Annotated in this window: 48 protein-coding genes and 9 tRNA genes (2 of these 57 only partly in view); 46 read left to right on the forward strand and 11 right to left on the reverse strand. The window is 47.8% G+C overall.

The features are described 5' to 3' along the window. The 5 genes from BQ7367_RS05820 to dnaB form a co-directional block, all read left to right on the forward strand. On the forward strand, positions 1-2,005 hold the 3' portion of the coding sequence (locus BQ7367_RS05820) for an FAD-dependent oxidoreductase (protein WP_072526097.1). Its footprint begins 578 nt before the window's first position; the window shows 2,005 of its 2,583 coding nt (coding positions 579-2,583); its start codon lies off the left edge, out of view; the stop codon is at positions 2,003-2,005. A gap of 241 nt (positions 2,006-2,246) precedes the next feature. Then, entirely contained in the window at positions 2,247-3,278 is a 1,032-nt protein-coding gene (locus tag BQ7367_RS05825) for an NAD(P)H-dependent amine dehydrogenase family protein (protein WP_072524603.1), read from the forward strand. Positions 3,279-3,583: 305 nt separating this feature from the next. Then, positions 3,584-5,632 carry a DHH family phosphoesterase gene (locus BQ7367_RS05830; protein ID WP_072524604.1) on the forward strand — a complete coding sequence of 683 codons (2,049 nt, stop codon included), beginning with the start codon at positions 3,584-3,586 and terminating at the stop codon, positions 5,630-5,632. 1 nt (position 5,633) lies between these two features. Further along, entirely contained in the window at positions 5,634-6,083 is a 450-nt protein-coding gene (rplI, locus tag BQ7367_RS05835) for a 50S ribosomal protein L9 (protein WP_072524605.1), read from the forward strand. Between the two features lie 12 nt (positions 6,084-6,095). Continuing rightward, positions 6,096-7,439, forward strand: coding sequence for a replicative DNA helicase (gene dnaB, locus BQ7367_RS05840; RefSeq protein WP_072524606.1), 1,344 nt, complete (start codon positions 6,096-6,098; stop codon positions 7,437-7,439). 61 nt (positions 7,440-7,500) lie between these two features. Here dnaB and BQ7367_RS05845 read toward each other — a convergent pair whose 3' ends face one another. Next, a complete protein-coding gene (locus BQ7367_RS05845; RefSeq protein WP_072524607.1) occupies positions 7,501-8,148 on the reverse strand; it encodes a helix-turn-helix domain-containing protein in 648 nt (215 codons plus the stop codon). Positions 8,149-8,619: 471 nt separating this feature from the next. Next, positions 8,620-8,790 carry a DUF362 domain-containing protein gene (locus tag BQ7367_RS05850; protein ID WP_009244075.1) on the reverse strand — a complete coding sequence of 57 codons (171 nt, stop codon included), beginning with the start codon at positions 8,788-8,790 and terminating at the stop codon, positions 8,620-8,622. A 235-nt stretch (positions 8,791-9,025) separates the two neighbouring features. On the opposite strand from BQ7367_RS05850, the gene BQ7367_RS05855 reads away from it, so the two are divergent. Beyond that, entirely contained in the window at positions 9,026-10,297 is a 1,272-nt protein-coding gene (locus tag BQ7367_RS05855; protein WP_072524608.1) for a substrate-binding domain-containing protein, read from the forward strand. A gap of 140 nt (positions 10,298-10,437) precedes the next feature. Here the strand turns inward: BQ7367_RS05855 and BQ7367_RS05860 are convergent, their stop codons facing one another. Continuing rightward, the gene (locus tag BQ7367_RS05860) at positions 10,438-11,496 is read right to left on the reverse strand and encodes a cell wall hydrolase (RefSeq protein WP_072524609.1); all 1,059 of its coding nucleotides are present in this window, start codon (positions 11,494-11,496) and stop codon (positions 10,438-10,440) included. A 148-nt stretch (positions 11,497-11,644) separates the two neighbouring features. On the opposite strand from BQ7367_RS05860, the gene BQ7367_RS05865 reads away from it, so the two are divergent. The 6 genes from BQ7367_RS05865 (at position 11,645) to mutY (ending at position 18,104) form a co-directional block, all read left to right on the forward strand. Further along, positions 11,645-12,490 carry a Cof-type HAD-IIB family hydrolase gene (locus BQ7367_RS05865; RefSeq protein WP_072524610.1) on the forward strand — a complete coding sequence of 282 codons (846 nt, stop codon included), beginning with the start codon at positions 11,645-11,647 and terminating at the stop codon, positions 12,488-12,490. Beyond that, positions 12,484-13,311 (forward strand): undecaprenyl-diphosphate phosphatase, encoded by an 828-nt coding sequence (locus BQ7367_RS05870; protein WP_072524611.1) that lies wholly within the window; start codon positions 12,484-12,486, stop codon positions 13,309-13,311. The genes BQ7367_RS05865 and BQ7367_RS05870 overlap by 7 nt, the downstream gene beginning before the upstream one ends. A gap of 454 nt (positions 13,312-13,765) precedes the next feature. Then, a complete protein-coding gene (locus BQ7367_RS05875) occupies positions 13,766-14,632 on the forward strand; it encodes a transporter substrate-binding domain-containing protein (RefSeq protein WP_072524612.1) in 867 nt (288 codons plus the stop codon). A 116-nt stretch (positions 14,633-14,748) separates the two neighbouring features. After that, positions 14,749-15,459, forward strand: a complete 711-nt coding sequence (locus tag BQ7367_RS05880) for an amino acid ABC transporter permease (protein WP_072524613.1) — start codon at positions 14,749-14,751, stop codon at positions 15,457-15,459. After that, the gene (locus BQ7367_RS05885; protein WP_072524614.1) at positions 15,443-16,267 is read left to right on the forward strand and encodes an amino acid ABC transporter ATP-binding protein; all 825 of its coding nucleotides are present in this window, start codon (positions 15,443-15,445) and stop codon (positions 16,265-16,267) included. The genes BQ7367_RS05880 and BQ7367_RS05885 overlap by 17 nt, the downstream gene beginning before the upstream one ends. A gap of 109 nt (positions 16,268-16,376) precedes the next feature. Further along, entirely contained in the window at positions 16,377-18,104 is a 1,728-nt protein-coding gene (mutY, locus tag BQ7367_RS05890) for an A/G-specific adenine glycosylase (protein ID WP_072524615.1), read from the forward strand. Between the two features lie 13 nt (positions 18,105-18,117). Here mutY and BQ7367_RS14315 read toward each other — a convergent pair whose 3' ends face one another. After that, positions 18,118-18,447 (reverse strand): helix-turn-helix domain-containing protein, encoded by a 330-nt coding sequence (locus tag BQ7367_RS14315; protein ID WP_159431629.1) that lies wholly within the window; start codon positions 18,445-18,447, stop codon positions 18,118-18,120. Between the two features lie 232 nt (positions 18,448-18,679). Here BQ7367_RS14315 and BQ7367_RS05895 point away from each other — a divergent pair, with 232 nt between their 5' ends. The 3 genes from BQ7367_RS05895 (at position 18,680) to tnpA (ending at position 23,611) form a co-directional block, all read left to right on the forward strand. Beyond that, entirely contained in the window at positions 18,680-21,490 is a 2,811-nt protein-coding gene (locus tag BQ7367_RS05895) for an Ig-like domain-containing protein (protein ID WP_072524616.1), read from the forward strand. A 97-nt stretch (positions 21,491-21,587) separates the two neighbouring features. Continuing rightward, positions 21,588-22,961: a dockerin type I repeat-containing protein gene (locus BQ7367_RS05900; RefSeq protein WP_072524617.1), complete on the forward strand. Its 1,374-nt coding sequence runs from the start codon at positions 21,588-21,590 to the stop codon at positions 22,959-22,961. Positions 22,962-23,140: 179 nt separating this feature from the next. After that, a complete protein-coding gene (gene tnpA, locus BQ7367_RS05905; protein ID WP_072524486.1) occupies positions 23,141-23,611 on the forward strand; it encodes an IS200/IS605 family transposase in 471 nt (156 codons plus the stop codon). 169 nt (positions 23,612-23,780) lie between these two features. Here tnpA and BQ7367_RS14575 read toward each other — a convergent pair whose 3' ends face one another. Together BQ7367_RS14575 and BQ7367_RS14580 are read right to left on the reverse strand one after the other, a co-directional pair. Next, a complete protein-coding gene (locus BQ7367_RS14575; protein ID WP_328586534.1) occupies positions 23,781-24,701 on the reverse strand; it encodes an IS3 family transposase in 921 nt (306 codons plus the stop codon). Beyond that, positions 24,674-25,360 carry a helix-turn-helix domain-containing protein gene (locus tag BQ7367_RS14580; RefSeq protein ID WP_072524274.1) on the reverse strand — a complete coding sequence of 229 codons (687 nt, stop codon included), beginning with the start codon at positions 25,358-25,360 and terminating at the stop codon, positions 24,674-24,676. The genes BQ7367_RS14575 and BQ7367_RS14580 overlap by 28 nt, the downstream gene beginning before the upstream one ends. A 237-nt stretch (positions 25,361-25,597) precedes the next feature. On the opposite strand from BQ7367_RS14580, the gene BQ7367_RS05920 reads away from it, so the two are divergent. The 5 genes from BQ7367_RS05920 (at position 25,598) to trpS (ending at position 30,926) form a co-directional block, all read left to right on the forward strand. After that, positions 25,598-27,025 (forward strand): ISLre2 family transposase, encoded by a 1,428-nt coding sequence (locus BQ7367_RS05920; RefSeq protein WP_200786771.1) that lies wholly within the window; start codon positions 25,598-25,600, stop codon positions 27,023-27,025. Positions 27,026-27,296: 271 nt separating this feature from the next. Then, entirely contained in the window at positions 27,297-27,905 is a 609-nt protein-coding gene (locus tag BQ7367_RS05925; protein ID WP_072524619.1) for a TetR/AcrR family transcriptional regulator, read from the forward strand. Between the two features lie 53 nt (positions 27,906-27,958). Further along, positions 27,959-28,900, forward strand: coding sequence for a diacylglycerol/lipid kinase family protein (locus BQ7367_RS05930; RefSeq protein WP_072526098.1), 942 nt, complete (start codon positions 27,959-27,961; stop codon positions 28,898-28,900). A 147-nt stretch (positions 28,901-29,047) separates the two neighbouring features. Beyond that, a complete protein-coding gene (locus BQ7367_RS05935) occupies positions 29,048-29,752 on the forward strand; it encodes a phosphatase PAP2 family protein (protein WP_072524620.1) in 705 nt (234 codons plus the stop codon). A gap of 82 nt (positions 29,753-29,834) precedes the next feature. Continuing rightward, positions 29,835-30,926 carry a tryptophan--tRNA ligase gene (gene trpS, locus BQ7367_RS05940; protein WP_072524621.1) on the forward strand — a complete coding sequence of 364 codons (1,092 nt, stop codon included), beginning with the start codon at positions 29,835-29,837 and terminating at the stop codon, positions 30,924-30,926. Positions 30,927-30,969: 43 nt separating this feature from the next. On the opposite strand, the gene BQ7367_RS05945 is transcribed toward trpS, so the two are convergent. Beyond that, positions 30,970-31,043: transfer RNA gene (locus tag BQ7367_RS05945), tRNA-Arg, on the reverse strand. 158 nt (positions 31,044-31,201) lie between these two features. After that, entirely contained in the window at positions 31,202-32,086 is an 885-nt protein-coding gene (locus tag BQ7367_RS05950; protein ID WP_072524622.1) for an RluA family pseudouridine synthase, read from the reverse strand. A 202-nt stretch (positions 32,087-32,288) separates the two neighbouring features. On the opposite strand from BQ7367_RS05950, the gene BQ7367_RS05955 reads away from it, so the two are divergent. The 10 genes from BQ7367_RS05955 to BQ7367_RS06000 all read left to right on the forward strand — a co-directional run bounded on the left by BQ7367_RS05955 (position 32,289) and on the right by BQ7367_RS06000 (position 43,371). Then, positions 32,289-34,445: a Tex family protein gene (locus BQ7367_RS05955; RefSeq protein ID WP_072524623.1), complete on the forward strand. Its 2,157-nt coding sequence runs from the start codon at positions 32,289-32,291 to the stop codon at positions 34,443-34,445. A gap of 156 nt (positions 34,446-34,601) precedes the next feature. Beyond that, on the forward strand, positions 34,602-35,588 hold the full coding sequence (locus BQ7367_RS05960; RefSeq protein WP_072524624.1) for a DnaJ C-terminal domain-containing protein: 987 nt from the start codon (positions 34,602-34,604) through the stop codon (positions 35,586-35,588). Positions 35,589-35,816: 228 nt separating this feature from the next. Beyond that, entirely contained in the window at positions 35,817-36,269 is a 453-nt protein-coding gene (rpiB, locus tag BQ7367_RS05965; RefSeq protein ID WP_072524625.1) for a ribose 5-phosphate isomerase B, read from the forward strand. Beyond that, positions 36,269-37,231 carry a putative ABC transporter permease gene (locus BQ7367_RS05970; protein WP_072524626.1) on the forward strand — a complete coding sequence of 321 codons (963 nt, stop codon included), beginning with the start codon at positions 36,269-36,271 and terminating at the stop codon, positions 37,229-37,231. Before rpiB ends, BQ7367_RS05970 begins: the two co-directional genes overlap by 1 nt. Positions 37,232-37,264: 33 nt before the next feature. Next, positions 37,265-37,900, forward strand: coding sequence for an endonuclease III domain-containing protein (locus BQ7367_RS05975; protein WP_072524627.1), 636 nt, complete (start codon positions 37,265-37,267; stop codon positions 37,898-37,900). Between the two features lie 41 nt (positions 37,901-37,941). Next, positions 37,942-40,476, forward strand: a complete 2,535-nt coding sequence (locus tag BQ7367_RS05980; RefSeq protein ID WP_072524628.1) for an FAD-dependent oxidoreductase — start codon at positions 37,942-37,944, stop codon at positions 40,474-40,476. A 4-nt stretch (positions 40,477-40,480) separates the two neighbouring features. After that, entirely contained in the window at positions 40,481-41,809 is a 1,329-nt protein-coding gene (locus tag BQ7367_RS05985) for a putative ABC transporter permease (RefSeq protein ID WP_072524629.1), read from the forward strand. 92 nt (positions 41,810-41,901) lie between these two features. Next, positions 41,902-41,972: transfer RNA gene (locus tag BQ7367_RS05990), tRNA-Gly, on the forward strand. Positions 41,973-42,023: 51 nt separating this feature from the next. Continuing rightward, positions 42,024-42,695, forward strand: a complete 672-nt coding sequence (locus BQ7367_RS05995; protein WP_072524630.1) for a xanthine phosphoribosyltransferase — start codon at positions 42,024-42,026, stop codon at positions 42,693-42,695. Beyond that, positions 42,688-43,371 (forward strand): HAD family hydrolase, encoded by a 684-nt coding sequence (locus BQ7367_RS06000; RefSeq protein WP_072524631.1) that lies wholly within the window; start codon positions 42,688-42,690, stop codon positions 43,369-43,371. The genes BQ7367_RS05995 and BQ7367_RS06000 overlap by 8 nt, the downstream gene beginning before the upstream one ends. A gap of 402 nt (positions 43,372-43,773) precedes the next feature. Here BQ7367_RS06000 and BQ7367_RS06005 read toward each other — a convergent pair whose 3' ends face one another. Both BQ7367_RS06005 and BQ7367_RS06010 read right to left on the reverse strand, forming a co-directional pair. Continuing rightward, the gene (locus BQ7367_RS06005) at positions 43,774-45,048 is read right to left on the reverse strand and encodes a dihydroorotase (protein ID WP_072524632.1); all 1,275 of its coding nucleotides are present in this window, start codon (positions 45,046-45,048) and stop codon (positions 43,774-43,776) included. A gap of 264 nt (positions 45,049-45,312) precedes the next feature. Continuing rightward, entirely contained in the window at positions 45,313-46,545 is a 1,233-nt protein-coding gene (locus BQ7367_RS06010; RefSeq protein WP_072524633.1) for a 6-phosphofructokinase, read from the reverse strand. 219 nt (positions 46,546-46,764) lie between these two features. Here BQ7367_RS06010 and glf point away from each other — a divergent pair, with 219 nt between their 5' ends. From glf to BQ7367_RS06075, 13 genes are all read left to right on the forward strand, one after another. Then, positions 46,765-47,874, forward strand: coding sequence for a UDP-galactopyranose mutase (glf, locus tag BQ7367_RS06015; RefSeq protein WP_072524634.1), 1,110 nt, complete (start codon positions 46,765-46,767; stop codon positions 47,872-47,874). A gap of 197 nt (positions 47,875-48,071) precedes the next feature. Then, the gene (locus BQ7367_RS06020; protein ID WP_143142964.1) at positions 48,072-49,085 is read left to right on the forward strand and encodes a hypothetical protein; all 1,014 of its coding nucleotides are present in this window, start codon (positions 48,072-48,074) and stop codon (positions 49,083-49,085) included. Positions 49,086-49,499: 414 nt separating this feature from the next. Beyond that, the gene (locus BQ7367_RS06025; RefSeq protein ID WP_072524636.1) at positions 49,500-49,691 is read left to right on the forward strand and encodes a hypothetical protein; all 192 of its coding nucleotides are present in this window, start codon (positions 49,500-49,502) and stop codon (positions 49,689-49,691) included. Positions 49,692-49,794: 103 nt separating this feature from the next. Continuing rightward, complete coding sequence (locus tag BQ7367_RS06030; protein ID WP_072524637.1) at positions 49,795-50,943, forward strand: THUMP domain-containing class I SAM-dependent RNA methyltransferase; 1,149 nt, start codon at positions 49,795-49,797, stop codon at positions 50,941-50,943. A 15-nt stretch (positions 50,944-50,958) separates the two neighbouring features. Further along, positions 50,959-51,570: an XTP/dITP diphosphatase gene (locus tag BQ7367_RS06035; protein ID WP_072524638.1), complete on the forward strand. Its 612-nt coding sequence runs from the start codon at positions 50,959-50,961 to the stop codon at positions 51,568-51,570. 4 nt (positions 51,571-51,574) lie between these two features. Continuing rightward, the gene (locus BQ7367_RS06040; RefSeq protein WP_072524639.1) at positions 51,575-52,057 is read left to right on the forward strand and encodes a metallophosphoesterase family protein; all 483 of its coding nucleotides are present in this window, start codon (positions 51,575-51,577) and stop codon (positions 52,055-52,057) included. A 130-nt stretch (positions 52,058-52,187) separates the two neighbouring features. Continuing rightward, positions 52,188-52,262 (forward strand) — tRNA-Pro (locus BQ7367_RS06045). A 7-nt stretch (positions 52,263-52,269) separates the two neighbouring features. Then, positions 52,270-52,340: transfer RNA gene (locus BQ7367_RS06050), tRNA-Gly, on the forward strand. 69 nt (positions 52,341-52,409) lie between these two features. Continuing rightward, positions 52,410-52,483, forward strand: a tRNA-Arg gene (locus BQ7367_RS06055). A gap of 5 nt (positions 52,484-52,488) precedes the next feature. Then, positions 52,489-52,562: transfer RNA gene (locus BQ7367_RS06060), tRNA-His, on the forward strand. 51 nt (positions 52,563-52,613) lie between these two features. Beyond that, a tRNA-Gln gene (locus tag BQ7367_RS06065) sits at positions 52,614-52,685 on the forward strand. Positions 52,686-52,714: 29 nt separating this feature from the next. Next, positions 52,715-52,787 (forward strand) — tRNA-Lys (locus tag BQ7367_RS06070). A gap of 90 nt (positions 52,788-52,877) precedes the next feature. After that, positions 52,878-52,958 (forward strand) — tRNA-Leu (locus BQ7367_RS06075). Positions 52,959-53,069: 111 nt separating this feature from the next. Here the strand turns inward: BQ7367_RS06075 and BQ7367_RS06080 are convergent. Beyond that, positions 53,070-53,630 carry a manganese efflux pump MntP gene (locus BQ7367_RS06080; protein WP_072526099.1) on the reverse strand — a complete coding sequence of 187 codons (561 nt, stop codon included), beginning with the start codon at positions 53,628-53,630 and terminating at the stop codon, positions 53,070-53,072. Between the two features lie 515 nt (positions 53,631-54,145). On the opposite strand from BQ7367_RS06080, the gene BQ7367_RS06085 reads away from it, so the two are divergent. From BQ7367_RS06085 to BQ7367_RS06095, 3 genes are all read left to right on the forward strand, one after another. After that, entirely contained in the window at positions 54,146-54,823 is a 678-nt protein-coding gene (locus BQ7367_RS06085) for a response regulator transcription factor (RefSeq protein ID WP_072526100.1), read from the forward strand. A gap of 17 nt (positions 54,824-54,840) precedes the next feature. Then, positions 54,841-56,355, forward strand: a complete 1,515-nt coding sequence (locus tag BQ7367_RS06090) for a sensor histidine kinase (RefSeq protein ID WP_072524640.1) — start codon at positions 54,841-54,843, stop codon at positions 56,353-56,355. Positions 56,356-56,546: 191 nt separating this feature from the next. Continuing rightward, positions 56,547-57,671, forward strand: the 5' portion of a protein-coding gene (locus BQ7367_RS06095) for an alanine/glycine:cation symporter family protein (protein ID WP_072526101.1). 276 nt of this gene lie beyond the right edge of the window; only the first 1,125 of its 1,401 coding nucleotides appear in the window; it begins with the start codon at positions 56,547-56,549; its stop codon lies beyond the right edge, outside the window.

The raw sequence follows: 57,671 nt of genomic DNA on the forward strand, positions 1-57,671 counted from the left end.
GATGGCAGCATATGCCAGGAAACATTTACTCGGACAGGGCATCCGCGTGATTACAGGGACAAAAGCAGAAGAAATACTGGGAGACTTTCGGGTGACGGGAATCAGGACATCAGCCGGTACATTGCCCTGCGAGGTCCTGATCATGGCAGCCGGGATCCGTCCCAATACAGATTTCCTGAAAGACAGCGGGATAGAGATGTACAGAGGGACTATCCTGGTAGATGATCAGATGAAGACAAATCTGAAAGATGTGTATGCAGCCGGAGACTGCGTAATGGTGAAGAACCGGATCACGGGTAAGAGACAATGGTCTCCAATGGGTTCTTCGGCAAATATGGAAGCGCGCACGCTGGCTCAGGTCCTGACGGGAACGAATAAGAATTATCCAGGCGTACTGGGAACCGGGGTCGTGAAGCTGCCGGGACTGAATATCGGACGCACGGGCCTGACAGAAGAGCAGGCAAAGGCAGCCGGATATGATGTTATCACAGCCCTTGTGCCGACGGACGATAAAGCTCATTATTACCCGGATGCTTCTTTCTTTATCACAAAACTGATTGCTGACCGCCAGACGCGGAAACTTCTGGGAATCCAGGTGTTTGGTCCCGGAGCTGTGGATAAGATGGTGGATATTGCGGTGACAGGCATCAATATGGGAGCGGTCCTGGAGGATTTTGAAAATGCGGATTTCGCCTATGCGCCTCCTTTCTCCACGGCGATCCATCCTTTTGTACAGGCAGTATACGTACTGATGAACAAGCTGGACGGCGGGATTGTAAGCATGACACCGGCTGAGTATGCGGCGGGAAAAGCAGACGGTTTCCGGATTGTGGATGTGGGACCGGAACCTGCGATCCGTGGAGCTTTCTATGTGAATCTGGCAGAGGTAACAGGAGAAATCGAGGGACTTGGAAAAGATGAGAAACTTCTGCTTGTCTGCGCAAGGGGAAAACGGGCATATTTTCTGCAAAACCGGATGCGCTATTATGGATATACGAATACGGTCGTCCTGGAGGGCTCTACATTTTTTAATGATGTAAAGGTGAAAAATACTGACGCTGAAGTATCAAAAGAAGAAGAGACAAGGGTAAAGGCGCTTGGATTCCTGAAAGACAAAAGAACACCAGATAAGTTTAATGGGCGAGTCATTACCAGAAACGGAAAGATTACAGCAGATGAGGCACGGACGATTGCCGAGGCCGCAGAGCTGTATGGCAGCGGTGAGGTGACGATGACTTCCCGGCTGACGATGGAGATCCAGGGCGTGCCTTTTGAAAATATAGAACCCCTTCGGGAGTATCTGATGCGCTCAGGCCTTGAGACAGGTGGAACTGGATCTAAAGTACGCCCGGTAGTGTCCTGCAAAGGGACGACATGTCAGTATGGCCTGATCGACACATTTGCTCTTTCTGAGGAGATCCATGAGCGCTTTTATCACGGATATCGGGAGGTGAAGCTGCCGCATAAATTTAAGATCGCGGTGGGCGGATGTCCGAATAACTGTGTGAAACCAGATCTCAATGACCTGGGGATCATTGGACAGAGAATTCCCCGGATCGATCTGGAGAAATGCCGCGGATGTAAAGTCTGCCAGGTGGAGCAGAATTGTCCGATCCATGTGGCGAAGCTGTCGGACGGCAAACTGTTTATTGATGAAAAATACTGCAACCACTGTGGACGTTGTGTGGGAAAATGTCCGTTCCACGCAGTGGAAGACTACATAAACGGCTACCGCATTTATATCGGAGGCCGCTGGGGAAAGAAAGTGGCTCAGGGAAGATATCTGGATCAAGTGTTTACGGATAAAGAAGAGGTACTTTCTGTCGTCGAAAAAGCGATTTTGTTGTTCCGCGAACAGGGAATTACAGGAGAGCGGTTTGCAGACACTGTAGCGAGAATCGGGTTTGAAAATGTTCAGGAACAACTGCTCTCAGACGATCTCCTGGCAAGGAAGGAAGAGAACATCAGAGCGCAGAAGCACCTGAAAGGCGGAGCAACCTGCTAGAAAAAAGCATAGGGATGCCGGAACAAAAAGCAAAATAGCCGGAAGTATGATGCCTGAACAGGCAGTATACTTCCGGTTCTTTTTTATTTGTCTCCCTTTTTAACTGTAAAAGTCCCTGGACAGATCTGGATGATTAACAGCCCGTCGATTTTAATTTCAGTCTTCGGAATGCGCATAATTATGGGGTTTTGAGGAGACGATACCGATATGGGAATCTTCAAAAATAAGGAGGAATACGGTTATGATATTTGAGAAGATCAGAGTTGTTCAGTACGGGTGTGGCAAGATGGCGAAATATACGCTGCGTTACCTGTATGAGAAGGGGGCTGAGATTGTGGGAGCCATTGATGTGGATCCAAAGGTCGTGGGTATGGATGTAGGAGACTACGCGGAACTGGGAATAAAGACCGGAATTATCATCTCGGACAATGCAGATAAGGTTCTGGACGAATGCGATGCGGATGTAGCTGTAGTTACACTTTTTAGTTTTGTAAAAGACTGTTATAAGATGTTCGAGGACTGTGTGAAACGAGGGATCAGTGTCATCACCACATGTGAAGAGGCAGTTTATCCGTGGACAACGGCAGCGCCAGAGACAAATCGATTGGACCGGCTCGCGAAGGAAACAGGATGTACAATTGCAGGAAGCGGCATGCAGGACATCTTTTGGATCAATATGGTCGCACAGGTGGCAGCAGGCTGTCATCTGATCAGAAAGATAGAAGGTGCCGTAAGCTATAATGTGGAGGATTACGGCCTGGCACTGGCAAAGGCACATGGAGCGGGCTTTACACCTGAACAGTTTGAGGCCGAGGTGGCACACCCGGAGGAGATCGTTCCCTCCTATGTATGGAATTCTAACGAAGCACTGGCAAACAGGCTGGGACTGACCGTCAGGGCAAACACTCAGAAATGTGTCCCATATTTCTACGACACAGACCTGTATTCCCAGACACTGGGTGAGACGATACCAAAGGGAAACTGTATTGGCATGAGTGCTGTGGTGACAACAGAGACGAGCCAGGGCATTATTCTGGAGACCCAGTGTATTGGAAAGGTTTATGGGCCAGATGACGGAGATATGTGCGACTGGAAAATCTGCGGGGAGCCGGATACGGAATTTCATGTGATAAAACCAGCTACAGTAGAGCACACCTGCGCTACGATCGTAAACCGGATCCCAAGTCTTTTGAGAGCTCCGGCAGGATATATTACTGTAGATAAACTGGAGTCTGTGGAATATATGGCATATCCTTTGAACCTGTATGTATAGGACGGATAGGAGAGAGGAGGAAGATTCCTGATCTTCCCGGGAAATGTGGGGAAGAAAGATACATTAAAAAGGATTCTTACAAGGCTGTTGGACTTTTACCGATAGGTGAAGTCCGGCCGGAATAAAAACAAGGGAACCGGCAGTATGATGTCCCAAGAGACAGCATGCTTCCGGTTCCTTTTATAAATAGTGGAATAAAATCAAAAAAGATGCTATAATAATACGGCGTAACAAAAAAGAGGGGAAATTTTGTGAGATAGCATTGTGCGTGTCTGAAGGACAGACGCGGATGGAGTGATATCATTATGAAAAAGAAAAATAAAATGCGTCTGAAGGGACAGCTCAGAATGTATATGAACTGGCCGCTTATTATGACGATCCTGCTGGCGGCCATGGATGTCTGGGTCTATATGACCGACAAGAAAGCCGGATTTATTATGACGGTATTCATTCTGATATATCTTGCCATTGCCGGAGGCCTGTATTTTTATAACCGATCTTTGATCCTGGCAGATCTGATCCAGTTTTCTGCGCAGTACAAAGGAATAGAAAACACGCTTCTCAAAGAGCTTGCGGTCCCGTATGCGATTGCCCTGGAAGATGGTCGTATTCTGTGGAAGAATGACGCTTTTTCAGAGTTGATGACAGGCGCGAGGAAAGAGAAATTTTTAAATCATATGCTCCCGGAGCTTCATCCCGGTGTGTTTCCGAAAGATGACATGGAGCATGTAGAGCTGGAAGTAGTTTATAATGAAAGAAATTATCAGGCAGAGCTGCGGAGAGTGTCACTGAAGGGCTTCAGCCAGAAGGAGAAGCTGGTGCAGATACCGGCGGAGGAAGAATATTTTGTGGCCATTTCCCTGCAGGATGTGACAGAGCTGAACGCGTATATCCGTGAAAATGAAGAACAGCGGATGGTAGCGGGCCTTATTTATATAGACAACTACGACGAGGTCATGGAGAGTGTGGAGGAAGTCCGGCAGTCTCTCCTTGTGGCCCTGATTGACCGGAAGATCAATAAATATATCGGCGACGTGGACGGCATCGTTAAGAAAATGGAGAAGGATAAATATTTTATCGTTCTCAGAAAAGAAAGCTACAAAAAGATCGCGGATGATAAATTCTCACTGTTGGAGGAAGTAAAGCAGGTCAATATCGGAAACGCCCGGTCAGCCACGCTGAGTATCGGGCTCGGGCTGAATACGGCAACCTACGCGCTCAGTTATCAGTATGCGCGAGTGGCCATTGACCTGGCGCTGGCCCGGGGTGGAGACCAGGCAGTTATCAAAGACTGCAACGGGATCACCTATTTTGGAGGCAAGAAGGAACAGACTGCCAGGAATACCCGTGTAAAGGCCCGTGTAAAGGCAGAGGCTCTTCGGGAATTTATTGTGACGAAGGATCAGGTCATTGTTATGGGCCACAAGATCGCTGACCCGGACTCTTTCGGTGCATGCATGGGCATTTACAGAGCTGCGGTAAGTCTGGAGAAGAAGGCCCATATTGTGATAAATACAGTGACAGAGTCTCTTCGTCCTCTGTATGATGAGATCGCGGAGAGCCCGGCTTACGAAGATGATATTTTCCTTACTTCAGACCAGGCCATGGACTATATTACGGATAATACGATGATCATTGTGGTAGATACGAACAAGCCCCAGATTACAGAATGTCCGGAGCTTCTGAAGCGTTCCCGCATGATCGCGGTTCTGGACCATCACCGGCAGAGCAGCAATGTGATCGAGAACGCGGTCCTGTCCTATGTAGAGCCCTACTCTTCCTCTACCTGTGAGATGGTGGCGGAAGTGCTGCAATATATTGTGGATGATATTAAATTTCCATCCGTGGAGGCAGACTGTCTGTATGCGGGTATCATGATCGATACAAGGAATTTTATGAACCGCACAGGCGTCCGTACATTTGAGGCCGCGGCTTTTCTGAGGAGGTGCGGCGCTGATATCACGCGGGTGCGGAAGATGTTCCGGGATGACATAGAGTCTTACCGGGCAAAGGCCGAGGCGGTGCGTAAAGCGGAAGTCTATCGCAAAGAATATGCCATTGCGCAGTGCCCCAGCGATATTGACAGCCCAACGGTCCTGGCAGCCCAGACAGCCAATGAACTGCTGGATATCAGCGGAATCAAAGCATCTTTCGTGCTTACAGTATATGAAGGGAAGATTTATTTAAGCGCGCGCTCCATCGATGAGGTGAATGTGCAGATCATCGCGGAAAAATTAGGCGGCGGCGGACATATTAATTCCGCCGGGGCACAGTTCGATCATACAGATATCGATGAAGCTATCAGCGCGCTGAAAGATACCATAGACCAGATGATCGAGGAAGGAGATATATAAAATGAAAGTGATTTTATTACAGGATGTGAAATCTCTCGGAAAGAAAGGAGAGATTGTAAATGTAAATGACGGTTATGCCAGAAATTTTATTCTGCCGAAAAAACTCGGGGCAGAAGCAACGGGAAAGAATCTGAATGATCTGAAGCTTCAAAAGCAGAATGAAGAAAAGATGGCTCAGGAAAATCTGGAAGCGGCCAGGAAACTGGCGGCGCAGCTGGCGGAAGGAGAGGTAGAGCTTTCAATTAAAGTGGGAGAAGGCGGAAGAACATTCGGCTCTGTCTCCAGCAAGGAGATTGCGGCAGCCGTGAAGGATCAGATGAGTCTGGATGTAGATAAGAAGAAGATCCAGTTGAAAGAAGCGATCAAGTCGCTGGGTACCCATATTGTGAGTGTAAAGCTGCATCCGGAAGTAACAGCGGAGCTGAAAGTTGTTGTAAAGGAAGAAGCATAAGGAGATTTCTTCATGGATATAGAATCGGCAATGAAACGCATACCGCCCCACAGCATTGAAGCAGAACAGGCAGTGCTGGGGGCGATGCTGATGAGCAAAGATGCGGTCATGACTGCGTCGGAGATACTTACCGGAGAGGATTTCTATCAGACGGCATATGGAATTTTGTTTGACTCGGCGGTAGACCTTTTTAAAGCAGGACGCCCTGTGGATCTGATTACTCTGCAGGAACATTTAAAAGAGAAGGATGTGCCTCCGGAGATCAGTAGTATGGAATTTGCCAGAGAACTGCTGGTAGGAACCCAGACTTCCGCAAACGTGAAGTATTACGCGGAGATTGTGCGTGAAAAGGCGATCCTGCGCAGGCTGATCAAGGTAAGCGAAGAGACAGCGAATACATGTTATCTGGAAAACCGGCCCCTGGAGGACATTCTGGAGCAGACGGAAAAACAGGTTTTTGAACTTGTGGAATACGGGAATTCCCAGGAGTATATTCCGATCAGGCAGGTGGTGCTCAACGCGCTTGATGTAATTGAAAGGGCGTCGAAGACAAAGGGGAATGTGACAGGGATCCCCACCGGATTTATCGATCTTGATTATAAGCTGTCCGGGCTGCAGAAATCAGATCTTGTTCTGATCGCGGCCCGGCCGTCTATGGGGAAAACAGCCTTTGTACTGAATATCGCTCAGCATGTGGCATTTCGGCAGAATCTGGCTGTAGCGATCTTTAGTCTGGAGATGTCAAAAGAGCAGCTTATGAACCGGCTTTTTTCCCTGGAGTCCCATGTGGATGCCCAGGTGCTGAGGACGGGAAATCTGTCAGATACAGACTGGGAAAAACTGATCGAGGGGGCGGGAGTCATCGGGAATTCCCGGATGATCATTGATGATACGCCGGGTATCACGATTTCAGAAATGCGGTCCAAATGCAGAAAGTATAAACTGGAGCTGGGGCTGGATCTGATCATAATCGATTATCTTCAGCTGATGAGCGGGAGCAACAGTCGGAAGAATGAAAGCCGGCAACAGGAAATATCTGAAATTTCCCGTTCACTGAAGGGGCTGGCGAGGGAACTGAATGTGCCGGTGGTGGCTTTGTCCCAGCTGAGCCGTGCCGTAGAGCAGCGTACGGACAAGCGGCCGATGCTTTCTGATCTCCGCGAGTCAGGGGCAATCGAACAGGATGCCGATGTGTGTATGTTTATCTACAGGGACGACTATTATAATCCGGATACGGAAGATAAGAACATCGCGGAGATCATTATAGCAAAACAGAGAAACGGTCCCATCGGAACAGTGCGTCTTGCCTGGATGCCGCAGTACACACGTTTTGGAAATGAACTGCGGCAGCAGTAGTAATATCTGTCTGATGCAGGATGATTGTTCAGTCGCTGTTTCAGAGGTTTATGCACAGAAATTATGTAAAAATTTTCCTGAGTTTCATGATAGGTCCGCCCTTGGCAGTTTCCTTTCGGGAGGACTGCTGCTGGCGGATAAGCGTGTCCAATTTCCGGAAGTGCTCTTCCTGCTGGCGTTCCTTTGCCTGAAGAAGAAAATCCATTTCATGAATGACATCAGTGGCAACAGTGCTGCTGATGTCTTTTTTCAGTATCCCGTTGTTTTCATTCAGAATTTCCCGGAATACACTGCCGATCAAGGAACGCATCTGGTCAACGCTGTTCAGAGGGATCATGATATCACCTCTGGAGGAGGGGGGTGTTTCGGAAAGTTTTCCCTTGACGTTTTTAACATCTCTTTCCGGGCTGACTGTCAGACCGGAAGCCGTACAAGCTTCAGATCCGGCTTTATGATCTGCGGCTTTTAGCTTCAGCCGTGTTTCTTCCAGTTCTTTGATAAGAGGTTTCAGATCCCTTAAGAGCATCCCTTCATCTTTGAGTTTTTTTATACAGCGGAAAAGCTGGATATCATCATCTGTATAATATCGATGGCCCATTTCCGTACGCCGGATATTCAGGCTGAGCTCTTCTTCCCAATATCTCAGGACATGGGCTTCCACGTCAACCTGCTTGGCGGCTTCGGAAATCATAAATCTGACCTGACCCATTAATATTTATACCTCCTTATTCTAACCTCTTAAGTTCAGACATGCCATTACATATCTCAGCTTTAAGAACATTATAGCATAAGCCATTCCCCCATACAGACACAATCGTTCGTCAAATTGTTACAATTCCACTCATGCGCAGGAGAGCAGCCCGGCTGTTATGCAAGCTTGCTTGCAGATAACAGCCGGGCTGCTCTCCTGCATATGGCGGAAGCCATCAGCGAGAGTCTGCGGGAGCAGAGTCGAGCTGGCATGAGTGGAAAGAAGAGGCGGAAGCCATCAGCGAGAGACTGCGATAGCAGAGTCGAGCTGGCATGAGTGGAGAGAAGAGGCGGAAGCCATCAGCGAGAGACTGCGACAGCAGAGTCGAGCTGGCATGAGAGGAAGGTAGGGAGAACGCGGAAGAAGAAAAACACCGTCCCTCTGTGGGACGGTGCCTTCTGCGTGTGATCACTTTGCGATTTTATATCATTACTCTGCTGAAATAGCACCTGTAGGACAGGCAGCTTCACATGCTCCGCAGTCTACGCAGGCATCAGCATCGATTTCATATTTGCCATCGCCTTCGGAGATAGCGCCTACCGGACATTCACCTTCGCAAGAACCACAGCTTACGCATTCATCACTAATTACGTGTGCCATAGTATGTATCCTCCTTTTATAATTTCCGAAAGAGGGTCTGTCCTCTTCGTATTCCTATTTTAATACATTAAAACGCATTATACAAGGGATTTTCATGCTCAAAATTTAGTACATTTTTGAAATTTCAAGAAAAATTCACTGTCTTTTTCCTGAATTTGGTGTATGATTAAAAATAATGTAAAAATATCTACAGGGAGGCAGAGCCGGCCCTGTATATTATGGAGGCATAAATAAAATGGATAAGAAATTTGCGGCAGGACTGTCCCTTTTTCTTTGTGTGTCTATGGGGGTATGTGCCTGCAGTTCTCCGGAAGAAGACAGTGTATTTACCGGCGAAGCGACCGAGGTACCGGCATATCAGGCGAATCTTGACGCTGTATCTCCGGCGGTTTATACCAGTATAGATGACCTTGATCTTGAGCCGGGAACCTATATTTCCGTTATCGGTAAAGAAGAAGGATCAGCCTACTGGGAACAGGTTAAAGCGGGTGTACAGCAGGCGGCGGATGATATCAATGAGAAACTCGGATATACCGGAGAAGACAAAATTAAAGTGCTGTTCAATGCGCCGTCCGACGGGGAGGATATTGATGAACAGGTAAATATTCTTGATGAGGAGCTGGCCCGGTATCCGGATGTGATCGCTATTGCCAGTATCGACGAAAATGCTTCTGCAGTGCAGTTTGATCTTGCTACAGAGAATGATATTGCTATTGTTGCGTTTGATTCGGGAAACAGCTATCAGGGCATTCAGTGTACGTGTATGACGGACAATGCAGAGGCAGCGGCCACCGGGGCTCAAAAGCTTTGCTCTGCCATGGGAGAAAGCGGTGAGGTCGCTCTTATAGTTCAGGATTCAGTGTCCGGAAACGCGGCAGATCGGGCAGAAGCATTTCGGGAGGAAATTGAATCCGGACATCCTCAGGTAACTATTGTTGAGACAATCTACATGGATCAGCTTGAAGAGGCGAAACGGGAAGCAGCGGCAGAGGAACTGGGAGTCTCTCAGGAAGATCTTGAAGCATGGACAGCAGCGGCAGCGGGGGAGGGAGATGCTTCCGGAACGGAAGAAGGAACCGAAGCCGGAGAACTTTCTGAAGAAGCCAGGACTAAGCTGGAAGATATCGCTTCACTTGCCGAGAGTATGAGCGATGAAGACGCGGTAGCATATCGCCTGGAAAAGCATCCGGAACTGAGAGGATGTTTTGGAACAAACGCAGATGCTGTCATGCTTGGTACAAAAGTGCTCAGCAACATGGATAAGACAGATGACGATATTGTTCTGATGGGATTTGACGCTGGAAAAGATCAGATAAAAGCGCTTAAGGACGGCGAGATCGACGGCTTGGTAGTCCAGAATCCGTTTGGAATGGGATATGCTGCAGTTGTCGCCGCGGCCCGTACAGTTCTCGAGATTGGGAATGAAGCGGAAGTAGACACGGGATATGTGTGGGTGGACCAGGAAAATATGGAAGAAGAATCTGTGCAGTCTATGCTGTATGAGTAAGAGCAATATCGCTGGTGTCGCAGCAGAATTTAAATAACGGGTAAAAAATAATAACAGGAGCAGAAAGAAGTCCTCAGACTTTTTCCTGCTCCTGATATATTATATATACCTTCTCCGATATGGGTTTACCATGTAAGCCGTTACCAGCTCTGGAAGAAAAGATTTCCGCCTATATTGATTCCCGGTCTGTTGGTAGATCCGGCATAAAGAAAGAAGTAACAGTCAGCAACCGCGGCGAGACGGGCCCCGTTGATCGCGTCTTGCGCGACCTGATAAGAAAGATCCGTAGGACCGCTGTTGATCACTGCCTGAAGACGACCGGTCCATACAGGTTCAAACTGTCCGTTGGCATAGATAACTCCGCTGATGGAGTTGGGGAAACGTGGGCTCTCTACACGATTCATGATGACTGTCGCCACTGCCAGAAGAGAATCATAGTCCTGACGAGCCTCGCACTGAATGATGGCAGCCAGCAGAGTTAAATCGTCAGCGGAGACTTCGATCCCGCCGCCGTTAATGATAGAATTATCGTATCCGCCGGAACCGTTATTTATGGAAGCTGCTTCTTCTGCCAGACGGGCGGCTTCTTCAGCTCTCGCCTGTTCCAGGCGGGCCCGTACATCGGCCAGATCCGTGGACGTTGCTTCGGCTTCTGCCTGAAGCGCAGCCTGTTTTGCGGTCAGCTCTTCCTGAAGATCTGTAAGAGAAGCCTGCTGAGTTTCGAGGGTCGCGTTCTGGTCCTCAATTTGCTGATGAATCTCTTTTAAACTGTCAAGGGCAGATCTGTCATATTCACTCAGATTTTCGATGAAGTCAGCTTTGTTCAGAAAATCTGTCATATCTTCCGCGGAAAACAACATCTCAAGCAGTGTTGCATTTCCGTGTTCATACATATATTTAATACGGGTCTTCATAGCCTCGTATTGTTCTTGCTCATTTGCCTCAGCTTCCGCGAGAGCGTCAGAAGTACGCGCGATCTCTCCGTTAAGGATTTCCACCTGCATTTGGGTGGTAGAAATTTCTTCACTCAGGGCAACAATTTCTTCGTTGATCCCCTGAAGTTCGATTTCCAGGTCAGAACTCTGCCCTTCGAGGCTTTCAATGTCATCTGCGGATGAAGGAAAAACAGAGAGCATGATCGCGAGAGAACAGATCAAAACGATACTTGACTGGATCCACCGCTTTTTGTAGATTCTCATATTTTTAATTCCTTTCTCTGTGCAATAATAAACTGTCAGTAGAATGTCGGGTAATCATTATACTATAAATTGCGTTATTTGGCAAACTCTGTTAGAATAAATTCAGTAATTTTTAAAAACGGGCAGACAGCTGGAGGACTTACGGGTGATGAGACATAGAATAAGAATGATCGGACTGGATCTGGATGGTACGCTGTTAAATGATAAAAAAGAATTGACACCCCGGACAAAAAGAGCGCTGGAGCTTGCCATCTCAGAGGGAATTACTGTTCTTGTGGCTACCGGACGCCCGTGGAAGGGTGTGCCGGAAGAACTGAGAAATTTCCCGGGCATGCGATATGCGCTGACATCAAACGGGGCACGTATTATAGACACCTCTGACGAAAGCTTGGTTGAAGAACATCTCCTGCCGCCGGAAGACGCGAAAAAAGCGTTGGAAATATGCAGAAAATATGATACATTACAAGAGATCTATTTTGATGGACAGGGTTACGCGCCGGCCGATAAGATGCAGCAGGTGCAGAAATATCACAAAAATCCTAATATGTGGGAATATATGAGGAAAACCAGGATTCCCGTGGATGATATATTTGCCTTGCTGGATCAGGAAAACAGAGGACTTGATAAAGTTCAGGCCCTGTTCGCGGATATGGAAGAACGGAAGAAGGCATGGAAGGATCTGGAAGTTGCAGGCGGTCTGGAACTGGCCGGATCGCTCAGCTATAATATCGAGATTAACGCGGCAGGAGTAAATAAGGGTACCGGGTTGGTAAGGCTGGGAAAGAGACTGGGAATCACACGGGAAGAGATTATGGCATTTGGAGACGGAGACAATGACACCGCTATGCTGCGGAAGGTCGGAGTGGGCATTGCTATGGGCAATTCCGAGGAACAGGCTAAAGCGGCAGCGGATTATATCACGTTGACAAATGAAGAAGAGGGCGTGGCGCATGTGATAGAAAAATTGGTTCTCAGAGGAGGAAGAGCATGTTAGAGATCTTAAAGGCAATAATATTTGGTATTGTAGAAGGAATTACAGAATGGCTGCCGATCAGCAGCACCGGGCATATTATTCTTCTTGACCAGCTCCTGAAGCTGGATCAGGGAGACGCGTTTATGGAAATGTTTGAAGTGGTCATACAGCTGGGGGCCATCCTGGCGGTGATTGTGATCTACTTCCATAAGCTGAATCCTTTCTCGCCCAGGAAGACACAGAAACAGAAGATGATGACTGTGCAGATCTGGATCAAGGTGCTGATCGGATGCGTCCCGGCAGGGATCATCGGACTTTTGTTCAATGATATAATAGATGAAAAACTATACCACTGGTATGTTGTGGCACTAATGCTTATTCTCTATGGTATCCTTTTTATCGTGATCGAGAATTACCAGAAAGGAAAGGAACCCAAGGTAACCCGGATCTCTCAGCTCACAGTGCCTATGCTTCTCATTATCGGAGTTTTTCAGATGCTGGCTCTGATACCGGGAACTTCCCGTTCCGGAGCGACCATCGTAGGCGCGCTGCTTCTCGGAGTGTCCAGAAGTGTAGCGGCGGAATTTACCTTTTTCCTTGCAATTCCGGTTATGTTCGGTGCCAGTGCTTTGAAACTGTTTAAGTTTGGCTTCCATTTCACCGGAATGCAGGTTGCCGTGCTTTTAGTGGGAATGGCAGTATCGTTCCTTGTATCAGTGGTTGCTATCAAGTTTTTAATGAAATACATAAGGAATCATGACTTTAAAGTTTTCGGATATTACCGGATTATACTCGGAGTGATCGTAATACTGTTTTTCGGTATCCGGGCGTTGCTCGCATAAAGCGTCCGTTCTGCTGACGGTGCAGGGAGAAGGGATTCCAGTTCCCGGAGCGCCATTCGCAAAGCCGCACTTACGTGCTGATTGCGGCTGCGCCGCGACTTTGCTCATGAAGAGGCGCTCCCGTCACCGTCAGAGTCCGTCCGCTTCTTATGCAAGCATAAAGCGTCCGTTCTGCTGACGGTGCGGGGAGAAGGGATTCCAGTTCCCGGAGCGCCATTCGCAAAGCCGCACTTACGTGCTGATTGCGGCTGCGCCGCGACTTTGCTCATGAAGAGGCGCTCCCGTCACCGTCAGAGTCCGTCCGCTTCTTATGCAAGCATAAAGCGTCCGTTCTGCTGACGGTGCGGGAACTGGAAGATGCAAGAAACAGTTGCAATTTGTGTAAAACGTGTTAAAATTATAAAGAAATTCTGTATGATTATGCAAAACGAGAGAGAAACGGAGGAATCGAATTATGAAAAAGTTCTTAGCGGTGGCTTTAAGTGCGGTTCTTGCTGCGGGCGTGCTTGCAGGATGCGGCGGAAACAGCGATGAAGAGGGCGGCAGCGGAAGTAAAACAGCAAAGGTGATCGATATTGATCTTACCGAAGAGGAGTATGCGTTCGGCGTGGACAAAGATCAGCCGGAGCTTTTGGAGAAGGTAAATTCCTTTATTGGCAAGATCAAAGAAGATGGAACCCTGGATGAGATTTGTGACAAATATTTTGGCGGCGGGGAGCCGGAGGCGGTAGAGTCCGCGGCTTTGGACGAGTCAAAGGACCAGCTTGTAGTAGCTACGAACGCGGCGTTTGAGCCTTTTGAATATACAGAAGGAGAGGCTTTTGTGGGTATCGATATGGAAATTGCCGCGCTTCTGGCAGAGGAGCTTGGACAGGAACTGGTGATCCAAAATATGGATTTTGATGCGGTATGCCTGTCTGTCGGCCAGCATAAATGTGATATTGCGATGGCAGGACTGACGATCAATGCGGAGAGGGAAGAGTATGTGACATTTTCTGATCCTTACTATGAGGCTTCTCAGCGCCTGGTAGTTCCCAGCGATGATACAACATTTGATGACTGCACGACTGCGGATGAGGTTGTGGAGAAGCTGAATGAACTTACTGAGGATGATCAGATCGGCGTACAGCAGGGAACAACAGCCAACTATTATATTGAAGGCGACGAAGACTGGGGCTTCCCGGGACTTCCTGCAACATGTACGACTTACAAGAACGGTTCTCTTGCGGTCCAGGATATGCTCAACGGGAACATTAAATATGTGATCATCGACGCTGCTCCGGCAGAAGCGATCACAGAGTCTATCAATGAGATGCAGTAATCAGTAGACAGATAAAAGCAGAATTCAGACAGAGGAGGAAAATGCGGGCATCAGTGGGAAAAAGAAAAACCTGTCAAGGATGCCCGCATTTTCCACTTTCATGAGAAGGGAAGACAATGGGCGATTTTAGTCGAAAGGTAGATAAATTTATAGAGATATTCGTGGATCAGAACGGATATGTAAGAGTGGTGGAGGGACTCCAGAATACACTGCTTATCGCGGTCTGTGGTCTGATCATCGGTATCCTGATCGGTACGGTCATCGCGACAGTGCGGGTTCTGCCCAAATATAAAAGGCTCCCGAGAGTATTGAACGGCATCTGCAGCTTTTATGTCGCTTTGTTCCGCGGAACACCGATGGTGGTACAGCTTCTTGTATTTTATTATGTACTTCTTCCCATCATCGGATGGAATATTACAGGGGTACAGGTGGCCATGCTTGTCTTCGGACTCAACAGCGGCGCCTATATTTCTGAAATCATGCGGAGCGGGATCCAGTCTGTAGATCCTGGGCAGATGGAAGCGGGAAGAGCAGTGGGGCTGAGTTTTGGTGCCAGTATGACTAAGATTGTGATCCCTCAGGCCGTAAAAAATATTCTTCCGACGCTGGGAAATGAGTTCATATCTCTGATCAAAGAAACGTCAGTGGTAAGTTTCGTAGGAGCGGCGGATCTGTACGTGGCGTTCAATTACATAGGAAGCAACAGTTATGAGTTTATGGTGCCGTATCTGGTGATGGCGTTGATCTATATTGCGCTTGTACTGTTGATTACCCTGCTTATAAAACTGTTGGAAAGGAGCCTGAAGAAGAGTGATAGACGTAATTAATCTTAGGAAAAGCTTCGGTGACCTTGAGATATTAAAGGGCATCAACATCACGATTAATAAGGGCGATATCCTGGCTGTGCTGGGGCCCTCCGGCTCCGGAAAGAGTACCTTCCTGCGCTGTCTGAACTGTATGGAAGATCCTACAGAGGGGAGCATTATCTTCAAAGGTGTGGATATTGCGGATATGAAAGTGGATATCAACCTGCACAGACGTCATATGGGGATGGTATTCCAGCATTTCAATCTGTTCAATAATAAAACAGTTCTACAGAATGTGATGATGGCTCCGGCATACTTAAGATGCCAGGATCTCAAGAAGGCAAAAAGGAAAAACAGGGCCATACGTTTTAAAAATATGTTCCGCAGTAATAAGGAAGAACTGATCCCTGTTACTGTGACCAAGGAGCAGATCAGAAGTGAAGCAAAACAGCAGGCTCTGGATCTTCTGGAACGGATCGGTCTGGATGACAAGGCGGACGCATATCCGTCTACATTGTCCGGCGGTCAGAAGCAGAGAGTCGCGATCATCCGTTCCCTTGCCATGAATCCGGATGTGATCCTGTTTGACGAACCCACTTCAGCACTGGATCCCGAAATGGTCGGCGAGGTGCTGGAACTGATGAAGAAGCTGGCTATGGAAGGGATGACGATGGTGGTCGTAACCCATGAGATGGGATTTGCCCGGGAGGTTGCAACAAGGGTAATCTTTATGGATGACGGACAGATCCTGGAGGAAGCTCCTCCGGAGGAATTTTTCGATCACCCGAAGGATGAGAGGCTGAAAGAGTTTCTGTCAAAGATCCTGTAAGGGAAAAGAAAGAACAAGTATACGCCGGAACTGTATCGCAGGCCGGCGTATTTGTCTGTTTTGGAGAAGTGCTGCCACAGGGAAGACGGAAGACAGGAGAAAAAGTAAGATGAACTATGAACGAATCAGAAAAGCTTTGTTTCTTGAGCGGCCAAACCGCTTTATCGCCTATGCCGATGTAGATGGAAGGAGAGAGACTGTCCATGTAAAGAATACGGGACGGTGCGCGGAGCTTCTCATACCGGGAGCTGTGATCTATATCCAGGAGAGCGCAAATCCTGCCAGAAAGACAAAGTGGGACTTGATAGCCGTGGAGAAGGGGGACCGTCTGATCAATATGGACTCCCAGGTTCCAAATCTGATTGTCCGGGAATGGATCGAGAAAGGGAATCTGTTCCGGGATATCACCTTGATCCGTCCGGAGACAACCTTTGGAAACTCCCGGTTTGATCTGTATGTGGAGGCGGACGAGAAAAAGGTATTTATCGAGGTAAAAGGAGTCACTCTGGAGGAAAATGGAGTCTGCCGTTTCCCCGACGCGCCCAGCGACCGGGCAGTCAAGCATCTGGAAGAGCTGATCCGAGCCAGGAAGGAAGGATACGAGACCTATGTTTTCTTTGTAATCCAGATGCAGGGTGTAAAATATTTTACCCCGAATACGGACACTCATCCCGCATTCGCGGAAGCGCTTCGGAAAGCAAAAGAGGCAGGGGTGAATATCCTGGCGTATGACTGCCAGGCAGAACCGGAGCGGATTACGGTAAGAGAACCTGTTGATGTGGTCCTTCTCAGTCCCCGTATGAAAGAGGCTGTCAGGCCTGTTGTCGAATGGTTTCGGATATACAAAAGAGATCTGCCGTGGAGGCGCAGGATGAACGCCTATGAAGTGTGGATATCGGAGATCATGCTGCAGCAGACCCGGGTGGAAGCGGTGAAACCCTATTACGAACGTTTCTTAAAAGAACTTCCCGATGTCAGGGCGCTGGCAGAGGTTCCGGAGGACCGCCTACTCAAGCTGTGGGAAGGACTGGGATATTATAACCGGGCGAGAAATTTAAAGGAAGCTGCCGGCCAGATTATGGAGAAATACGGGGGAAAATTTCCTGAAACATATGAGGAAATCTTAACTCTGAAGGGGATCGGTACGTATACTGCAGGAGCCATCAGCTCATTTGTTTATGGGATACGCAGGCCTGCTGTGGACGGGAATGTACTGCGTGTGGTAACCAGGATTACTGCGGACGGAGATGATATTGCAAAATCTGGGACAAAGACCAGGATAGAGCAAATGGTGGAAGAAGTGATCCCTGAGGATTCTCCCGGAGATTTCAATCAGGGCCTGATCGAACTGGGAGCTGTTGTGTGTGTGCCAAACGGAGAACCCAGATGTGGGGAATGCCCTGTGAGCGGGATCTGTCTGGCGCACCGGCAGGGGAGAGAGACGGACTTCCCTGTGAAGTCAAAGGGCAGGGAAAGGCGTGTTGAACAGCGTACGATCTTTATTTTCCGGGACAACGAAAAGACCGCGATACAAAAACGGCCCGATTGCGGAATGCTGGCAGGGCTGTATGAATTCCCGGGAGTGGAAGGCTGCCTGACTCAGTCCGAGGCAGTGGATTACGCGAAATCACTTGGACTCATGCCGGTCCGGGTTAAGAGACTTGGGAGCGCGAAACATATTTTCAGCCATGTAGAATGGCATATGATCGGCTATGAGATCATGGTGGACGAGCTGGAACGCAATATGGCGCAGGATACGCTTATATTTGCGGATATCAGGGAACTGGAAGAACATTATCCTATGCCGTCCGCGTTTGAAGCATATCGGCCGGTCTGAACCGAAGGATTATTCATCCGGCTTTACGGCCTGGATGTAATGGGAGATGATCTGCTCCAGATGTTCCAGTTTTGAAGGAGGGCAGGTGGTCAGAAGGCGGATGGCGGGATAATATCTGCCCTCTTTTTCCTGGGTCCCAAAGAGAAGATAATCGGCGGAGACATTGAGAGAAGAGGACAGCCGCGCGTGTGGCCAGAGACATACTTTTTAAACCCAGCTCCAGATCATAACAGAAGCGTGGAGTGATACCGGCCATTTCTGCCAGGGTTTCCCGGGAGTATCCGTTTAGAAGGCGCTGCTTTTTAATCCGTTCACCGATCAGGACATTATCTGTTACTGCCATAGTTGTAGTCATTCCTTTCATTAATGACTCAGAGAAACTGTCAGGAACGTTGTTTCTCTGAGTTTTTTGTTATATTCTGGAATATTAAAACCCGGATATGAAAAGAGATATGAACCAACAGGGGTTAAAAAATATCTGAGGAGCTCATAACGGTTACGTGATGCCAGGAATTATAATTGATTAGAAAAGATGAAAATATTGGAAATATATAATTGAGGAGGTTACATAAATAATGAAGACAGCAGGTCTGAGAAAAGGAATCGCGCTGTTCCTGGCAGTTGTGATGATGCTGGGAATAGGCGGGATGTCAGTACCGACAGCACAGGCAGCGGAATATCCGGACAGTGGGATAACATTTACGGTCACAACTGACAAAAAAGAAGTTAAGCCGGGAGATATTATCACGCTGACCGTGGATATGAAAGGAACCCAGGGGTACAGCGGCATCTATGGCATTGTATTTAAGATTAATTATGATGCGGATGTTGTCGAGCCCGTGAGAAACGAAAGGGGAGACTGGGCCTTTACCACCGGAAGCGCCGTCCCGACGGGAATGTCCGCGGGAGCAGGAGAAGTTGAAGGGGTAAGAGTCACCGCGTCAATCATGGATCTTTTCCAGACACTTGAATTTACAGACGGGACGCTGCTCACGGGGCAGTTCAAAGTGAAAGAAGATGCTGTGGGTGGAGCGTTTGGTTTTCAGTTCCTGGATGGCCCGGAAGATATTCAGGTCGGACATAAGGATCTGGGGATGATGAGCTTTGCGATCGATGACCGGACAGAGGGAATGCAGGTGGCAAGGCCGGTAACAGGTATTACACTGGACCAGACGTCTATGACACTGGACAAAGGGACAACAGGGAAATTAACCGCTACCCTTTCTCCGGAGGGAAGCACCGGCACCATTCAGTGGACAAGCAGTAACGACAATGTGGCTTCAATAGAACAGGACGGAACGGTTACCGCAAAAGGGACGGGTACTGCAACGATAACGGCATCTATAAATGGATTGAGCGCTGCCTGTGAGGTCCGGGTGATCAATCCACTGAAGGGGATAACGATTACTGCTCCGGAAGATCGCCATACACTGAAAAAAGGACAGGCTCTGCAGCTGACAATTGTACCGGAGCCGGAGGACGCGGAAGGAGATCTGACAGCAGAATGGGAAAGCCTTGATCCAGATATAGCAGAAGTAGACGGAAACGGACTGGTCACGGCAAAGGCAGACGGCAGTACAACAATCCGGGCAACTGTCGGAGAACTGACCGCTGATTATGAGATACGGGTGCAGGAAATCAAACTGACAGATTTTGTGCTGAACAAGACAGAAACAACACTTCACCGGGGCGCATCCGACAAGCTGACGGCGACTCCGATCCCCGCTGATACTACGGATGATACCCGTGTAAAATGGGAATCTTCTGATCCGGACAGCGTGACTGTGGACGGAGACGGCAATATTACAGCAGTTGCTCTGGGCGGAGCGACGATCACCGCGACCATGGGGAATTTTGTGAAACAGTGTATTGTAAAGGTAGATGCGCCTCTGGAAGCGATTATACCGGACCAGAAAGAAATACATATGCTCAAAGGGCAGTCTGCACAGCTTGGCTACACACTGGACCCGTCAGATACGACAGATGACAGGACAGTGACAATGACATCCTCTGACGATGAAGTTGTTTCGGTAGATTCTCTGACCGGGACACTGACCGCGAAGAAGAAAGGCACAGCAAATATTACTTTGACCGGGGCAAATGACATTACAGCAGTAGTGGCAGTCAGTGTAGAGGAAATACCTGTGGAAGGCGTAGTACTTGACAAGGCTTCGGCAGAGATTGAAAAGGGAGAGGCAATCACCCTGATGGCAAAGGTCATGCCGGAAAATACGACAGACAGCGACAAGAGCATTACCTGGAGCAGTTCTGATGAAAGTATCGTTACAGTATCTCCGGATAAAACGGCATCCGGAGAGAGCGTTACCGTGACAGCGACAGGCAAAGGCGGCAGAGCCGTGATCACAGCGGAAAGCGCCAACGGAAAAACAGCGGAATGTCAGATTCACGTGCCGATCCATATCGAAAGCATAGAGATGAAGGATGTGGAGATCCTGAGAGGCAAGACTACCTCCATGCCGGAAAATGTGTCCTTTATTCCGGAAAATACGGATGACGACCGCACGCTTACATGGACCAGTTCTGACCCGTCAGTTGCTTCTATCGACTCTCAGACAGGTGTAGTAACAGCGCTGAGAGAGGGGACTGCGACGATCACGGCGACCACAACTGGGACGAAAGTACCTGTTATGACAACAGCGGAAGTGACAGTAAAAGAAAATCATCTGACGCAGGAATTTGGGGATAAGATTAAATTTGATGAATTGAAAGACGCTGTCCTGAAGGGACAGAGCGTGTATATGAATGAACTTCTGAACTTTAACTCACTGGTGGAGGAAGCGCAGATCACGGATGACTTTGCACTGCTGTGGAGTGTCAGTGACGACACCGTCGCTTCCATTGACCAGAATGGATGTCTCACCGGATTAAAGGAAGGAAAGACTATGGTAATGGTCCAGATCCGCGCGACAGATGGAAACGGTGATCTGACAGCAGAATACTCTGTTGAAACAGAAGTAAACGTAAAAGAGATTCCATTGAATTCTATCGCATTTGACAAAATGATCCGTGAGATGACAGTGGGAGAGAAAGCTGTATTAAATATCCTCTACAATCCGGTTGACACGACAGATTCAAAAGATGTTGAATGGTCCACGTCGGATCCGTCGGTTCTTTCAGTGACGAATGGACAGGTTACAGCGCTGAAAGCCGGAAAAGCCACGATCACCGCAAAGGTTGGAAAAGCAGAACCCATCCACATGGAAATCACAGTAAAAGACGTACAGACCTCGGATAAAACCACGGATACAGGTGGAGCTGTACAGACAGGGGATACCGTCAATGCCGGATGGTATATAACAGTACTTCTTCTGGCGGCAGCGGCGTTGACTGTAACAGTGGTGATAAGGAGGAGAAAACGTTTCTGATCACCCGGGTAACAGGAAAGGCGGGACAGCGGATGGCTGTTCCGCTTTTATACTAAATAGAAGGAGCCAAGTACAAGGGAGAAGGAGGAAGAAGAAATTGAGAAAGAAAAACAGATGGGTGAAAGCCGCGGCGGCTGTAACGGCAGCAATGTTGGTGACTGTAAGCCCGGTGTCAGTATATGGGGAGGAACTTTTGGTGGATCAGCCTTCAGATCAGATGCAGGCATCCGAGCATTCTGTCGGTCAGGAGGATATGCCGGAAGCGGAAGAGCAGGCGGATACAGATGATATGAATCTGCCGGAACAGCTGCAGATCGGAGGAAAAGAGATCGTAAACTGGCAGGGGCTGACAGGTGAAAGTTATCCGGGTGTTACATATGCCCCGGAGACGAATACGCTGACATTTAATAATGCGGAAATCAAAGGATCTACAGAATATGATGAAGCTGCTGTATTTATCAGAGGAAACAGTTCTATACAAGACGAGGTTACGATCGAGCTGATTGGAGACAATACGATCTCTTATGAAGAGGATTTGCCGGATGGTAATCCCTGGGCTCTGATGGGCTTTTTATCGTATGCCAAAGTCACGTTTAAAGGAAGCGGAACGCTGAATCTTGTAGGAAGTGCAAATCTTAGAAACGGGATGATCTTTTCGAGACTGCAAGCTGATGTAGGCGACAGGACAGAAGTTATCCTGGATGGCTGTATAATAAATATCGATTCGGGTGATATGGATGCGGACGACTGGTTCATGGCAGTCCATGGCAGCGATGGAATGGATCTTGAGTTGAAGTCAGCGGAACTGAACATTACTGCGGACAGCGAAGAGATGGGGCAGTTCCAGGGAATCCTTGGAGACGCGGCTCATGAAGTGGGTATGGATGTAAATATAAAAACAGAGGACAGCAAACTGTATATTACTGCACCGGGAGAAGGGAGATATGGCATCGACACTCTGGCGGGAGCCGAATTTATCAAATCCGATATCAGACTGGAATTTCCTGCGCAAAATTCTTTTCCAATGTTTGCCGCCACAGACAAAGAGTGTGCTGTTACGATAGATGACTCAACTACATTTACGTGGATTCAGACAGACGGACGATCTTATTATCTTGACAATATTATATTTGATGTCAAAGGCAGCCCGTATATCTATATCGGGAATTATGCGGACGGACCTTGGAATCTGACGGACAAATTGGAAAACGCGTTCGGGAAAGATGAAGAAGGACTAATGAATGTCTGGAGCAATTTTATCATTACTCCTGAGAAATTAGGCGGAGATGCCAGAGGTGACATTAACGGAGACGGATATGTGAACCTGAATGACGCGACGCTTAGCCTGAAACATATAGCAGATCAGGAAAAGCTGACAGGAGAGCGTTTTAAAGCAGCGGATCTGAGTGGCGATGGGATCGTGAATATGACGGACCTGACACAGTTGCTCGATCTTGTGAACAATAATTAGATTTTTAAGGAGACGGCGGCCCGGATGGGAGCCGTCTTTTTGTATAAAGAAAACCACGCGATAGTCGCGTGGTTCCATAAAAGCTTTAGCGGTGTATTCAGAAATAAAACTCCTAATGTGTATAATAAAAACGTGACCTGCCAGTTACGTAAATAAAAACACATTAGGAGGACCGTATAATGTCAGAACAAAATACAGACGTAAAAAGCTTAGCACATACAAAATGGAATTGCAAATATCATGTGGTGTTTGCTCCGAAATATCGAAGGAAAGTATTTTTTAATGAAAAGAAAGAAGCAATTCGGGAAATTATTAGAACACTGTGTCAATGGAAGGGCGTTGAGATAATCGAAGGAGAAATCTGTCCGGACCATATCCATTTACTTCTGAGTATCCCGCCCAAAATGAGCGTTTCGGGATTCATGGGATATTTAAAGGGAAAGAGCAGTCTCATGATATTTCAAAGATTCGGAAATATGAAATTTGCATACCGAAACCGCGAGTTTTGGTGCAAGGGATACTATGTCGATACAGTAGGAAAGAACACTGCAGCAATAAGAAGTTATATAGCCAACCAACTAAAGCAAGATAGGGAAATGGACCAGATTAGTCTATTTGATCCGAGAGACCCGTTTACGGGTAGCAAGTAATCCTGCGCGTGGCTGGCAGGCCAATAGAGAACGCACTTGTGCGTGGCTAGTAGTATTAGGGCTATGCCCGAAAATGAAAAACCACCCGCTGTGGTGTGCTACCCGTCAAGAGGACAATGAAAAATAATAAATTTTTCTCCGTCAGCCTATTAACCGGCTGGCGGTATTTTTATGCTGCCTTCAATGTAAGTTCATGAAAGGCCATTGGTGTCATTATATGTAACTTGCGCTGCAGGCGTCGGTTGTTATAGTATTCAATATAGTCTTGGATGCTTTGGATCAATTCTTCTCTTGATGTAAAGCGTTTTCCATAATACATTTCCCGTTTTATGATTCCCCAAAATCCTTCCATTGGTCCATTGTCAATACAGTGTGCAACTCTGGACATGCTTTGTTTCATATGACGTTTCTTCAGCCGACTATAAAATGCCTGACTGGTATATTGGAATCCCCGGTCCGAATGAAAAAGCGGATGCGCATCAGGCTCTGCTTTTATCGCCTGATCAAAGGTATCCATAACAAGAGCAGTATCATTGTGAGCACTGATCTTATACGAGACAATCCTGCGATCGCACAGATCAAGGATTGCACTTAAATAAATTTTGTGTACTTCTACCCCTATATAATATTTGAACTCTGTTACATCTGTCAGCCATTTTTCATTCGGTCTGTCCGCATGAAATTCCCGATGAAGAAAGTTTTTCGCAATATGGGCAGGATTCCGGTCTGCTTTCGTACAGCTCTTCGGCTTCCATTTGATAGATGACTGTATTCCGATTTTGCGGCAGATTCTCAAGATTCTCTTATCATTGGCAGGAATTCCATAATATACAGCCAGTTCATCTCGGATCCGTCGATAGCCCATATCTGGATGCAGCCGGTGTATTTCCCTGATCATATCGGCAATCTGTTCATTCCTGATCTCATTGTCGCTTTTGGGATGTCTCAGCCAGCGATAATAGGCAGAACGAGTGATTCCAAGGTATCGACACATTTGTTTGACTGGATATCCTTTTGATTCGGACAGTTCCCTGATTGCCTGATATTCACATAATTTATGTATTAAAGAAAGCGATCCCTCCTTTCTAATTCCCTTACTTTTTTTAACAGGTCATTCTCCATCTGTAAGTCTTTATTTTTACGTTCCAGCTCTGCGATACGGTCTCGTAATTCTTCTTCCGGAGTGCGGCTTGGCTTAGAGCCGATGCGCCTGCCTCTCCTGTCTTCCAAACCGGCACTTCCCATCTTTTCATACCGCTCCACCCAATTTCGGACCTGCTGATAGGAGCAATCATACTTCAAGGCCATTGCTCCATAATTCCGGTCATGGTCAAGACAGTCTTTTACAATGCAGATCCGTTCCTCCAGTGTTGTTTTTCTTGCTTTCTTCATAGCGCTACCTCCGGTAAGTTCTTTTAATTCCTTACCTTCATTATACGCCTTGATCCAACTTAATAGTTGAGGATGCTGTCGGATTCTGAACCTTGCACATATTTCATCTAACGATCCCTCTCCGGAGAGGTACGCATGAACTGCCTGCAATTTCAATTCTTTTGAGTACCGTTTATTTGTTTGAAGGGCCAGGAAACCTTCTGGTCCTTCTGTCTTATAGATTCTGATCCAATCCTGAACACTCCGCTTATTTACACCGCACATTTTTGCAGCGCCTTTTTGGCTAAGTTCTCCGTTCAGGTACTGTTCTACGATTTCTACCTTTTTTGCTGCATCAATTTTACTTTTTCTGGACATAAAATACCCCCAAGTAGGTTTTTTTATTTTTGTGTCCTACTTGAGGGTATCATATCACTGTGCGGGTGGATGTTTATTGCAGGTTTACAGACCGATATTTCTTCTCTGTTATATGACAATAATCTTAGAGTATAATTATCATTGGCAAAAATAAAGGGAAGAGATCGAAACCTCTTCCCAATCATACAGATTTGTCTTATTGTTTAATTGCCAGAAAAAACATAAGGAGTCTGTATGATGAATTCAATGATAAAGGAAAACGGCGTAACATTCAAGGAATTAGAGCAAAATATTTATGCATGGATCTGTCAGATTGGAAGAGAGTTCACAAAAGAATTCCTGGAGCGGTATGACCGGATACTGATGGAGGACAGGGACAAAAAGAAGTACCGGAATAAGGGTGCCAGACAGACAACTGTAAAAACCGTGTATGGAGAAGTAACCTATCAGAGGACTGTCTATGAAGTGACCGAGGAAGACGGGACCAGACACTTTGTATATCTGCTGGATGAAACACTGGATCTGGACCATGTCGGTCTGATCTCAACGAACCTGGCGGAACTGTTAGTAAAAGGGATCACGGAACTCTCTTACAGAGAATGCGCCCGGCAGGTCAGTGAGATGACCGGACAGACCATCAGTGCGATGGGCGTGTGGAACGTCATCCAGGTGTTAGGGGAAAAGGTCTGTGAGGACGAAGCTGAGTTAACAGAAGCATATAAGAAAGGCCAAGTGAAAGGGAAAAGAGAGGTTCCTGTTCTGTTTGAAGAAGCAGACGGAGTTTATATCAAGCTACAGGGAAAAGACAGAAAAAAGGAAAAACAGGATAAATCAGAGATCAAGATCGGAATTGCTTATGACGGGTGGAGGAAAACCGGTCCGGATCGTTATGCACTGGAAAATAAAGTGGTAGCTGCGGGATTTTCCAAAGCAAAAGAGTTTCAGGAATACCGGGAAGCGGCAATCGCGCAGGAGTTTGATCTGGATGAGGTAAGCCAGAGGATCTTAAATGCAGACGGGGCGTCGTGGATCAAGAAAGTAAAAGATAAAAGTACCTGTTTTCAGTTAGACCCATTTCACCGCAATAAAGCTGTGAAAGAAAAGATCCATGAAGAGGCTGCACGGGAAGCGATCTTGGAACTCCTGAGAGAAGAAGAGATCGAAGAATTATTCCGGTATCTGGAGATCTACCGAAACAGTCTGAGCGAAGAGGATGAGATTGAAGATGTAGAAGACTTGATCCGATACTATGAAAACAACCGGGAAGGGCTCCTGCCCTATCAGTCCCAGGATCTGGAGCTGCCAGATCCGCCGGAGGGGCTGGAATACCGGAACATGGGGACAATGGAAAACCATGTGTGGAGTGTGATTGCGAAACGGATGAAGCATGGGCACAGAAGCTGGAGCCGGCGAGGCGGGAACCATCTGGCAAAGATACTGGCAAAAAAATGCAGCGGAAAGCTGTATGAAGTGACAGAACGTCTGAGGAAACCGGTATTTGAAGAAGAAAAAGTAGAAGAATTATACGGGGAGATCCTGATGTCAGCGAAGGCGCCAAAAAAAGACGGAAAGGGATATCAATATCCGGCAATAGGGCATGTGGTTGGATTGGAAGGAAAGATACAAGGAGAGAGAAAACGCCTGCTGTACATGGCTGGATATTAGAAGCCAGAAAAAGGACTGTTTGAGCAAAAAGATAAATCGGAAAGAAAGTTGCCAACGATTACTTGACAGTAACGACAATAATAGAGCGGACTCTGTTTTCTTGAAACATATGAGGAGTCGTGGTATAATGAACGCATAGCCACGAGAGCGCCCGTATATAGAGACGCACTGGATGCTTGCATCCAAGCGGGACTCTATATGAGGGTATGTGAGTGCAGCGAACGCCTCAAGGCGTGATGGGCTGTGCGGATGATCAGGAGAATACCGTAAAATGAGTGAAAAAACAGAGATTTCCAGGCAACAGCAAAAGTCCAGGGAAACAAAGGAGAAAATATTTCAGGCGGCAAAGCGTATTCTGGGGAAGAAAGGATATGAGGAACTGTCTATCAAAAACATATGTGAGGAGGCGGGAGTTTCTAACGGAAGCTTTTACCATCATTTTAAGACAAAAGACGATCTGCTTTCCTACTACATTGAAGATCAGCCTAAGATTGAACCGGATTTGCTCGAGCTTCCCGCGGACGTGGAAGGTGTCAAGAGGGGCATCATCCAGGTTTACATGAATTATGTAGAATACTGCCGGGAGCTGGGGGTAGAGTTTATGTCAGAATACTATGACACAAAGAACCAGGCGCTCAACGCCGCGATCCGCACGGAGCGGCCGTATCCGATCGTGACAGTGCAGGCATATGTGGAGAAGGCGATCGCGGCAGGGATCGTGAAGCTTAACGTGAAGATCGAGGAGTTCACAACGGATATCCGTATGATCGTTATAGGCAATGTGTTTGAATGGTGTGTTAAGAGCGGCAAAGCGGATTTTGAAGGAAATATGAGGCGGTCGCTTGGGAAGTACCTTGACGCGGTATTATGTAAGATGTAATACGTAAGGAAATGCAGATCGGAAGTGAAAGAAAATACAAAGGGGATAAATCCATGGGAACGGAATATGATTTTATTATAAATCCGAAAGCGCGCTCCGGTCTGGGAGAGATGGTCTGGAACAGACTGGCTCCGGAACTGAAGAAGAAAAAAGTTCATTATCGGGCACATCTTACAGAAGGTCCAAAACATGCCAGGCGAATCGCGGAACACTGTACATCAGACGGTCAGAGCCGCACGATCGTGGTCCTGGGCGGAGATGGAACGGTAAATGAGGTGGTAAACGGGATCTGTGATCTGGGGAAAGTAACGCTGGGATATATTCCTGTGGGGTCCGGCAACGATTTCGCCAGGGGTCTGGGACTGCCGTCAACTCCGGAAGAAGCTCTCAGGGTGGTATTGTGTCCTGGAAAGATCATCTCAATGGATGTAGGGAAACTTACATGGAATGGAGATCCCGGACGGACGAGAAGGTTTTTGGTAAGCGCCGGAATCGGATTCGATGCCGCGGTCTGTCATGAGGTTTGTGTGTCACGGTGGAAGAAAATACTGAACAAGATAGGTCTTGGCAAGCTTAGTTATGCGGCGGTGGCTCTGGACCGGCTCAGAAAAGACCGTCCGGTTCATATGAGCCTGTCTCTGCCGGATGGGAGTCAGAAGATATTTAAGGATACATATTTTGCGGCATTTATGAATCTGAAATATGAGGGAGGCGGTTTTGCGTTCTGCCCGGATGCGTCACCTGAGGATGGCCTTCTGGATATACTCGTGGCCCATGATTTGAGCCGTCTTAAGATTTTGTTTCTTTTGCCGCTGGCTTTCTGGGGGAAGCACGTGGGGGCACGGGGAGTTACAATTTTAAAGTGCAGAACAGCGCTGGCGGAGACAGACCGTCCCCTGGTACTGCATACAGACGGAGAGCCTTCATTTCCTCGGAAAAAGATAGAGGTGGGGATCATGGAAGAAAAGCTGCGGGTGATCACAGGGGAGAAATGAAAGAATTCCTAAATGTTTTATGAAGACAGTTGTTGTCTATTTTAAATCGTGATATAATCGATGCGAATTGAGAAAATTTAATGAAATACAGGAGAGAAAATACGGGGATCTGAAAAATAAATTTCATCATTAAAAGGGGTATCAATAATGAAGCGGAGAGAAAGATTCGCGGAATGGATCGGAAAATATAAACATTCATGGGTATTCTTATATATTTTTATATATATGCCATGGTTTCTTTATCTGGAAAAACATGTTACAACAGATTATCATGTGATCGAGATCAGGCTGGATCATTATATTCCGTTTATCGAATATTTTATTATTCCATATCTGATGTGGTTCGCCTTTATTGCCGTGGTATTTCTTTATTTTTTCTTTACAGATGTGCCGGGATTTTACAGGATGGCAAAGTTTATGTTTACGGGGATGACGGTTTTTCTTATTATATCTACGGTGTTCCCCAACGGGCAGGACTTAAGGCCGGTAGTATTTGAAAGAGACAATATCTTTGTTGACGCGGTTCGTATGCTGTATCGGGCAGATACCTGTACAAATATATTTCCAAGTCTGCATGTGTTTAACTCACTGAGCGCATGCATAGCTATCCATGAGAGCAGCGCGCTTAAAAAACGTCCGGGAATCTGCTGGGGCGCATATGTGCTGGCGGGAATGATCATTCTTGCTACAGTATTTTTAAAACAGCATTCCATGTTGGATGTTCTCGGAGCATTTTTTATGGCCTATGCTCTGTACCTGATCATATACGCGCCGGAAAGAAGAAAAAGTCTGGAAAAGCGAGGAGCTGTGCGTTATGCGAAGCAGAAACATGCATTGTTTCCTAATAAGTAAATGTACTGGTTATGATATCGGGAAAGAGAGAAAGACAGGCTGCTGATGCCGGAATGAGGGAAGGAACAGGAGGAAGACGATTATGAAGAAGATCATGCTTACCGGAGACCGTCCGACAGGAAAGCTCCATGTGGGGCATTATGTCGGGTCTTTGCGGAGGAGAGTAGAGCTACAGAATACAGGCGATTTTGATGACATATTTATAATGATAGCAGACGCTCAGGCACTGACGGATAATGCGGACAATCCGGAGAAAGTACGTCAGAATATTATCGAGGTGGCCCTTGATTATCTGGCATGCGGGCTGGATCCGGAGAAGTCTACCCTGTTTATCCAGTCACAGGTTCCTCAGCTCTGCGAACTGTCCTTTTATTATATGAATCTGGTTACTGTATCCAGACTGCAGCGCAATCCTACCGTAAAGGCGGAGATACAGATGAGGAACTTTGAGGCCAGCATTCCGGTAGGATTTTTTACCTATCCTATCAGCCAGGCTGCGGATATTACCGCATTTAAGGCGACGACAGTTCCGGTGGGAGAGGACCAGATGCCAATGCTGGAACAGACGAAGGAGATCGTCCACAAATTTAATTCCGTGTATGGAGAAACCCTGGTGGATCCCAAGATCCTGCTGCCGGAGAATGAGGCGTGCATGCGGCTGCCGGGAATTGACGGCAAGGCAAAGATGAGTAAATCCCTCGGGAACTGTATCTATCTGTCAGAGGAACCGGAGGACATCAAGAAAAAAGTGTTCAGCATGTTTACAGATCCCACCCATATCAGGATCGAAGATCCCGGGAAGCTGGAAGGAAATACTGTGTTCACTTATCTGGACGCATTCTGCAGGCCAGAATATTTCCCGGAGTTTTTGCCGGAGTACAAAGATCTGGATGAACTGAAAGCCCACTATAAACGGGGCGGCCTTGGGGATATGAAGGTGAAGCGTTTCCTGAATAACGTGCTGCAGGCAGAGCTGGAACCGATCAGGAATCGGAGAAAAGAATTCCAGAAAGATATCCCGGCAGTGTATGAGATCCTGAAAAAGGGAAGCGAAAAAGCCGAGGCTGTGGCGGCACAGACACTGAAAGAAGTGAAGGCTGCAATGAAGATCAACTATTTTGACGATGAAGAACTGATCAGAGAACAGGCAGAACAGTTCACGAAAAAAATCTGAATATGATAAAAAAAGATGCTGCATATGCGGCATCTTTTTTATACGTGCGATAGAAGATTCGAACTCCCGACCTTCTGGTCCGTAGCCAGACGCTCTATCCAGCTGAGCTAATCGCACATAGTATTTAACTACTGTTCTTGTAACAGCAGAAATAATTATATAATAATTTTCAGAGGGTGTCAATCTTTTTTATGAAGAATTTGACCGGGGCCGTGTACCTGTTAAAAGGGGCCTGACCCCTTTTAACAGGTACACGGCCCCTTTTAGCGAAAAAGTCAGAATATTCTTACCATATCTTCCGGCAGCTCTGCCGTAAACTCCATATCTTCTCCCGTGATCGGATGCCGGAACGCCAGGCGCCAGGAATGGAGAGCCTGGCGCTGGATTTTTTCCATATCGGGATTATACAGGTAATCTCCGATAAGCGGATATCCGATATGCTTCATGTGGACGCGGATCTGATGAGTGCGACCTGTCTCCAGGATAAGGGAGACAAGGCTGAAGCCGTTCTTTTCTTCCAGGACACGATAGTGAGTAACCGCGGGTTCTCCGGATTCTTCATCGATCCGTCGTTCGATCAGAGATGTGCCTGCGCGTCCGATAGGCGCGTCTATCGTGCCGTAAGGCGGAACAACGCTTCCCCGGACAACAGCCAGATATTCCCGGCGGATTTCATGGCGTACTGCCATTTTGGACAGGATGCCGGAACAGACCATATGTTTGGCGATCACCGTCAGCCCGGAGGTATCCCGGTCCAGACGGTTTGTACAACGAAAGACGAAGGGCTTTCCCTGTTTCTGATAATAGTACATCAGTCCGTTGGCCAGAGTGTTCCGGTAATTGTTCAGTGACGGATGCATGGGCATGCCGGCAGGCTTATTGATTACGATGAGGTCCTCATCTTCATAGAGAATATGAAGGGGAAGCTCCACAGGAGGAATGTTGGGGGAAGATTCTGACTCTCTGATAGAAACAAAGAGAATGTCCCCTGTTTTTAAAGTGGTGCGCATATACGAAGGGACTCCGTTTATCCGGATGCTGTCAGGTACCTTTTTCAACTGTGCAAGACTGTGGTATGAATATCCCAGCCGGCGGAGATACTGTTCTGCCCGGATCCCGTTTGAGGATTCTTTTATCTGGTATGTGATCGTACGTTCCATAAACCAGTTTCCTTTCTTTTGTCAGGCATGCTTCAGCTCCGCGGCTGTCTTGTCTTTGACTGACATCATACAGAGCTGCCGCATTATCTACATAATGATAGCAGAAATGGATAAAAAATAACAGAAGAAGAAATCACTGGAAGGATAAGTCGGGAATATGGTACAATATTACAGATAAATTTTGACAGAGAGGACAACCTGTATGGATATTAATCAAAAGCTGGCGGAAGAGCTCGGCGTAAAACGCTGGCAGACAGACGCAGCGGTAAATCTCATCGATGAGGGAAACACGATTCCTTTTATTTCACGGTACCGGAAAGAGACCACGGGTTCTCTGAATGACGAGCAGCTTAGGAAACTTCATGAGAGGCTGTTGTATCTGAGAAATCTGGAAGAAAAAAAGGAGCAGGTCATCGCGAGCATTGGCGAGCAGGGGAAGCTGACAGAAGAATTGAGAGACCAGATCCTGGCGGCGGAAGCGCTGGTGACGGTGGAAGATCTGTACCGGCCCTACCGTCCGAAGCGAAGGACCCGCGCAATGATCGCGAAGGAGAAGGGACTGGAGCCTCTGGCTGCGTTTATGCTTGCGCAGGATACCGATATTCCATTGGAAGAAGAGGCAAGAAAGTATATATCGGAAGAAAAGGAGGTCCCCAATCCCGGGGAAGCTATTGAAGGCGCAAGGGATATCATTGCGGAAACTTTATCCGACAATGCAGAGTACAGAAGTTATATCCGCAGAATTACTGCGCAAAAAGGCAGAGTGACATCAGCGGCAAAGGATGCAAAGGCAGAATCTGTATATGAGATGTACTATGATTTTGAAGAACCCGTATCCAGACTGGCGGGGCATCGCATTCTGGCCCTGAACCGGGGCGAAAAGGAGAAATTTCTGACAGTGAAGGTAGAAGCTCCGGAGGAAGAGATCATACAGTATCTGGAGAAACACACAATCCATTCGGATAATCCCTATACGACTCCGGTGCTGAAGGAAGCAGTGGCAGACAGTTACCGAAGACTGATTGCTCCGGCCATTGAGCGTGAGATCAGAAGCGAGCTGACAGAGAGAGCGGAGGACGGAGCGATTGAAGTGTTCGGGAAGAATCTGCATCAGCTTCTGATGCAGCCGCCGATTGCCGGGAGAGTGGTCCTTGGATGGGATCCGGCGTTCCGTACGGGCTGTAAGCTGGCCGTAGTGGATCCCACCGGAAAGGTGATCGGCACGACAGTGATCTATCCTACCGCGCCGACTACGCCGCAGAAGATCAAAGCCAGTAAGGACCTGTTAAAAAAGATCATCCCGAAGTATCACATTTCTCTGATCTCTCTGGGAAACGGGACGGCTTCCAGGGAGTCAGAGCAGTTTATTGTAGAGCTTCTGAAAGAAATGCCAGATCAGAACGTGCAGTATGTGATTGTGAATGAAGCCGGCGCGTCTGTATATTCTGCCAGCAAGCTGGCCAGTGAAGAATTCCCCAAATTTGACGTGGGACAGAGGAGCGCGGCCTCCATTGCCCGGCGGCTGCAGGATCCCCTTGCGGAACTGGTGAAAATCGATCCCAAATCCATCGGGGTGGGACAGTATCAGCATGATATGAACCAGAAGAAACTGGACAGCTCTTTAAACGGTGTGGTAGAAGACTGTGTGAATAAAGTAGGAGTAGACCTGAATACCGCCTCGGCTCCGCTTCTGTCATATATTTCCGGTATCAGCGGAACTGTGGCAAAAAATATCGTAGCTTACAGGGAAGAGAATGGCAGATTTACAGATCGCCGCGACTTGCTGAAGGTGCCCAAGCTGGGCCCCAAGGCATTTGAGCAGTGTGCCGGCTTCCTGCGGATCCAGAACGGGAAAAATCCGCTGGACTCTACCGGTGTTCACCCGGAATCCTACGAGGCTGCGGACAAGCTGCTGAGAAAGCAGGGCTATACAACAGAGGATGTGGCGCAGCACAAGCTGACAGGCTTGTCCCTTACAATCAGAGATTACAGGAAACTCGCGGAGGAACTGGGGATAGGAGAAATTACCCTACGGGATATTGTAAAAGAACTTGAAAAGCCGGGCCGCGATCCCCGGGATGAGATGCCCAGACCAATTCTCAGGACGGATGTCCTTGAAATGAAGGATCTGAAAGAAGGCATGATCTTGAAAGGGACAGTGCGAAACGTGATCGATTTTGGGGTTTTTGTTGATATAGGCGTTCATCAGGACGGCCTGGTCCATATTTCTCAGATCACGGATAAATATATCAGACATCCGCTGGAAGCTGTCAGTGTAGGGGATATTGTGGATGTAAAGGTTATGAGTGTGGATCTAAAAAGAAAAAGGATTCAGCTTACTATGAGAGGAGTGAGCTAAAGGCATTGCCTGCGGATGAGTTTGTGATGCGGGATTCTTGACATTGTAAAAAATAATTGTTATATTACAGATAGAACAAAATGCAATAATATGTCCATATACTGGATATTCTGAATATACAGGTACAACAGCAGGTAAGGCAGGAGGGTGGTTACAATGTCAGGAAAAAGAGATTATTATGAAGTGCTGGGCGTTGGAAGGAACGCTGATGCAGCACAGATAAAGAAAGCATACCGTAAGCTCGCGAAGAAATATCATCCGGACACAAACGCGGGAAATGCGGAAGCGGAACAGAAGTTCAAGGAAGTTACAGAGGCATATGATGTCCTGGGCGATGAAGAGAAACGTAAGATGTATGATCAGTTCGGACATGCCGCTTTTGATCAGTCAGGCGCCGGTCCTTATAAAAATTATAATGGTGCGGGAAGCAGAGAGAATTTTTACCGGTCTTATGGCGGTCCGGGAGGATTTGAGGAATACCACTTTGAAGGAGGAAACATGGATGATATGTTCCGGGACATTTTCGGAGATATTTTTCATCATGGAAATTCCAGTGATTTTGGTGGTTTTAGAAGCGGCAGTTACAGAGAAAAAGGTTCTGATATCAGAGCAGACGTGTCGGTAAGTTTTGATGAAGCTGTGTTTGGCTGTGATAAAGTGATCCGCCTCAGAGATCCGTCCGTCCAGGGAGGAAAAGAGTTGTCGTTTAAGGTGCGTATTCCGGCCGGGATCGATACAGGAAAGCTGGTGCGTCTGAAGGGCAGAGGAATGCCGGGTATAAACGGCGGGGAAAACGGGGATCTTCTGCTGAAGGTAAAAGTAGGAGAAAAGGCCGGATATGAACGGAGGGGCGCCGATGTATATACTACAGTCCGGATCCCCTACACAACAGCGGTATTTGGCGGGGAGATCCAGGTAAGGACACTTTATGGCGATGTTCTGTGTAAGGTAAAGGAGGGGACTCAGTCAGGAACAAAGATCCGTCTTAGAGGGAAAGGAATCGTCTCTATGAAGGATCCGTCTGTACGGGGTGATCAGTATGTTACCGTGCAGATCGATGTGCCGGCACGGCTGAGCCCGGCGGCCCGTCAGAAACTGAAAGAGTTTGAAGCGCTTTGCGCGGGACGCGCGAAAAGCGCATGATTTTCAAGATGATCATCGGCGGAACAGGACTGCCGGCAGCAGACCGGCAGTCCTGTTCCGCCGATTTTTTTGTTCCGGGCATAGCCGGGAGATATCTAAGACTTTGTTTTCATATTTCTATGACAGACATTTTCCGATGGCTTTGTTGCACTTGTCCGGTGTATTTGATATGATAGAGAAAACGCTGAAGAAAGAATTTAAGTCAGAAGAGAAAGGGAAGAAGTGAAGATGAAGATCGGAATAGGAAATGATCATTCAGCTTTGGAACTGAAAGCTGAGATTATACAGTTCCTGAAAGAAAAAGGACATGAGATCGTAGACTACGGGACGAACTCGGCAGAGAGCTGTGATTACCCGGTTTATGGAGAAATAGTGGCCCGCGCGGTAGCAGCCGGAGAGGTGGACCAGGGGATACTGATCTGCGGGACCGGGCTGGGCATTTCTCTTGCCGCCAATAAAGTTAGGGGGATCCGGGCCGCAGTGTGCAGTGAGCCTTTTACGGCAAAGATGGCCAGAGCCCACAATAACTGTAATATTCTTGCTTTTGGAGCGAGAGTAGTCGGGGCAGAACTGGCGAAGATGATCGTCGGAACATGGCTCGACACAGAATTTGAAAGCGGCAGCGAGAGACACCGCAGGAGAGTCGACATGATCATGTCCATCGAAGAAAAGGAGCAGTAATGCATTCTTATGACCTGACCCAGTGGGTATTGTTTTTCTTCATATACAGTTTTATCGGATGGGTGTGGGAAAGCTGTTATGTCTCCCTCCGGAAACGACGCTGGGTAAACCGCGGGTTCATGCATGGCCCCATGCTTCCCCTCTACGGGAGCGGAGCGCTGGTTGTCCTGGTCAGTACGATTGGTGTCCGGGACAATGTAGTACTGATATTTGTCCTCGGAATGTCGGCGGCGACGATCCTGGAATATTTTACAGGAGCGGTCATGGAATCGCTGTTCCATGTGAGATATTGGGATTACAGCAGCCAGAAGCTGAATCTGAAGGGATATATCTGCGTGACATCCTCCTTGTGCTGGGGATGCTTTTCGGTTCTGCTGGTCCGTGTAGTACATCTTCCCATTGAGGCAGCAGTACTCAGACTTCCTTCCGCCGCAGCTACGTGGATTTCCATGATTCTGGCGGTAACGGCTGCTGTGGATCTTACTCAGTCCTTCAATGAGGCTATGGATATGAGAAGGCTTCTGGCTCAGTTGGAGGAAAGCAAAAAGCAGATCCGTAAGATGCAGGATAAGCTCAGGGTTACTACGGAAGAAGTACGGGAAGATTACAGAAAATATTTGCAGGAACGTTCAGAAAAGAAGCTTACGAGGAGAAAAGCTTATCTGGAGCGTATCAATATGAAGCGGATTGAAACCCAGGATCTTCTGTCTGATCTGTACGAGCGGACAGATCAGCTGCTTCGTGAAGAACTGCCATCTAAAGTAAACAGTCTGATCGGAGAAGAGCGCAGGGCAGATCTGCTGACGCTTAAACAGAATATAAAAGAGGAGCTGAGAAAAATGAGTTCCAGAACAGACCGGGGGTATCTGCGGGTGGCAGAGCACCTCAGGAGAAATCCTACAGCGGTGTCTGAGAGGTTTAAAGAAGCGCTCGAAGAGATCCGCCGGATCATGGGCGGCTGATATAGAACCGTAGAAAGATAAGGAGACAGACGAATGACAAAAAAGCAGCGTGCTCTGGAAGTGATCGAACGGCTGAAAAAAGAATATCCGGATGCCGGATGTACCCTGGACTATGACCAGGCATGGAAACTGCTGGTCAGTGTCAGACTGGCCGCGCAATGTACAGACGCAAGAGTGAATGTGGTAGTGGAGGGCCTCTATGAAAAATACCCGGACGTCAATGCTCTTGCTGACGCGGATGTGAACGATATCGAAGAGATCGTGCGCCCCTGCGGACTTGGAAAGAGCAAGGCCCGTGATATCAGTGCCTGCATGAAGATACTGAGAGATGAATATGACGGGAAGGTGCCGGATGATTTTAATGCGCTTTTGAAACTCCCGGGAGTGGGAAGAAAGAGCGCAAATCTGATCATGGGAGATGTATTCGGGAAACCGGCTATTGTGACAGACACCCATTGTATCCGTCTTGTTAACCGTATCGGACTGGTGGACGGTATTAAAGAGCCCAAGAAAGTAGAAATGGCGCTGTGGAAGATCATTCCTCCGGAGGAGGGGAGTGATTTCTGCCACAGACTGGTGTATCATGGGAGGGATATCTGTACTGCGCGGACAAAACCGTATTGTGACAAATGTTGTCTAAGTGATATCTGTAAAAAGGCCGGAGTATAAAAGAGTGAAAAAAATATAAAATAACGAAAAAGGAGGAAGATATGAAAAGTATAAAATTGAGAGAGGATTTCTATTGGACAGGGATTATCGACGACAAACTGAGAGTATTTGACATTATCATGTATACAGAGTTTGGGACCACATATAACTCTTATGTGATGAAAGCAGGAGATAAGACGGTACTTTTCGAGACAGCGAAGGCAAAATTTTTCGACGAGTACCTGGAAAAACTGCAGGAAGTCACAGATGTCCATAAAATCGATTACCTTGTGGTGAGCCATACCGAGCCGGACCATGCCGGAAGTGTGGAGATGCTGCTGGATCAGAGTCCGCAGATGAAGATTATCGCGACCGGGTGCGCTCTTGGATTTTTAAAAGAGATCGTGAACCGTGACTTCGTAGGTATCCCGGTGAAAGACGAAGAAAAAATGACCATCGGCAACCGGACCCTTCACTTTATGCTGGTGCCCAACCTGCACTGGCCGGATACGATGTATACATTTATCGAGGAAGAACAGATTCTTGTTACATGTGATTCTTTCGGTTCTCATTACTGCCTGCCGGAGGTAGTTTCTTCCGAGATTAAAAACGAGGCGGATTATCAGAGCGCTCTGAAATATTATTATGACTGCATCATCGGTCCTTTCAAGCCATTTATGCTCAAAGCTCTGGACCGGGTGGAGAATATGGATATCTCCATGGTCTGTACCGGACACGGGCCCGTGCTGGTAGGAGATCGGATCAAGGCTGTGATGAAACAGTACAGAGAATGGTCCACTGTGGTGAACCCCAACCAGAAAAAGACAGTTATCATCCCTTATGTAAGCGCTTATGGATATACAAAGACGCTGGCGGAGAAGATCGCGGAAGGGGTCAAAGACAGCGGAGATGTAGATGTGCGGTCTTATGATATGGTGGAAGCCGACGTGGCAAAAGTCAATGAAGAGCTTCTCTTTGCAGACGGAATCCTTCTTGGAACTCCGACAATCGTCGGGGAGGCCCTGAAGCCTGTCTGGGATCTGACGCTGGCCATGTTTCCCGGAACTCACGGCGGGAAATACGCCGGAGCTTTCGGTAGTTATGGGTGGAGCGGAGAGGGAGTTCCCCATATCACAGAACGCCTGAAACAGCTGAAAATGAAAGTCTCAGAGGGCTTCCGCGTCCGGTTCAAACCGTCGGAGGCAGATCTTGTGAGCGCATATGAATATGGTTATCAGTTCGGCTGCCTTGTGCAGGATAAAGAGCCTGTTAAACCGAAGAAAAAGGGCTCAAAGAGCCTCGTGAAATGTCTGGTGTGCGGAGAGATCTTTGACGCGTCTCTGGATATCTGTCCGGTATGCGGAGTGGGACGGGAAAACTTCGTGCCTGTTGAAGTGGAAGAAAGCGGATTTATGAATAATACGGAGGAATATTATGTAATCCTGGGAAATGGCGCGGCCGGGTTCAATGCGGCGAAAGCGATCCGGGAGAGGGATAAGACAGGCGCTGTTGTCCTGATCTCCAATGAACCATATCCGTCCTACAACCGTCCCATGCTGACGAAATCCATCGTAGCGGGACTTAGCGCGGAACAGATCGCCATCGAGGGGCCGTCCTGGTATGAAGAAAACCAGGTTTACCAGATGCTTGGAAAGCAGATCGAGTCCATTGATACAGATGCGAAGGAAGTCCTTCTGACCAGTGGGGAAAAAGTGCATTATACGAAACTCATCTATGCCCTTGGCAGCGAGTGTTTTATTCCGCCGATCCAGGGCAGTGATCTTCCGGAAGTGGCAGCGATCCGCAGACTCTCTGATGTGGAGAAGGTGGAAGGCCTTATGGAAAACGCGTCAAAGGCGGTTGTGATCGGCGGCGGCGTCCTGGGTCTGGAAGCGGCATGGGAACTGAAAAAAGCCGGGCTTGACGTGCAGGTGCTGGAGGCGGCGCCGGTGCTTATGGGAAGGCAGCTGGATGCCGGTTCTGCTGAGATTCTCAAAGAGACGGCGTCAGAGAGAGGAATCCAGATCCATACAGGCGTGACTGTGGAAGCAATTGAAGGAACCGACCATGTTTCTGGTGTGCGGCTGGCGGATGGAAAAGTAATCCCGGCAGAAGTGGTTATTATTTCCGCCGGAGTGAGAGCCAACACTTCCATCGCTCAGGATATCGGGCTGGAGATCGGACGGGCTGTAAAAGTAAACAGCCGGATGGAGACCTCTGCCGCAGGGATCTATGCCTGTGGAGACTGCGCGGAATATGATGGGGCGAATTATGCGATCTGGCCGGAAGCTGTGGAGCAGGGCAGGATTGCCGGAGCAAACGCGGCCGGAGAAGGGATGGAGTATGAGCCGGTGCCGGCGGCGCTTACTTTCCACGGAATGAATACAGCGCTGTTCGCAGCCGGTGACAACGGTAAAAATCCAAATCTGCTGTACAAAACTGTTGAGTTCAGGGATATGGGCAAAGGGCAGTATCGGAAATATTATTTCCTCAACAACAGGCTGTCTGGTGTGATCCTGATAGGAGATCTTTCAGAAATGGCTAAGATGACCGAGGCACTGCAGAAACATGCGCCGTATCAGGAAGTAATCGTATAAGGTCATGGCGTATAGTATTTATCAACTGCTGTGGATATTTTTCTTTTATTCCTTCATCGGATGGTGCGGAGAGGCTGTGCAGGCCGCTGTCCACAGGCATAAGTTTGTAAACCGGGGATTTGTCAGCGGCCCACTGTGTCCGGTCTATGGATTCGGCGCGGTGGCCGTGGCTGTTTTCCTTCCTGAACTGGAGGATAACCTGTTCTTCCTGTTCCTGGGCGGACTGATCGTAACTACCTTTGTAGAATATTTGACCGGGCGTGTTCTGGAACTGATTTTTCATAAAAAGTGGTGGGACTATTCGGATCAGCGATTCCAGATCGACGGGTATGTGTGCCTGAAGACTTCTTTTCTATGGGGTCTGGGATCTGTATTGATGATCTGTGTACTGGATCCGGTCCTCTTAAGGCTGATAGGGTTGATCCCGCGGCTGATCGGTGAGATCCTGCTGTGGGTGGCCGGGATCCTGCTCGTGATCGACGCGGCAGGTTCCGGATTTGCGGTCCTCGGATTAAAAAGGAAAGAAGGGCGGATCAGCCAGATCACAGAAGAGCTCCATCGGACCTCAAAAGTGCTGGAAAATGCTCTGACCCGCAGGATCCAGCGCCGTATGGTGGGAGCATTTCCCAATATCGGGGAAGGGACTCCTGTAAAAAAAGAAGAAAAAAAGAAAGAAATATTCGCGGCGGGATGCGGCTTTTTTAAACTGGCAAGTCTGTTCATCATCGGCGCCTTTCTGGGAGATATCGTAGAGACGGTGTTCTGTCTGGTGACAACAGGGCGTTTGATGAGCAGGAGCAGTCTGGTATTTGGTCCGTTCAGTATCGTCTGGGGACTTGCCTGCGCGCTGCTTACATGGATCCTGTACCGATACCGGGACAGGAGCGACCGGTATATATTCATTTTTGGCACAGTGCTCGGAGGAGCGTACGAATACATATGCAGCGTGTTTACAGAGATTGCCTTCGGAACCGTTTTCTGGGATTACAGTGAGATCCCGTTTAATCTGGGTGGAAGGATTAATCTGCTGTACTGTTTCTTCTGGGGAATTGCCGCTGTTGTCTGGATGAAGGGAATCTATCCGTTTCTCTCACATCATCTGGAGAAAATTCCGGCTCGGGCCGGAAAGACCATCTGCACGGCACTGGTGGTTTTTCTTGCCGCAGATATGCTGATCTCGGGGATGGCTCTGAACAGATACTCGGAAAGACAGTCGGGAAATCCGGAGCATACGGCGATCGGTGAAGCGCTGGATGCATATTTCCCTGATGAATTTATCGAACAGAGATACGAGAATCTGAAGCTGACCGGGACTGCAGGAAATAGAAGGTAAGATAAAGGGCGAGAAACAAGAGAAAGAAAATCGGGAAAAAACTTGCATTTTACGGGAACATGTGGTAAGATATCACTCGTGTCAGAGATGATGCGGGTGTAGTTCAATGGTAGAACACCAGCCTTCCAAGCTGGATACGTGGGTTCGATTCCCATCACCCGCTCTATTTTTTTACCATTTACCCCAAAACTGTACGGTGGATAAGGAGGATGAGATGAATTTTTTAGAGGAGCGGATCTTAAAAGATGGTATCGTAAAAGAAGGAAATGTACTTAAAGTGGACAGTTTTCTCAATCACCAGATGGACATTGATCTGCTGGATGAAATGGGAGCTGAGTTTAAGAGGCGTTTTGAAGGAAAGCCGATCAACAAGATCCTGACGATAGAGGCGTCCGGCATCGGCATTGCATGTATCACCGCACAGCATTTTGATGTTCCCGTTGTATTTGCTAAGAAGTCTGAGAGCATCAACCTTGACGGTGATATGTATGTCGCAGAGGTGGAGTCTTTTACGCACAAATGCAAGAATCATGTGATCGTGGCTCAGAAATTTCTGACACCTAAAGATCATGTACTTATTATCGATGATTTTCTGGCAAACGGCTGCGCTCTTCAGGGGCTCATCCAGATCGTGCAGTCATCGGGAGCTACGGTGGAAGGAATCGGGATCGCCATTGAAAAAGGATTTCAGCCGGGCGGGCAGATCATCCGAAATCTGGGATTTCAGCTGGAATCATTAGCTATCGTAGACGGAATGGACGCGTCTACCGGACAGATCTGGTTCCGGGAACAGCCGGCGGCAGACAGAGACAAAGCAGAATCCCGGGAAGAGACAACAGCAGAAAAAACCTGTGGAGATTTCTGCAGGAGTTCGACACTTGACTGAAAAAAGACCAGTCTCTGTAAAGGGGCTGGTTTTTGATATGGACGGTCTTCTTCTGGATTCCGAAAGACTGGTAAAGCGCTCCTGGGATCATGTGGGAAATCTGCTGGGGTATAAAGAGTTTGGGAATCACATTTATAATACTGTGGGGTTTAATCTGAAACGGAGAACAGAATATTTCAGAACCCATGTGGATCCGGATTTCCCGATGGATTTCTTTGCGGACGCAACAAGAAAAAAGTATCATCAGATAGCAGAATCAGAAGGAGTGGACGTCAAACCCGGCGCAAGAGAACTTCTTGAATGGGCGAAAAACCAGGGGTATCGGCTCGGACTGGCGACTTCCTCCAGAAAGATTCATGCAGAACAGTCCTTAAAACGTGCGGGACTGTACGGGTATTTTCATGGAATGGTGTTTGGGGATACTGTAAATGAAGGGAAACCTTCTCCTGAGATTTATCTGAAGGCATGCCGTGCCATTCATACAGAGCCTCAACATGCCGTTGCTCTGGAGGATGCCCCGTCCGGGGTGGTGTCTGCCTCAGCGGCCGGTATGCGTGTCATTGTGGTGCCAGATCTGGTAGAACCTCCGGAAGAATTATATGACAGAATATGGTACAGACTTGACAGTCTCAAAGAAGTAATTTCTATTTTGGAAAATCTGAGTTTGTCAGGTTGATGGATGTGGCCGCCGGGAAGAAAGAGGATATCCATCTCGGGCACGCTTTCGCTCGGGGCTGCAACGCAGCGGCACATAGGGGCGCAAAGGACGCGCCCCAAATGCCGGCGTTGCTGCACGGCCCTCGATGGACACCTCTCCCTTTCCCTGCTTAACATCCCCTCCCCTCAGCAATCTCGCAATTTAAAAGTGATTGTGAAAGCGGAATGTTATCGACTGTATAGTCTGCTTTCGAAGTTTGCTACGGGGGATGAATCATGACACCGGAGTGGATGGATAAAGTTTAGAGTAGAGAAAGAACAGTGATCGGAAGAACCTTTCTGCGGCCGCAGAATACGTTTTTTCGATACCAGCTTTTTCTATTCCCTAAACTTTATCCATCCCCTCCGGCGGCCACATCCATCACCTCGGCAAACTCAGATTATACGCAACGACTCCCTGGCATATGGTCATTTGGACTCTTCCATACAGTTCCCATCCGGTGAAAGGTGTATTAGATGACAGGGAAGCATAGGTCTGAGGAGTCCATTTTTCTTCCGGATCGAACAGGACCAGATCGGCAGGCGCACCCTCCGTGATCCGGCCGGCCGGAAGATGATACAGACTGGCGGGATTCACTGTCATTTTTTCAAGAAGCTGCATAAGCGACAGATGCCCTGGCCGGACCAGAGAGGTAATCCCGAGAGCAAGGGATGTCTCCAGACCTGTTATGCCGCTTGGAGATGCGGTAATGGAGCGGTCTTTTTCTTCTTTGCTGTGAGGCGCGTGGTCCGTTGCAATGATGTCTATGGTTCCGTCCGCCAGTCCCCGTATGATTTCCAGGCGGTCTTTTTCTGTACGCAGCGGAGGATTCATTTTCGCAAGAGTTCCGTATTTGAGAACCGCCTTATCGGTCAGTGTAAAGTGATGAGGGGTAGCCTCTGCATGGATTTTGGCTCCCAGTGATTTGAACATCCGTACCAGCTGCACAGAACGGCCGGAACTGATGTGCTGGATGACAACATGGGCGCCGGTATCCAGGGCAAGCATACAGTCTCTTGCCACCAGCGATTCTTCAGCAATGGAAGGAGAACCGTAAATACCCAGTTCCTCTGAGACCGGACCGTGATTGATCCCGTTATTTTTGATAAAGGCCGGGTCTTCTTCATGGAGGCTGAGAGGGACATTCAGTTCTTTTGCGGCTTTCATGGCCTGTCGCAGAAACGCGGCGTCGCGCAGAGGAATTCCGTCGTCTGTAAAACCACAGGCCCCTGCTGCTTTGAGACTTTCCATATCTGTCATCTCTTCCCCCTTGAGGGAGCGGGACACGGACGCGGCCTGATAAATATGGATTTTTTCATCTGCGGCCCGCTTCAGAATATTTTCAAGGACGGGAATGCTGTCCACTACAGGTGAGGTGTTGGCCATACAGATGACAGAAGTAAAACCACCCTTTGCCGCGGCAAGGGATCCGGTGTGAAGTGTTTCTTTGTAGGTGAATCCCGGGTCCCGGAAATGGACATGGGTGTCGATCAGGCCGGGGGAGACTGTCAGCCCCTGTGCGTCAATGACTTTTTCTGAAGGGACAGCCGGGATATCCGGAGAGATCAACTGTATCATACCGTCTTCGATGCGGATATCAGATTTATAAGATCTATGTGTCGCAGGATCTGCGATAATCCCATTTTTGATAAGCATAAATACCTCCTGAACAGATGTGCTGAGAGTTCATTTTATTGTTTTAGTATACCTTATGGATGCTGACGTTGACAAGGTATGTAGTGACAGAAAACCTGAAACGCAAAGGAGGTCATAGATATAAAAATGCCGGGAGAACAGCCGCCATTGCAGGACAGGCTGTCCTCCCGGCAGACATCCGGGCGTTCTGCAGTATCTCCGAACCGGCCGAAAAGGCTTCGGATGACAGATCCGGCCAGGCCGGTTTCCTGTACGGATACAGGGTCAGATCTGGCGGTAGAGATGACGCGGTATACCGTCGACCATTACAGGAGATACATCGCCCTGGATGAGCGGGCGTACATAGCTGACGAACTCGTCGGTCACATAGGAACCGTCTTTTGTGACCCATTCGCGGGGCACCAGTTTTTCGTCATTGGCAATCTTGTGAACATCTTTTACTTCTGTTCCGCTCTGATACGGATCATCTGAAAGCCGCTGCAGGACAACCATCTTGCCGGAATCTCCTTCGTCCGCGGCTTTGACCGCCGCTCCGCCTACCTGGTATGCTTCCAGGATATCCACGCGGGAAGCGCAATGGGACGCGGAGCGCTGAAGAGAACTCAGTTCAATGGAACGTGTTTTACAGCCGATTTCCCCGGCAATATAGCTGGCCAGATAATTGGCTGTTCCGGAAAGCTGTTTGTGTCCGAACGCGTCTACAAAATCAATGCTTTGTCCCAGCTCGCAGACATAGCGGCCGTCCGCCAGGCGTATTCCCTCTGATACTGCGACTACAACAGAAGGCTTTTTGGCGAGGAGCTTTTTAACTTTGGCTCCAAAAGCCTCAATGTCAAAAGGAAGTTCGGGAAGATAGATCAGATCCGGACCGGCACAGTCCTCGCCTTTTGCCAGAGCTGCCGCGCCGGTAAGCCATCCGGCATTCCGTCCCATGATTTCTACAATGGAAACAAGCCCTTTTTCGTATTCCAGACAGAAGCTGTCACGGATGATTTCTTTCACAGATGTTCCGATATATTTTGCGGCGCTGCCGTATCCCGGAGTGTGGTCCGTCAGTGCCAGGTCATTGTCTATGGTTTTGGGGCATCCGATAAAACGGGTTGGATGACCGGTGACAATCGCATAGTCCGAAAGCTTTTTGATCGTATCCATAGAATCATTTCCACCGATATAGATAAAAGCTTCTATGTTCAGTTTGTCCAGGATGGCAAAAATCTTTTCATAGACTTCTCTGTTTTCATGGATTTCAGGCAGTTTGAAGCGGCATGAGCCCAAAAACGCTGCCGGTGTTCTTTTTAAAAGCTCAGCGTCAAGTTCATTTGTAATATACTCAGACAGGTCGATATAGCGTTCCTGCATCAGGCCCTGGATGCCGTGCAGCATTCCGTATACTTTCACGGCGCCGCGGTCCTTGGCTGTGCGATATACGCCCGCTAGACTTGAATTGATAGCCGCTGTGGGGCCGCCCGACTGTCCGACGATCACGTTTCCTTTCATTATAAGGTACCTCCGTTCTGAAATGTTTAATTTGAGAAGATGTTCTCAAAAACGTTCATATTAACAGTTTAGTGCATAATAACAAATTTGTAAATGAAAAAATAAAATATATATGCAAATTAACGAAAAAGATGAGAACCATGGGAAGCAGGCGAGAAAAATGGTATTATGATAAAAATAGTAGAACAGGTTCAATATTTGTTGTAAGAGAGGTGTCAAATGAAAAAATATGATTATCTGATCGTCGGCGCGGGACTGTACGGCGCGGTCATGGCATACGAACTGGGGAAAAAGGGCAGAAAATGTCTTGTGATCGACCGGCGTCACCATATTGCGGGCAATATTTACTGCGAAGATGTGGAAGGAATTCATGTCCATAAATACGGCGCGCATATTTTTCATACATCAGATAAAAAGATATGGGATTATGTCAATCAGTTCGCGGAATTCAATAACTATATTAATTCCCCTGTCGCAATTTATAAAGATGAGCTCTATAATCTCCCCTTTAATATGAATACATTCAGCAGGATGTGGGGTGTACGTACACCGGAGGAGGCAAAAGAGATCATAGAACGCCAGCGGCGGGAGGCGGGGATCACTGAGCCAAAAAATCTGGAAGAGCAGGCATTGTTCCTGGTAGGCCGGGACATTTATGAGAAGCTGGTCAAAGGGTATACAGAAAAACAGTGGGGCAGAAAATGTACGGAACTTCCGGCATTTATCATCAAACGCCTTCCCTGTCGGTTTGTCTATGATAATAATTATTTTAATGACAGGTATCAGGGAATCCCTGTTGGCGGATATACGCCGATCGTAGAGAAAATGCTGGCCTTTGCGGATGTGTGGACAGACACGGACTATTTCAGTTTCCGAAAAGAAAATCCGGATATCGCAGAGAAAACGATTTTTACAGGTATGATCGATGAGTATTTTGATTACTGTCTTGGGGCTTTGGAATACCGGTCTGTCAGGTTTGAGACGGAGGTGCTGGACTGCGAGAATTATCAGGGAAATGCGGTAGTCAATTATACGGACAGAGAAGTTCCATATACTCGTGTGATCGAGCATAAGCATTTTGAGTCTGGCAGGCAGAAAAAGACGGTTATTTCAAGAGAATATTCTTCTGAGTGGAAAGTAGGCATGGATCCGTATTATCCGGTTAATGACGGGAGGAACAATGCTCTTTTTGAAGAATACAGGAAGCTGGCAAAGAAAGAAGAAAATGTGATCTTCGGCGGCAGACTGGGCGACTATAAATATTATGATATGGATAAAGTGATCGCGGCGGCGCTGCAGCGGCTTGAAGAGGATCCCATGATCTTTTAGAAAAGAACTTGCTTTTTGAGGAAAGTTCAAGTATGATACTAATATTCAGACAGATCTGATCTGTTCGACAGATTCTTTTTTCAGCATCAGTTTCTGATAGATTTCATCAGGGAAATGTAAGAAGATGGATGTATGAGACTCACCCGGCAGAGGGGGACTGCCGGGGAGTCTCTAAACGCAGCCGAAGAAAATTGTATATGGAAAGAATGTATGAAGTACTGAGATTTATCGAACACGGGCCCCTCTGCAGGCAGTGTATGGATTGTGTGAGCGGTGCTTTGCTCCTTGATTATCTGAAAGTGCATTCGCAGATGGAGAAGCAGACGATTCTGACATGGTTTCGTCAGCTGTCTGTCTGTGTGGACCAGTATCAGAGATCCGGAAATGGGCAGAACTACCGGTATCTGAATCCGTGCAGTATCGTTGTGTCAAAAGAGGGGGAGCTTCTTCTGCTTGATCTAGAGTCGGCGGGAAATGAGGAGGCGATCAAGCGGATGCAGAAGAGAGGGCTGCGGGCGCGATTCGTTAAGCCGGTCTATGAAATGGGAGTCAGCAGAAACAGTGAGGCAGATCTCTTTTCCTATGGCAAGACGCTTCAGTTTATTCTGGCCTGCACTGAGGTGTCTCCCCCGCTGTCCGGTCGGGAAGAGAGGCGCCTGTCCAGGGTGATCGACCGGTGTACAGGCGCGTCAGGAAAAAGGTATGAAGATTTCACTCAGGTGTTGAAAGCTCTTCCTTCCGTTGGGACAGGGCGAAAAAACCGTTCCGGGCGGCAGTGGGAGAGGATCCTGGGCGCGGCAGCTGCCACCGGAGTGTGCAGTCTGTTGTGCATTGTTCTGGCCCTTGGCCGGAAGGGGGCTGCAGCAGGGCGGGAACAGCCGGAGACAGTCAATATTGTTCAGGAAGAAACGTCGGTCAGGGAAGATGTGACGGAAGAAGAGACTAAAATAAGATCGGATACAAAAGAGCAGCGTACAGATGAAGAGATAATAGAAGATACACTTTTGGCATATGGGCGTTTGATCGAAATAGAGGATGAACCCGGAAGGATCGAACAGGCAGGTATAAAGAAAATGGAGCTGGAGGCAGAGAAAGGAGATTATGGACGGGCAGTAGCCACGGGGATGCAGGTTCTGGAAAAACTGGAGAGTTCAGAAAAAATTTCTTCCCTGATCGAAGAGTACAGGGAAAAGAGCAAAAAATCTCCCTGAAAAGGGAGGATGCCGGGCAACCGATCGGCTCGGTCCCCGGCATGTATTATGAAAAAGTTTATTCAAAATAACTTGTCAGCGTCTCATTTATACTTATCTTTCGATGATTATAGTATATGGGAGAGAAATGAAGAAAACATGATAATAAGATGAAAGATTTTTAAATGATAAATGAACAAATTATGAACAGTTATGAGCATGGTAAAAGACCGATGGGGGAGCCATCGGTCTTTTGAGGGGAGTATAAATAATTAATAAGGGGTTGTAGAAAGTAACCTTTCTACAATAGACAGTATAATATACGGAATTGGAAAAAGCAAGAAAAAAATGAAAAATTATAAAAATATAAAATCAGGAATAAAAATTCTGTAATAAGAGATACTAACACTGAACAAAAAAACAGGAGGGATACTCATGGCAAAGAATTACAGCAATACAAACAATTCCAACAAAAATGCGAATAACAGTTCTTATTCATCCTATGGGGATACACAGAGCAAAAATAAAAACTCTAATAAGAACAGCACAAACGCCGGATCCAATGCTTCTGACAGCAAAAACTGCGGCAGAGGAACAGATGCCTATGACGAGTCCGACCGGTATTAGAAACGGCGGGCAAACAACTGACAGGGCAGAGTAAAGTTCAACTTTACTCTGCCTTTGTTTTATAGTAATATGGATAGAGATAAAAAATAAGGATGGGACGTTTATGGACAGGATGGAATGGATCGCGCCCTGCCATTTTGGCCTGGAAGCTGTACTGAAAAGGGAGATACAGAAGCTTGGATATGAGATCGTACAGGTGGAGGACGGAAGGGTAACTTTTACCGGAGGGATCGAAGCAGTCTGCAGAGCCAATATTTTTTTGCGTACTGCGGAGCGGATCCTGCTGAAGGTGGGGAGTTTCAGGGCGACCACCTTTGAGGAGCTGTTTGAGGGGACAAAGTCTATTCCCTGGGAAGAATATGTCCCGGAGGATGGCAGGTTCTGGGTGACCAAAGCTGCTTCTGTCAAAAGCAGACTGTTCAGTCCGTCAGATATTCAGTCGATCATGAAAAAGGCCATGGTAGAGCGGATGAAATCCCGCTATCATATACAATGGTTCCAGGAGACAGGCGCCTCGTATCCAGTCAGAGTTTTTTTGATGAAAGATATCGTGACTGTCGGTCTTGATACAACAGGAGTCTCTCTTCATAAAAGAGGATACCGGCCTGCGGCGGGGCTCGCTCCGATCGCGGAAAACCTTGCGGCGGCTCTTATTATGCTGACGCCGTGGAGGAAAGACAGGATTCTGGTAGATCCATTCTGCGGGAGCGGTACATTTCCCATCGAGGCGGCCATGATAGCGGCCGGGATCGCTCCGGGACTCTACCGGTCATTTACCGGGGAAGCCTGGACAAACCTGATTCCCAGGAAGAACTGGTATGAGGCTGTCGATGAGGCGCAGGATCTGACAGACACGAATATAGAGACAGATATACAGGGATATGACGCGGATGCGGAAGTAATCCGTACCGCGCGCAGCAACGCGGAAAAAGCAGGAGTCAGTCATTTGATCCACTTTCAGCAGAGGGAAGTGAAAGCACTGAGCCATCCGAAAAAATATGGGTTTATTATTACGAATCCACCATATGGTGAGCGGCTTGAAGATAAAAAGGCACTGCCGGGAATCTATCGGGAGTTTGGAGAAGCCTTTAACCGTCTTGACAGCTGGTCCGCGTATATGATCACGAGCTATGAGGACGCAGAGCGGTATTTCGGGCGGAAGGCAGAGAAAAACAGAAAGATATACAATGGCATGATCCGGACCTATTTTTATCAGTTTCCGGGTCCGAAACCGCCCAAACAAATGAAATAGAAGGTACATGTCAAGATGAAAAAGAGAATCGTATTTGCCACAGGCAACGAAAACAAAATGAAAGAGATCCGGATGATCCTGCAGGATCTGGGACTGGAGATCGTATCCATGAAGGAGGCCGGAGTCGATATCGATATTGTCGAGGATGGAGCGACTTTCGAAGAAAATGCCGAAATCAAAGCCAGAGCTGTAGCCCGGATCCTGACGCGGGATATTGTGCTTGCCGATGATTCGGGGCTGGAGATCGATTATCTGGATAAGGCTCCGGGAATATATTCTGCCCGCTTTGCCGGAGAGGATACCTCTTACGATATAAAGAACCGGATCCTTCTGGACCGGCTGGAAGGAGTAAAAGACGGGGACAGGACTGCCAGATTTGTCTGTGCAGTGGCGGCAGTATTTCCTGACGGGACTGCCTCAACGGTAAGGAAAAGCATCGAAGGGCGTATTGCCCATGACGCTGCCGGAAATAATGGTTTTGGCTATGATCCTATCTTTTATGTTCCCCAGTACGGGTGTACAACGGCGGAGATGACTCCGGAGCAGAAAAATGAGCTGAGTCACAGAGGAAAAGCGCTGCGCGCGATGAAGGAAATATTAAAAGGAAAAGTAAGAGAGGGACAGTAAAATTATGAGGGTTATGATCGTCAGTGATACACATGGAAGACATGCCAGGCTGGACCGGGCGCTGGAGGAAGCGGGTCATATTGATATGTTCATCCATCTTGGAGATGTGGAAGGCGGAGAAGATTATATAAATGCGGTAATCAGCTGCGAAAAACACATGGTCAGAGGGAATAATGACTTTTTTTCCGAGCTTCCGAGAGAAGAAGAGTTCTGTATAGGAAAATACAGAGTATTTATAACGCATGGCCATTCTTATTATGTATCTTTGGATCCGGAACATATCAGAGAAGAGGGAGAGGCCAGAAATGTAGATATTGTTATGTTTGGACATACACATAAGCCGTATTTTGATCAAAAGGATGGGATGATCCTTTTGAATCCCGGCAGCCTTTCGTTCCCCCGGCAGGAAGGCAGAAAGGGCAGCTATGTGCTCCTGGAGACTGACGGACAGGACAAGCTGAAGTTTGAGGAAAAATATCTGGATTGATCCGTCAGGAAGACTCTTGCTGAAACGGGTGGAGCCGGAGGATTCTGCAAAAAAACAGTTGACATTGGAAATGGCTTATAATATAATAGTCAGTGCGCTACGGGTAAGACAGGAAACGCAGCGATTTTACCGGGGTGTGGCTCAGCTTGGCTAGAGCGCCTGGTTTGGGACCAGGAGGTCGCAGGTTCGAATCCTGTCACCCCGATATTTGTGCGGGTGTAGTTCAATGGTAGAACACCAGCCTTCCAAGCTGGATACGTGGGTTCGATTCCCATCACCCGCTTTCCTGTGTCAGAGAGCCGGACATGCCGGTGGCAGATGCAGGGAGCCTTACAAGGGGATATTTGCATATGAGTCTGTAGCTCAGCTGGATAGAGCAACGGCCTTCTAAGCCGTAGGTCGAGGGTTCGAATCCCCCCAGGCTCGTTATGGTGGGTATGGTGCAGTTGGTTAGCGCGCCAGATTGTGGTTCTGGATATCGTGGGTTCGAGTCCCACTACCCACCTTCTTCTTTTATATTCAGACTGGCAGGCAGTGTCAGATATAAAGTCTGTAATGGGCTATCGCCAAGCGGTAAGGCACAGGACTTTGACTCCTGCATTCGCTGGTTCGAATCCAGCTAGCCCAGTTTACCTGGGAGAGCAGGTAGAAAGATAGGGGCGTGTAGCTCAGGTGGTAGAGCACTTGACTTTTAATCAAGTTGTCCGGGGTTCGAATCCCCGCACGCTCACTGGATAAACTGGCGGAAATCTTGGGGAATCACAAGATTTCCATTTTTTTATCCGTGCAGCGGCAATGCAGCCGCAGAACTGTTGAACATGCGGATATGGCGGAATTGGCAGACGCGCCAGATTTAGGATCTGGTGTCTACGACGTGCAGGTTCAAGTCCTGTTATCCGCACTATACTTTTTCCCGGAAATGCTGTAGATACGGCGTTCCCGGGATATTTTTAATGTGCATTAAAATCAGGGACAAAATGGGCAGATTCCTCCGGTTTTGTGTCTTGGCCGGCTACAGTATCCCGAGATGTTCCAGCAGGATCTTTACGCCCAGCAGGATCAGTATGATCCCTCCTGCCAGTTCTGCCTTCGACTTATATTTTGTTCCGAACACATTGCCGATCTTGACTCCGGCGGCAGAAATGACAAAGGTGGTAATGCCGATAAAAGTGACGGCGGCTCCGATATGTACCTTAAGAAAGGCAAAAGTGATCCCGACAGCAAGGGCATCGATGCTGGTTGCCACAGCAAGGAGGAACATTGTCCGGATATCCAGGGAATCGCTTTCCCGTTCACATTCTTTGGAACAGGCCTCCCGTATCATATTAATTCCGATGATGCCGAGCAACACAAAGGCGATCCAGTGGTCGATGGCTGTGATCTTATCCTGAAACTGGATCCCCAGAAAATATCCCAGAGCAGGCATCAGGGCCTGGAAACCGCCAAACCACGCACCGACAATAAATATTTTTTTCAGTGAGATTTTTGGCATGGCCAGCCCCTTACAGACAGAAACAGCGAATGCGTCCATTGAGAGCCCTACAGCAAGAATAAACAGTTCGATCAATCCCATATTTTTTCTCCTTTGGATTTTTCTGCCGGTCCGGCAGATCTTATCGCTCTTTGCGGCCGGAAACTGTATAAAGCGGCGCAAAAAAAGCAGGCGCTTTGCTGCACCTGTCAGATAAAAACATGTACAGCAGATACACACTGTACATGAGTCTCATTATTTACACACAGACAGAAACCGGACAGAAGATATAGGAATATTCGCCTGAAGCAGCTGTCTGTGAGGGCGGGACCGCGCTGATATGTGGAGATATCAAGAGATCCTGCCTAGATAAGCCAGGCTTTTGGCCAGTATGTTGACTTACCGCGTAATAAATACGCCAATTACTCCCTCACGAACTGATAACATATTATCATCAGAGGCAGGAATTTGCAAGAGGGAAATAAACTTATGTTCACAGGATTGACATATTTGTCTGATAGACTTACAGTAATGTTAAAAACGGCGTAATCTCGGATGTTTCGCGGTAAAAAATCTGCCGTTCAGGAAAACGGTAAATGAAAAAAGGAGAAACAGAGATGGAAAAAATAAAAATACTTGTAGTAGATGATGAGAGCAGGATGCGTAAACTGGTGAAAGATTTCCTGACGCGTGAAGGATATACGGTCCTGGAGGCTGAGGATGGCATAGAGGCAATGGATATTTTTTATGAGGATAAAGAGATATCTCTCATTATCCTTGATGTGATGATGCCGAAGATGGATGGCTGGCAGGTGTGCAGAGAGATCAGAGAATCATCGAAAGTTCCGATCATCATGCTGACTGCCCGCTCGGAAGAACGGGATGAGCTTCAGGGGTTTGAACTGGGTGTGGATGAATATATTTCCAAACCGTTCAGTCCCAAAATCCTTGTGGCAAGAGTAAACGCGATCCTGCGGAGAACATGTGGAAATACAGACGGAGATGTGATGGAGGCAGGCGGCATTGTTCTGGACAAGGCAGCGCATATTGTAAAGATTGACGGAGAGCCGGCTGAACTCAGCTATAAAGAATTTGAACTCCTGTCTTATTTTATGGAAAATCAGGGAATCGCTCTGTCCAGGGAAAGAATTTTGAACAATGTGTGGAATTATGATTATTTTGGTGATGCCAGGACGATTGATACCCATGTAAAAAAGTTGAGGAGCAAGCTGGGAGATAAGGGAGAGTATATCAAGACGATCTGGGGAATGGGATACAAATTTGAGGCGGACTGAATCTGAGGTGAAATTTTATGAAATATTCAGTCAGAAAGCAGATGACAGTTGTCTTTATCGGGCTGTTTGTGTTTATCCTTGGCGCAGTGCTGATCATCAATACGGGATTTTTGGGGAGTTATTATCTTTCTCATAAGTCAAAGGATTTGATCAGGACCTATAATGAGATCGACCGGCTGATCCAGGAGGATGGTCTGACAGATGAAGAGGCGATGGAGGGGATTCTTCTCCGGACAGAAAGGTCGAATACGGATCTTGTCGTAGTTAACACAAGCGGCAATGCGATCTTGTCTACTCTAAGCAGAGATGATCCACGATTTAAAGAGATGATGATCAGAGGACTTCTTGGTTTATCTGTGATAAGTCCGGAAAAGGTGATCAGTGAAAATGACAATTATACGATATACTGGACGGACAATCAGGGAGACAGCGGAAATGTGGAATATCTGAAAATGTGGGGACGTTTTTCGGACGGTTCCTGGTTTGTTATGCAGAGCCCTCTGGCGAGTATCCGGGAGAGCGCTTCTCTGGCAAACAGATTTCTGATTTATCTTGGCGGGCTCGGGATCATTCTCGGGGGAGTCCTCGTATGGCTCTTTTCCCGCCGTTTTACCCGGCCGGTCATGGAACTGGCACGATTGTCGCAGGAGATGGCAAACCTGAATTTTGACGCTAAATATAAGGGAAGAGGATGCGACGAAATCGGGATCCTGGGGAGCAATTTTAACAGAATGTCAGCACAGCTGGAAAAGACAATATCCGAGCTGAAGAGTGCCAATAATGAACTTCAGAAGGATATTGAGCAAAAGGAAAAGGTAGAAAAAATGAGAAATGAGTTCCTGGGGAACGTTTCCCATGAACTGAAGACACCGATTGCTTTGATCCAGGGGTATGCGGAGGGCCTGAAGGAAGGAATCAACGATGATCCGGAAAGCCGGGAATTTTACTGCGATGTGATCATGGATGAAGCGGGGAAAATGAATCAGATGGTCAAGAACCTTCTGACGCTGAATCAGCTGGAATTCGGTTCAGATGAAGTGCAGTTTGAAAGATTTGATATTGTAAGACTTGTCCGGGGGGTGATCGCCAGCTGCGATATACTTGTGCAGCAGGTGGAAGCTGAAGTCGACCTGATTTCAGATGAATGTGTTTATGTATGGGCGGATGAATTCAAGACAGAGCAGGTAGTGAGAAATTATTTGACCAACGCGATCCATCATGTAGAAAATGAAAAGAGGATCGAAGTAAGGATCATAAAGAAAGAAGATACCGTCCGTGTATCTGTATTCAACAGCGGGAAACCCATTCCTGAAGAAGATATTCCCAGATTGTGGGATAAGTTCTATAAAGTGGACAAAGCGCATACAAGAGAATATGGAGGAAATGGAATCGGGCTGTCCATCGTAAAGGCGATCATGGAATCTTTCCGGCAAAAATACGGAGTGGAAAATTTTGACAACGGAGTGTCTTTCTGGTTTGAACTTGACGCTAAAACAGATAACATTCTTGGAGCGGCAGAGGGACAGGCGTGAGTCTGCGTAGGAATTACTTCTTTACATTAACGCGAAAATACGGTAAAATTCAACTATTATAAACTAGTCTGAAGGCATACGGCATGCCGGCTGGCAGCAGCGGCTGTTGCGTATGCCTTATATGTGTATACGCTCTTGGGAAAGCGCCGGTTGCAGTCCGGGAAGAAGAAAAAGGATGGGAGGAAGAAGGAATGTATGAAAAAATTTTTGCGGTCGTACAGTCTGTGGACGATTTTGTCTGGGGTTGGGGGATGATCTGTCTCCTCCTGGGTACACATCTGTTTCTGACGATTCGCACCGGCTTTATCCAGAAAAAGACGATTACAAAAGGGATTCCCCTTTCTGTAGCTAAAGAAGAAGGAGCAGAAGGGGAAGTCAGTCAGTTTGGCGCTCTGACGACAGCGCTCGCCTCCACGATCGGTACGGGGAATATCATTGGTGTGGGCACAGCGATCGCCCTTGGGGGTCCCGGGGCAGTGCTGTGGTGCTGGCTGACCGGAGTGTTCGGTATTGCGACCAAATATGCGGAGTCTCTGATTGCTGTGAAATATCGTGTGAAGACGGAAGACGGACGTATGCAGGGGGGAGCGATGTATGCTCTGGAACGAGGCCTGAATATGAAATGGCTGGGGATTATTTTCGCCGTTTTTGCCGGGTTTGCTTCCTTTGGGATCGGATGCGCCACCCAGGTGAACGCGATTGCCGAGGTCTGTAATAAGAATCTGGGGATACAGCCCTGGATCGTGGGGATCATCATTGCCGTATTAACGGCGTTTGTCATATTCGGCGGGATTAAAACGATCGCCAGTGTGTGTGAGAGGCTGGTGCCTTTTATGGCGGTTTTTTATGTGGCAGGCTGTCTGATCATTCTGTTTATGAACCGCGATTTTGTTATTCCTGCCGTTACGACGATCTGTAAGCTTGCATTTGCCGATGAGAAGGCGGTTGTAGGAGGTCTTATCGGCGGAGGCCTTAGAGCCGCGATCCAGTATGGAGTGGCCAGAGGGCTCTTTTCCAATGAATCCGGAATGGGTTCGGCACCTATCGCGGCAGCCGCGGCGAAGACAAGAAATCCGGTGCGTCAGGCGCTGGTATCCTCTACCGGGACTTTTTGGGACACAGTGGTAGTCTGTCTGATGACAGGACTTGTCCTTGTCACTACTATGATGAAGAATCCACAGATCGCAGCAGCCCAGATCACGGACGGAGGAGAATTGACAACTCTCGCGTTTGATCAGATCCCATATCTGGGGCCGCTTATTCTTGTTGTGGGTATTATTTCCTTTGCCTATTCCACGATTCTTGGCTGGGCATAT

It is taken from the genome of Clostridium sp. Marseille-P3244, assembly GCF_900120155.1.
GTDB lineage: Bacteria > Bacillota > Clostridia > Lachnospirales > Lachnospiraceae > Mediterraneibacter.

Coding starts and splice junctions, on each gene's coding strand:
- BQ7367_RS05825 (WP_072524603.1), top strand. CDS start 2,247: ATGATATTTGAGAAGATCAGAGTTGTTCAGTACGGGTGTGGCAAGATG.
- BQ7367_RS05830 (WP_072524604.1), top strand. CDS start 3,584: ATGAAAAAGAAAAATAAAATGCGTCTGAAGGGACAGCTCAGAATGTAT.
- rplI (WP_072524605.1), top strand. CDS start 5,634: ATGAAAGTGATTTTATTACAGGATGTGAAATCTCTCGGAAAGAAAGGA.
- dnaB (WP_072524606.1), top strand. CDS start 6,096: ATGGATATAGAATCGGCAATGAAACGCATACCGCCCCACAGCATTGAA.
- BQ7367_RS05845 (WP_072524607.1), bottom strand. CDS start 8,148: ATGGGTCAGGTCAGATTTATGATTTCCGAAGCCGCCAAGCAGGTTGAC.
- BQ7367_RS05850 (WP_009244075.1), bottom strand. CDS start 8,790: ATGGCACACGTAATTAGTGATGAATGCGTAAGCTGTGGTTCTTGCGAA.
- BQ7367_RS05855 (WP_072524608.1), top strand. CDS start 9,026: ATGGATAAGAAATTTGCGGCAGGACTGTCCCTTTTTCTTTGTGTGTCT.
- BQ7367_RS05860 (WP_072524609.1), bottom strand. CDS start 11,496: ATGAGAATCTACAAAAAGCGGTGGATCCAGTCAAGTATCGTTTTGATC.
- BQ7367_RS05865 (WP_072524610.1), top strand. CDS start 11,645: ATGAGACATAGAATAAGAATGATCGGACTGGATCTGGATGGTACGCTG.
- BQ7367_RS05870 (WP_072524611.1), top strand. CDS start 12,484: ATGTTAGAGATCTTAAAGGCAATAATATTTGGTATTGTAGAAGGAATT.
- BQ7367_RS05875 (WP_072524612.1), top strand. CDS start 13,766: ATGAAAAAGTTCTTAGCGGTGGCTTTAAGTGCGGTTCTTGCTGCGGGC.
- BQ7367_RS05880 (WP_072524613.1), top strand. CDS start 14,749: ATGGGCGATTTTAGTCGAAAGGTAGATAAATTTATAGAGATATTCGTG.
- mutY (WP_072524615.1), top strand. CDS start 16,377: ATGAACTATGAACGAATCAGAAAAGCTTTGTTTCTTGAGCGGCCAAAC.
- BQ7367_RS14315 (WP_159431629.1), bottom strand. CDS start 18,447: ATGGCAGTAACAGATAATGTCCTGATCGGTGAACGGATTAAAAAGCAG.
- BQ7367_RS05895 (WP_072524616.1), top strand. CDS start 18,680: ATGAAGACAGCAGGTCTGAGAAAAGGAATCGCGCTGTTCCTGGCAGTT.
- tnpA (WP_072524486.1), top strand. CDS start 23,141: ATGTCAGAACAAAATACAGACGTAAAAAGCTTAGCACATACAAAATGG.
- BQ7367_RS14580 (WP_072524274.1), bottom strand. CDS start 25,360: ATGTCCAGAAAAAGTAAAATTGATGCAGCAAAAAAGGTAGAAATCGTA.
- BQ7367_RS05920 (WP_200786771.1), top strand. CDS start 25,598: ATGAATTCAATGATAAAGGAAAACGGCGTAACATTCAAGGAATTAGAG.
- BQ7367_RS05925 (WP_072524619.1), top strand. CDS start 27,297: ATGAGTGAAAAAACAGAGATTTCCAGGCAACAGCAAAAGTCCAGGGAA.
- BQ7367_RS05930 (WP_072526098.1), top strand. CDS start 27,959: ATGGGAACGGAATATGATTTTATTATAAATCCGAAAGCGCGCTCCGGT.
- BQ7367_RS05935 (WP_072524620.1), top strand. CDS start 29,048: ATGAAGCGGAGAGAAAGATTCGCGGAATGGATCGGAAAATATAAACAT.
- trpS (WP_072524621.1), top strand. CDS start 29,835: ATGAAGAAGATCATGCTTACCGGAGACCGTCCGACAGGAAAGCTCCAT.
- BQ7367_RS05950 (WP_072524622.1), bottom strand. CDS start 32,086: ATGGAACGTACGATCACATACCAGATAAAAGAATCCTCAAACGGGATC.
- BQ7367_RS05955 (WP_072524623.1), top strand. CDS start 32,289: ATGGATATTAATCAAAAGCTGGCGGAAGAGCTCGGCGTAAAACGCTGG.
- BQ7367_RS05960 (WP_072524624.1), top strand. CDS start 34,602: ATGTCAGGAAAAAGAGATTATTATGAAGTGCTGGGCGTTGGAAGGAAC.
- rpiB (WP_072524625.1), top strand. CDS start 35,817: ATGAAGATCGGAATAGGAAATGATCATTCAGCTTTGGAACTGAAAGCT.
- BQ7367_RS05970 (WP_072524626.1), top strand. CDS start 36,269: ATGCATTCTTATGACCTGACCCAGTGGGTATTGTTTTTCTTCATATAC.
- BQ7367_RS05975 (WP_072524627.1), top strand. CDS start 37,265: ATGACAAAAAAGCAGCGTGCTCTGGAAGTGATCGAACGGCTGAAAAAA.
- BQ7367_RS05980 (WP_072524628.1), top strand. CDS start 37,942: ATGAAAAGTATAAAATTGAGAGAGGATTTCTATTGGACAGGGATTATC.
- BQ7367_RS05985 (WP_072524629.1), top strand. CDS start 40,481: ATGGCGTATAGTATTTATCAACTGCTGTGGATATTTTTCTTTTATTCC.
- BQ7367_RS05995 (WP_072524630.1), top strand. CDS start 42,024: ATGAATTTTTTAGAGGAGCGGATCTTAAAAGATGGTATCGTAAAAGAA.
- BQ7367_RS06005 (WP_072524632.1), bottom strand. CDS start 45,048: ATGCTTATCAAAAATGGGATTATCGCAGATCCTGCGACACATAGATCT.
- BQ7367_RS06010 (WP_072524633.1), bottom strand. CDS start 46,545: ATGAAAGGAAACGTGATCGTCGGACAGTCGGGCGGCCCCACAGCGGCT.
- glf (WP_072524634.1), top strand. CDS start 46,765: ATGAAAAAATATGATTATCTGATCGTCGGCGCGGGACTGTACGGCGCG.
- BQ7367_RS06020 (WP_143142964.1), top strand. CDS start 48,072: ATGGAAAGAATGTATGAAGTACTGAGATTTATCGAACACGGGCCCCTC.
- BQ7367_RS06025 (WP_072524636.1), top strand. CDS start 49,500: ATGGCAAAGAATTACAGCAATACAAACAATTCCAACAAAAATGCGAAT.
- BQ7367_RS06030 (WP_072524637.1), top strand. CDS start 49,795: ATGGACAGGATGGAATGGATCGCGCCCTGCCATTTTGGCCTGGAAGCT.
- BQ7367_RS06035 (WP_072524638.1), top strand. CDS start 50,959: ATGAAAAAGAGAATCGTATTTGCCACAGGCAACGAAAACAAAATGAAA.
- BQ7367_RS06040 (WP_072524639.1), top strand. CDS start 51,575: ATGAGGGTTATGATCGTCAGTGATACACATGGAAGACATGCCAGGCTG.
- BQ7367_RS06080 (WP_072526099.1), bottom strand. CDS start 53,630: ATGGGATTGATCGAACTGTTTATTCTTGCTGTAGGGCTCTCAATGGAC.
- BQ7367_RS06085 (WP_072526100.1), top strand. CDS start 54,146: ATGGAAAAAATAAAAATACTTGTAGTAGATGATGAGAGCAGGATGCGT.
- BQ7367_RS06090 (WP_072524640.1), top strand. CDS start 54,841: ATGAAATATTCAGTCAGAAAGCAGATGACAGTTGTCTTTATCGGGCTG.